45 protein-coding genes and 1 pseudogene (1 of these 46 running past the window's edge) are annotated in these 57,671 nt (G+C 35.8%); 36 read left to right on the top strand and 10 right to left on the bottom strand.

What is annotated here, in order from left to right; translation table 11 throughout:
* Positions 1–36 precede the first annotated feature (36 nt).
* The 12 genes from AC06G9_RS03470 (at position 37) to AC06G9_RS03415 (ending at position 25,638) form a co-directional block, all read left to right on the top strand.
* Positions 37–726, top strand: a complete 690-nt coding sequence (locus AC06G9_RS03470) for an ABC transporter ATP-binding protein (protein ID WP_045755530.1) — start codon at positions 37–39, stop codon at positions 724–726.
* A gap of 194 nt (positions 727–920) precedes the next feature.
* On the top strand, positions 921–3,326 hold the full coding sequence (locus AC06G9_RS03465) for an ABC transporter permease (RefSeq protein WP_480957523.1): 2,406 nt from the start codon (positions 921–923) through the stop codon (positions 3,324–3,326).
* Positions 3,327–3,373: 47 nt separating this feature from the next.
* Positions 3,374–5,782 carry an ABC transporter permease gene (locus AC06G9_RS03460; protein ID WP_480957522.1) on the top strand — a complete coding sequence of 803 codons (2,409 nt, stop codon included), beginning with the start codon at positions 3,374–3,376 and terminating at the stop codon, positions 5,780–5,782.
* Positions 5,783–5,836: 54 nt separating this feature from the next.
* Positions 5,837–6,058, top strand: a complete 222-nt coding sequence (locus AC06G9_RS03455; RefSeq protein ID WP_480957521.1) for an ABC transporter permease — start codon at positions 5,837–5,839, stop codon at positions 6,056–6,058.
* A 61-nt stretch (positions 6,059–6,119) separates the two neighbouring features.
* A complete protein-coding gene (locus AC06G9_RS03450; RefSeq protein WP_480957520.1) occupies positions 6,120–8,243 on the top strand; it encodes an ABC transporter permease in 2,124 nt (707 codons plus the stop codon).
* Between the two features lie 176 nt (positions 8,244–8,419).
* Positions 8,420–10,792 (top strand): ABC transporter permease, encoded by a 2,373-nt coding sequence (locus AC06G9_RS03445; protein WP_480957519.1) that lies wholly within the window; start codon positions 8,420–8,422, stop codon positions 10,790–10,792.
* A gap of 122 nt (positions 10,793–10,914) precedes the next feature.
* A complete protein-coding gene (locus AC06G9_RS03440; RefSeq protein ID WP_480957518.1) occupies positions 10,915–13,296 on the top strand; it encodes an ABC transporter permease in 2,382 nt (793 codons plus the stop codon).
* Positions 13,297–13,345: 49 nt separating this feature from the next.
* Positions 13,346–15,709: an ABC transporter permease gene (locus AC06G9_RS03435; protein ID WP_480957517.1), complete on the top strand. Its 2,364-nt coding sequence runs from the start codon at positions 13,346–13,348 to the stop codon at positions 15,707–15,709.
* A 164-nt stretch (positions 15,710–15,873) separates the two neighbouring features.
* A complete protein-coding gene (locus AC06G9_RS03430) occupies positions 15,874–18,234 on the top strand; it encodes an ABC transporter permease (protein WP_480957516.1) in 2,361 nt (786 codons plus the stop codon).
* Positions 18,235–18,306: 72 nt separating this feature from the next.
* Positions 18,307–20,697, top strand: coding sequence for an ABC transporter permease (locus AC06G9_RS03425; RefSeq protein ID WP_480957515.1), 2,391 nt, complete (start codon positions 18,307–18,309; stop codon positions 20,695–20,697).
* Between the two features lie 39 nt (positions 20,698–20,736).
* Positions 20,737–23,115 carry an ABC transporter permease gene (locus AC06G9_RS03420; RefSeq protein ID WP_094772109.1) on the top strand — a complete coding sequence of 793 codons (2,379 nt, stop codon included), beginning with the start codon at positions 20,737–20,739 and terminating at the stop codon, positions 23,113–23,115.
* A gap of 120 nt (positions 23,116–23,235) precedes the next feature.
* Positions 23,236–25,638, top strand: coding sequence for an ABC transporter permease (locus tag AC06G9_RS03415; RefSeq protein ID WP_480957514.1), 2,403 nt, complete (start codon positions 23,236–23,238; stop codon positions 25,636–25,638).
* Between the two features lie 144 nt (positions 25,639–25,782).
* Here AC06G9_RS03415 and AC06G9_RS03410 read toward each other — a convergent pair whose 3' ends face one another.
* Entirely contained in the window at positions 25,783–26,451 is a 669-nt protein-coding gene (locus tag AC06G9_RS03410) for a hypothetical protein (RefSeq protein WP_248754763.1), read from the bottom strand.
* A gap of 129 nt (positions 26,452–26,580) precedes the next feature.
* Between AC06G9_RS03410 and AC06G9_RS03405 the strand changes: the two genes are divergently transcribed.
* The 5 genes from AC06G9_RS03405 to AC06G9_RS03385 all read left to right on the top strand — a co-directional run bounded on the left by AC06G9_RS03405 (position 26,581) and on the right by AC06G9_RS03385 (position 33,841).
* Positions 26,581–26,802, top strand: coding sequence for a helix-turn-helix domain-containing protein (locus tag AC06G9_RS03405; protein WP_248754764.1), 222 nt, complete (start codon positions 26,581–26,583; stop codon positions 26,800–26,802).
* Positions 26,803–27,050: 248 nt separating this feature from the next.
* Entirely contained in the window at positions 27,051–29,495 is a 2,445-nt protein-coding gene (locus AC06G9_RS03400; protein WP_480957513.1) for an ABC transporter permease, read from the top strand.
* A gap of 230 nt (positions 29,496–29,725) precedes the next feature.
* The gene (locus AC06G9_RS03395; protein WP_480957512.1) at positions 29,726–32,122 is read left to right on the top strand and encodes an FtsX-like permease family protein; all 2,397 of its coding nucleotides are present in this window, start codon (positions 29,726–29,728) and stop codon (positions 32,120–32,122) included.
* A gap of 133 nt (positions 32,123–32,255) precedes the next feature.
* The gene (locus tag AC06G9_RS03390) at positions 32,256–32,915 is read left to right on the top strand and encodes an ABC transporter ATP-binding protein (RefSeq protein ID WP_293925536.1); all 660 of its coding nucleotides are present in this window, start codon (positions 32,256–32,258) and stop codon (positions 32,913–32,915) included.
* A 77-nt stretch (positions 32,916–32,992) separates the two neighbouring features.
* Entirely contained in the window at positions 32,993–33,841 is an 849-nt protein-coding gene (locus AC06G9_RS03385; RefSeq protein ID WP_094772116.1) for a transglutaminase-like domain-containing protein, read from the top strand.
* Between the two features lie 4 nt (positions 33,842–33,845).
* On the opposite strand, the gene AC06G9_RS03380 is transcribed toward AC06G9_RS03385, so the two are convergent.
* On the bottom strand, positions 33,846–34,976 hold the full coding sequence (locus tag AC06G9_RS03380; protein WP_094772117.1) for a hypothetical protein: 1,131 nt from the start codon (positions 34,974–34,976) through the stop codon (positions 33,846–33,848).
* A 155-nt stretch (positions 34,977–35,131) separates the two neighbouring features.
* Between AC06G9_RS03380 and AC06G9_RS03375 the strand changes: the two genes are divergently transcribed.
* From AC06G9_RS03375 to AC06G9_RS03305, 15 genes are all read left to right on the top strand, one after another.
* Positions 35,132–35,782: an epoxyqueuosine reductase QueH gene (locus tag AC06G9_RS03375; RefSeq protein WP_045755113.1), complete on the top strand. Its 651-nt coding sequence runs from the start codon at positions 35,132–35,134 to the stop codon at positions 35,780–35,782.
* A 107-nt stretch (positions 35,783–35,889) separates the two neighbouring features.
* Positions 35,890–36,426, top strand: a complete 537-nt coding sequence (locus tag AC06G9_RS03370; RefSeq protein WP_045755112.1) for a YceD family protein — start codon at positions 35,890–35,892, stop codon at positions 36,424–36,426.
* A 14-nt stretch (positions 36,427–36,440) separates the two neighbouring features.
* Positions 36,441–36,632 carry a 50S ribosomal protein L32 gene (gene rpmF, locus AC06G9_RS03365; protein WP_021192035.1) on the top strand — a complete coding sequence of 64 codons (192 nt, stop codon included), beginning with the start codon at positions 36,441–36,443 and terminating at the stop codon, positions 36,630–36,632.
* Between the two features lie 106 nt (positions 36,633–36,738).
* Complete coding sequence (gene plsX, locus AC06G9_RS03360) at positions 36,739–37,677, top strand: phosphate acyltransferase PlsX (protein ID WP_094772118.1); 939 nt, start codon at positions 36,739–36,741, stop codon at positions 37,675–37,677.
* 5 nt (positions 37,678–37,682) lie between these two features.
* Positions 37,683–38,672: a beta-ketoacyl-ACP synthase III gene (locus AC06G9_RS03355; protein ID WP_045755110.1), complete on the top strand. Its 990-nt coding sequence runs from the start codon at positions 37,683–37,685 to the stop codon at positions 38,670–38,672.
* 80 nt (positions 38,673–38,752) lie between these two features.
* Entirely contained in the window at positions 38,753–39,217 is a 465-nt protein-coding gene (accB, locus tag AC06G9_RS03350) for an acetyl-CoA carboxylase biotin carboxyl carrier protein (protein WP_094772119.1), read from the top strand.
* An 82-nt stretch (positions 39,218–39,299) separates the two neighbouring features.
* The gene (accC, locus tag AC06G9_RS03345) at positions 39,300–40,649 is read left to right on the top strand and encodes an acetyl-CoA carboxylase biotin carboxylase subunit (RefSeq protein WP_045755108.1); all 1,350 of its coding nucleotides are present in this window, start codon (positions 39,300–39,302) and stop codon (positions 40,647–40,649) included.
* A 75-nt stretch (positions 40,650–40,724) separates the two neighbouring features.
* Entirely contained in the window at positions 40,725–41,594 is an 870-nt protein-coding gene (tatC, locus tag AC06G9_RS03340; protein WP_045755107.1) for a twin-arginine translocase subunit TatC, read from the top strand.
* Positions 41,594–42,040: a ribose 5-phosphate isomerase B gene (gene rpiB, locus AC06G9_RS03335; RefSeq protein ID WP_293925538.1), complete on the top strand. Its 447-nt coding sequence runs from the start codon at positions 41,594–41,596 to the stop codon at positions 42,038–42,040. Before tatC ends, rpiB begins: the two co-directional genes overlap by 1 nt.
* Positions 42,041–42,124: 84 nt before the next feature.
* Positions 42,125–43,699, top strand: a complete 1,575-nt coding sequence (locus AC06G9_RS03330) for a M28 family peptidase (protein WP_346570245.1) — start codon at positions 42,125–42,127, stop codon at positions 43,697–43,699.
* Between the two features lie 325 nt (positions 43,700–44,024).
* Entirely contained in the window at positions 44,025–44,324 is a 300-nt protein-coding gene (locus AC06G9_RS03325; protein WP_480957511.1) for a carboxypeptidase-like regulatory domain-containing protein, read from the top strand.
* Positions 44,325–44,490: 166 nt separating this feature from the next.
* Entirely contained in the window at positions 44,491–46,026 is a 1,536-nt protein-coding gene (locus AC06G9_RS03320; protein ID WP_480957510.1) for a hypothetical protein, read from the top strand.
* Between the two features lie 209 nt (positions 46,027–46,235).
* Positions 46,236–46,709: a hypothetical protein gene (locus AC06G9_RS03315; protein ID WP_434443430.1), complete on the top strand. Its 474-nt coding sequence runs from the start codon at positions 46,236–46,238 to the stop codon at positions 46,707–46,709.
* Between the two features lie 46 nt (positions 46,710–46,755).
* Positions 46,756–47,652: a DnaJ C-terminal domain-containing protein gene (locus AC06G9_RS03310; protein WP_045755103.1), complete on the top strand. Its 897-nt coding sequence runs from the start codon at positions 46,756–46,758 to the stop codon at positions 47,650–47,652.
* A 4-nt stretch (positions 47,653–47,656) separates the two neighbouring features.
* Entirely contained in the window at positions 47,657–47,947 is a 291-nt protein-coding gene (locus tag AC06G9_RS03305; protein ID WP_094771788.1) for a chaperone modulator CbpM, read from the top strand.
* Between the two features lie 23 nt (positions 47,948–47,970).
* Here the strand turns inward: AC06G9_RS03305 and AC06G9_RS03300 are convergent, their stop codons facing one another.
* The 6 genes from AC06G9_RS03300 to AC06G9_RS03275 form a co-directional block, all read right to left on the bottom strand.
* Positions 47,971–48,294 carry a hypothetical protein gene (locus AC06G9_RS03300; protein WP_480957509.1) on the bottom strand — a complete coding sequence of 108 codons (324 nt, stop codon included), beginning with the start codon at positions 48,292–48,294 and terminating at the stop codon, positions 47,971–47,973.
* The gene (locus AC06G9_RS03295; RefSeq protein WP_480957508.1) at positions 48,287–48,862 is read right to left on the bottom strand and encodes a hypothetical protein; all 576 of its coding nucleotides are present in this window, start codon (positions 48,860–48,862) and stop codon (positions 48,287–48,289) included. The genes AC06G9_RS03300 and AC06G9_RS03295 overlap by 8 nt, the downstream gene beginning before the upstream one ends.
* Positions 48,863–48,903: 41 nt before the next feature.
* The gene (locus AC06G9_RS03290; protein WP_045755100.1) at positions 48,904–50,571 is read right to left on the bottom strand and encodes a TonB family protein; all 1,668 of its coding nucleotides are present in this window, start codon (positions 50,569–50,571) and stop codon (positions 48,904–48,906) included.
* 27 nt (positions 50,572–50,598) lie between these two features.
* Positions 50,599–50,973 (bottom strand): BlaI/MecI/CopY family transcriptional regulator, encoded by a 375-nt coding sequence (locus AC06G9_RS03285; protein ID WP_153195015.1) that lies wholly within the window; start codon positions 50,971–50,973, stop codon positions 50,599–50,601.
* Between the two features lie 303 nt (positions 50,974–51,276).
* Positions 51,277–51,681 carry an alternative ribosome rescue aminoacyl-tRNA hydrolase ArfB gene (arfB, locus tag AC06G9_RS03280; RefSeq protein WP_052627713.1) on the bottom strand — a complete coding sequence of 135 codons (405 nt, stop codon included), beginning with the start codon at positions 51,679–51,681 and terminating at the stop codon, positions 51,277–51,279.
* Positions 51,671–52,387 carry a DUF1003 domain-containing protein gene (locus AC06G9_RS03275; protein ID WP_248754775.1) on the bottom strand — a complete coding sequence of 239 codons (717 nt, stop codon included), beginning with the start codon at positions 52,385–52,387 and terminating at the stop codon, positions 51,671–51,673. The genes arfB and AC06G9_RS03275 overlap by 11 nt, the downstream gene beginning before the upstream one ends.
* A gap of 157 nt (positions 52,388–52,544) precedes the next feature.
* Between AC06G9_RS03275 and bshA the strand changes: the two genes are divergently transcribed.
* From bshA to AC06G9_RS03255, 4 genes are all read left to right on the top strand, one after another.
* Positions 52,545–53,681 carry an N-acetyl-alpha-D-glucosaminyl L-malate synthase BshA gene (gene bshA, locus AC06G9_RS03270; RefSeq protein WP_045755097.1) on the top strand — a complete coding sequence of 379 codons (1,137 nt, stop codon included), beginning with the start codon at positions 52,545–52,547 and terminating at the stop codon, positions 53,679–53,681.
* Positions 53,682–53,758: 77 nt separating this feature from the next.
* Positions 53,759–54,463, top strand: a complete 705-nt coding sequence (pyrH, locus tag AC06G9_RS03265; protein ID WP_021189335.1) for a UMP kinase — start codon at positions 53,759–53,761, stop codon at positions 54,461–54,463.
* Between the two features lie 30 nt (positions 54,464–54,493).
* Positions 54,494–55,057 (top strand): ribosome recycling factor, encoded by a 564-nt coding sequence (gene frr / locus AC06G9_RS03260; protein WP_045753624.1) that lies wholly within the window; start codon positions 54,494–54,496, stop codon positions 55,055–55,057.
* Positions 55,058–55,189: 132 nt separating this feature from the next.
* Entirely contained in the window at positions 55,190–56,170 is a 981-nt protein-coding gene (locus AC06G9_RS03255; protein WP_480957507.1) for a sugar phosphate isomerase/epimerase family protein, read from the top strand.
* Positions 56,171–56,225: 55 nt separating this feature from the next.
* Here the strand turns inward: AC06G9_RS03255 and purE are convergent.
* Together purE and AC06G9_RS03245 are read right to left on the bottom strand one after the other, a co-directional pair.
* Positions 56,226–56,737: pseudogene (gene purE, locus AC06G9_RS03250) on the bottom strand (5-(carboxyamino)imidazole ribonucleotide mutase).
* A 5-nt stretch (positions 56,738–56,742) separates the two neighbouring features.
* Positions 56,743–57,671, bottom strand: the 3' portion of a protein-coding gene (locus AC06G9_RS03245; protein WP_045753621.1) for a 5-(carboxyamino)imidazole ribonucleotide synthase. Its footprint extends 214 nt past the window's final position; the window shows 929 of its 1,143 coding nt (coding positions 215–1,143); the start codon falls outside the window, past its right edge; its stop codon occupies positions 56,743–56,745.

Raw genomic sequence — 57,671 nt, 5'->3', positions numbered from 1 at the left:
ATTTAAAACATAAACTAAGATATGAGCACAAAAAATATGATCAAAATTAGCAATCTCCAAAAGTACTACCGTACAGAAGAAGTTGAAACAGTGGCACTCAACAATTTGAATATCCACGTTAAGGAAGGTGAATTTGTTGCTGTCATGGGACCTTCTGGATGTGGCAAATCTACGCTGCTCAATATTATCGGGCTTCTGGATGATTTGGATGAAGGAAGCTACCTGTTTAATGACATCGAAGTGGCTAAGTTCAAAGAACGTGGCCGTTCAGATTTACGCAAGCATAATATTGGTTTTGTATTCCAAAGTTTTAACCTTATTGATGAATTGACCGTATTTGAAAACGTAGAACTGCCTTTAGTATATACCAATGTGCCTGCAGCAGAGCGTAAACGCCGTGTTGAAGAGGTACTGGAGAAAGTACAGATCATGCACCGACGCAACCACTTTCCGCAACAACTCTCTGGAGGTCAGCAGCAACGTGTAGCCGTAGCCCGAGCTGTAGTTAATAACCCAAAACTGATACTTGCCGATGAGCCTACAGGTAACTTAGATTCCAACAATGGTAACGAGGTCATGCAGTTATTAACAGAACTAAATGAAGCAGGAACAACCATCGTTATGGTAACCCATAGTGAGCATGATGCCAAATTTTCTGACCGCGTAATCCGTATGCTCGATGGTCAGGTGATCATGGAGACATCTGCACTAAAACAAAATGGATAAAGTTGAAATCGGTTAATCAAAAGGGGAAAATATGTATTACGGATCTATAGATAAAGCCGTTGCTACTGTGTAATCTGCATGAACTGATGGCAGGATAAATTACAATCACTAACCGTATAGGATAATTTGATTTAAAAACCAACAAATAAAACTGCCTAGAGTGCTATGCTCTGGACAAAGTAAACCTAAATGTAATGAACAATTTTAAATTAATTTTCAGACAATTATGGCGTAACCGCCTCTTTACCTTACTTAATATCGTCGGATTATCTATCGGTATCAGTGCATGCTGGGTGATATTCCGTATTGTCAATTATGAATTTAGTTTTGATCAAAAACAACCTGATAAAGAATTAATTTACAAAGTCCATACGAGCTATCTTGAAAACAACAAAACGGATAATTTTGATGGAATTCCAGCTCCATTACCCGCATTTGTAAAGGATAATTTATCTGATATGGCCCTATCTGTTCCTATTTTCAACCAATATTTTGAACGAGTTAGCCGACCAAATCAAGCTAATAATCCATTAATATTTGAAGATCAAAAAAATATTTTTGGTACTACTTCAGATTATTTCAAGTTAACTGATTACAGGTGGCTACAGGGAAATAAAGACCATGTGTTTAAGCAACCTAATGAGGTGGTGTTGACTGAATCAAGAGCAAAATTATACTTTCCTAAGCAGGAATTAGCAAATATTATGGGTAAAACCTTATCCTACGATAGTACCTTATTTACTGTTACTGGAATCGTGGAAGACTTAACTTACCCAAGTAGTTTTATTGGAAAAGAATTTATTCAAATTCCATCGAAAGATTGGAACAGTACCACTTGGACAAATTCAAATTCGGATTGGCAATTGTTTATTAAAATCAAATCGAACCAGGTGATCACACCGCTATTAAAGTCGATTAATGCTAAAGCTCATGAAATGACCCATGAGGAATTTAAAAAGTATGGTTTCAGCATGTCTGCAAATGTAATTCCGCTATCCGAATTACATTTTACATCATTCGCACAAGAAAGTACTGACAAAAAAACAATGTATGGTATTATTGGTATCGGAATCTTTTTATTGGTCCTTGCCTGTATCAACTATATCAATCTAACAACAGCACAAGTCCCTCATAGAGCAAAAGAAATAGGTATCAGAAAAACGTTGGGTGAAAGTCAAAAAAGAATAACCTTCATTTTTTTTCTGGAGACATTTATCATCGCTATCTTGGCTCTCTTATTATCGTGGCCATTAGTCCAATTTATCCAAACCATTTTAAGTTCTTACATTCCTAAAGAAATGTACAATTTTGCTGACAACTTAACGGTACTCTTATTTATAGCTGGAACAACAATTTTGATCACTCTCCTATCAAGTTGGTATCCTGCCCTCCTCATTAATAAAGTTAGAATATCAGAAGTTATTAAAATTACGGGGGGTAGTAAAGTAAATATGGGTGGCTTGTCCTTAAGAAAAGCGCTGATCGTATTTCAATTTGTGATTGCTCAGGTATTTGTTGTCTCCACATTTATTATCGGAATGCAACTTAAACATTCGTTAAATAGTAAACTTGGGTTTAATAAGGACGCAATTATTACCATGCAGCTGCCCTACAAAAGTTATCAAAATGCGGACACGGATCCTTTTACTTATAAACATGCATTGACTGGGCTTTCGGCTATCAAACGTGTTTCATTAGGTCACCTTCCGATGAGTTCTGATCATTGGGGCAATTCAATCGTTGCAAAAAGTGATACCGGAGAAATACGGATTAACCATCAGTTTAAGTTTATCGATGAAGATTATTTTAAATTATATGATATACGGATTCTAGCTGGTCGAGAGATCAAACTAGCGGATAGTACTTCAGGTATAGCTCTAAATCTAGTTGCTGTTGAAAAACTAGGATTCAAGTCTGCCTCGGAGGCTATTGGTTCTTTCGTTAAGCTCGATGACAAGGATAGGCAAATCGTTACGGTGATCGATAATTTTCATAGCAAGAATATGCACAGTAAAATTGGTCCTTTAGAACTGAGACCTTCAAACAAAAAAGGCCAATTAAAAACGATTAGTGTCCAATTGCCAGACCATCAAGAAAAATGGTCATCTGCTTTGCAACAGATTGAAAAGGAATGGAAAAAATACTATCCGAATGCTCCTTTTAAATATGAATTTTATGACCAGCAGATCAAAAATCAATACGAAAATGACACAAAGTTTTCAAAAATAATCAATCTTTCTACTTCGATCACCATCCTACTAAGTTGCTTAGGCCTTATTGGACTAGTGACGATAACGACATCCCAGCGCACAAAGGAAATCGGAATCCGAAAAGTATTGGGTAGCAAAATTTCGGGAATTGTCCAATTACTATCTAAGGAATATCTCAAATTAATTTTCCTCTCTATTCTGATAGCTTCACCGATTGCGTGGTGGGCGATGCACCATTGGTTGAATGATTTTGCCTACAAAATTAATCTGAGCTGGTGGATGTTTGCCATCCCAGCGGTCATTACGTTGATTATTGCATTTATCACCATGAGTTACCATTCCATCAAAGCAGCAAGAGCTAATCCTGTAGAAAGCTTAAGAGATGAATAAAGGCAAAAGTAAGCGATTAAAATTAACATTTTAACTATATAGCAGCCATGATCAAGAGCTACATTAAAATAGCAGTGCGAAACCTAAAGCGGAATATTACTATTTCCTTAATTAATATCTGTGGATTGGCTCTAGGTATCGCCACCTGCTTGCTGATCAGTCTGTATATTACCGATGAGCTCAGTTATGACCGTTTTAATAACCATGCCGACCGTATCGTGCGTGTGGTATTTAAGGGTAAAGTAAAGGGCGGTGATCTCAAAGAAGCACATGTTATGCCTCCTGTAGCATCTACGATGAAGGCTGAATTATCATCAGATATAGAAGAAACTGCTCGTCTGCGAATCGGAGGCGCTCCACTCTTTATGGTGGGAGATCAAGTGTTCCACGACGAACATTTGGCCTACGTCGATGCTGCTTTCTTTCGCATATTTACATTACCGCTTTTAAAGGGCGATCATTTAACGGCTCTAACACAACCAAATACCGCCATCATAAGTGAAACGATGGCTAGAAAATATTTCAATACCATTGATGTGATCGGCAAAGAACTGCCGATCAAAGGAAATGAATCTATTCTAAAAATAACGGGTGTCATGCAAGATATACCCAAAAATTCTCATTTCAATTTTGATATTTTCACTTCTATCGAAGCGCTCGAAGATGCAAAATCCACCTCGTGGATGACTTCTGAATATTATACATATGCCTTATTGAAAAAAGATGCTGCGATCAGACAGGTAGAAACCAAACTTGCTACTCTATTTGATAAGCATGTCGGGCCACAGTTTATGGCGGGTTTCGGAATGAGTTACGAAGAGTATAAAAAGACTGGAAATAAAATCGGACTTTACTTACAACCTTTAACTGACATTCATTTACATTCAGATTTCGTCTATGATTTAAGTCCCTCCGGAAATATCAAATATCTTTATATTTTTGGTGTTATTGGACTCTTTATGTTATTGATCGCTACGATCAATTTTATGAATCTATCTACTGCTAACGGATCCAGAAGATTTAAGGAGGTTGGGGTAAGAAAAGTATTGGGAGCTGGAAAACAAAAACTGTTAATCCAGTTCTTCACGGAAGGTATTTTAATCACGTATATTGCTTTACTTTTAGCTGTCTGTATTGTTGTTGTTGCCCTTCCTTTATTCAATCACTTTTCGGGTAAATCTTTAGGAATAACACAGCTTTCCCCTTTCACCACCATTCCGTTTTTAATTGGTTTTGGCCTACTGATCGGATTATTTTCCAGCAGTTACCCTGCATTATACTTATCATCTTACAACCCCTTATCGATATTAAGGAACAGGCTGAACCTTTCTGAAAAAGGATTGAGCTTAAGAAGTGGCTTGGTTGTCTTTCAATTTATGATTTCTGTTGGATTGATTTTCTGTACAGTGGTCGTGAGCCGTCAGTTGGATTATATGCGCCATATCAAATTGGGATATGATAAAGAAAATGTAATTATCGTACAAAGCTGGCCTTTGGGGGCAAATGAAAAAGCATTTGCTGAGCGGCTCGCTCAAGATAGTCGCATCATGCACATCTCTCATTCCTCCTACTTACCGGCAGGTGATAGCTACAATAACAATTTCTTTATCTATCCGAAAGAAAATCCAAATCAGTGGGTGAAAACACTTCGCTATGACGTCGATGAACAATACATTCCTGCAATGGGCATGAAGATCAAAGAGGGACGTAATTTTTCAAAGGCATATGGCAACGACAGTCTTTCGGTAGTGATTAATGAGACAGCAGCTAAAAATCTGGGTTGGAAAGACAACATTATAGGAAGGACACTGATCAATAAAGATAATAAGGTGCTGCAGGTTATTGGTGTGGTTGAGGATTTTCATTTCAAACCGTTACATGAGACTATAGCGCCTCTGGTGATGGTATTGAGTGATCAAGCGGGAAATTTGATTATCAAAACAAAAGCGACAAACATGGAAAAATTATTGGCAACAGTAAAAAAACATTACCAAGCATTTCCTTCAGATCTTCCTTTCGATTATTCTTTTCTTGATGAGCGATATAATCAGACGTATCAATCGGAACTTAAAACGGGTCAGCTCTTAACCATTTTTGCAGCCCTGACCATTTTTGTGGCTTGTCTTGGATTATTGGGTTTAGCTATATTCACGACAAACCAACGTAAAAAGGAAATTGGTATTAGAAAAGTAATTGGTGCCAGTGTTCCTGACATTGCACGCATGCTATCTTTTGAATTTATCCGACTGGTAGTCATCTCGATCATCATTGCCTCTCCTATTGCCTGGTGGATGATGAATTTGTGGTTACAGGATTTTGCCTATCGCATTGATATCAAATGGTGGATGTTTGCGATTGCCGGAATTCTGGCTATTGTGATTGCGCTATTGACAGTCAGTTCACAGGCTATACGTGCGGCATTAGTCAACCCTGTCCATAGTTTAAAAGATGAGTAAAACCATTCAAAGTATATGTAGTCTGAAATAAACCACGACTCTAAATTATTAAAAATGATCAAGAACTATATAAAAATCGCTTGGAGAAATCTTTGGAAAAACAAAGGTTATTCTTCCATCAACATCATTGGCCTAGCCATAGGGTTAGCATGCTGCTTATTAATTGTATTATATATTCATGATGAGTTATCTTATGATAAATACCATGTAAACAAAGACCGGATTTACCGTGTGATCAATTCCTGGGAAGAAAAAAGAGCAAACCACACGCAATGATGTCTGGGGAGTTGCGCCAATAGGACCTGCTTTAAAAGCAGATTTCCCTGAAGTGAAAAATGTGGTTCAATTTTCTGGAGTGACATCCATTTCTTTAAAGAATAAAGAGAAGGTGTTTCAGGAAGAGCGTGTTTTTTTTATGGACTCAACGGCATTTGACGTTTTTAGCTGGAAAGTATTGGCTGGTAATCCAAAAACAGCCTTGACCGCTCCTTATACTGCTGTTCTAACAGCAAGTATGGCTAAAAAATACTTTGGCAATGAAAACCCGATTGGCAAAACATTGGAAGGGGGACTTACAGCAGGTCGTGCTAACCCAGGGCTATATAAGGTCACTGCGGTTATTGAAGATGTACCTTCCAATTCTCATTTTACTTTTGATGCTTTATTATCTATGAGTACCTTTAAACAAGCACGTTCAGATATTTTTGACTCTTGGGGGTATGTAGATTTTTATACGTATGTGCTGGTCTCTGATCAATTTAATCTAGCCAATTTCAATAAAAAAATTCCTCAATTTCTTAAAAAGCATGGTGCCTCTAGGGAGGATAAGTTTAACTTCTATCTCGAACCCATGCTAGATGCCTATATGCATTCGGCAGCAGGCAGACAGCCAGGTGTAACGGGCAGTGTACAGAATCTGTATATATTTGCTATCATAGGTCTATTTATACTTTTCATCGCCTGTGTCAATTTCATGAATTTGGCTACTTCCCGATCCATGGAAAGAGCAAAAGAGGTTGGTGTCCGCAAAGCAATTGGTGCTAACCATCGCAATTTGATCCTACAATTTATGTGTGAATCTTTAGCTTTAGTTTTTATCGCTGCACTGCTGGCATTGCTATTGGTTATTATACTTCTTCCGTCCATGGAAGCCTTTGCGGGTAAAAATTTTGCATGGAGCAGTCTATTCAATATGACTACACTTAGTATTTTCCTTGCCATTGTAACGATTACCGGTATTATTGCTGCAAGTTATCCTGCTTTTATTTTAGCGCGTTTTAAACCTGTTGAAGTACTAAAGGGTACATTTAAAACTGCTGCTGGAGGACAATTTTTAAGAAAAGGATTAGTGGTTTTCCAATTCGGCTTGTCCATTGTACTTATTGCTGGAACCTGTATTGTCTTTTCGCAATTGCATCATCTACAGCACACCAATCTCGGTTTTCAACAAGAACAGATGCTTGTCATTGATTATAATTTTGACAATGACGTCAATAAAAATTTAGAAGCGATTAAAAACACGTTTAAAAGAGATAAGGACGTCATTGCAGTATCATCATCGCGTAGTGTTCCAGGTGCATTTTTTCCTAATGCAGGTACAGAAATAGAATCTACTGAAGGAAAAATGACGATGTTGAGTCCAGCTCTCTTTGAAGTAGATATCGATTTTATCCCAAATATGGGAATTGAATTGGTTGCAGGAAGAGCTTATTCCCGAGATTTTCCTGCAGACAGTGCACACTCCTTAATTATTAATGAGGCTGCTGCTAAGTTATGGGGTTATAGCAATCCACAAGAGATCATCGGAAAACGTTTTGCGCAATGGGGCAAAGAGGGACAAGTGATTGGAGTTGTAAAAGACTTTAACTACCTCTCTCTGCACAACAAAGTTGAAGCTCTTGCTTTACGCTTAGCACCTTGGAGTAGCAAATTTATAACGATCAAATTGCAACAAGGAAATCTTCCAGAAACTATTGCCCGTATCGAGAAAATCTGGACTGGTGTCGCTCCTCAAATTCCATTCAATTATACATTTTTGGATCAGAGTTTTAGACGTCAATATGAAGCGGATTATCGATTCCAAAGAATTTTCACCACTTTTTCAGGATTTGCTCTTTTTATAGCATGTTTGGGCCTATTGGGATTGGTAACGTATACCGCACAACAACGGACCAAAGAAATTGGCATCCGTAAAGTTTTAGGATCTAGTGTTTTTGGCATTATACAATTATTATCTATCGATTTTATTAAACTGGTTATCATAGCCATATGTATTGCGATACCTGTCGCCTATTGGGCGATGAACAAGTGGTTGAACAATTTTGCATACCATATTGATATGCAATGGTGGATGTTTGCCATAGCGGGTGTGAGTGCCTTGCTCATTGCTTTTGTGACCGTCAGTTACCAAGCTTTAAAAGCGGCAAGAGCTAACCCTGTAAAAAGTTTGAGGGATCAGTAGTAAATAGCATATATGTACGCATGTGAACGCTAAGTGTTCGGATTCGTACACTTACACAATTGTCATTAACAATACAAAAAATTGTAAATGAGCACATTAAAATTATGGCTTAAGGATTGGCATTGTAAATTTTGAAAATAAAAAACCTAAAATGCAAACTGTCGAAAACTATTATTATGATTTTTAAATATATCAAAGCTGGATGGCGTAATCTGAAAAAAAGCAAGTTTTATACTGTTATCAATATCTTAGGACTTTCGATCAGTATTGCAACTGCAATCCTGATTTTGCTATGGGTACAGGACGAAATTAGTTTTGACAGATTTCACAAAGATTATAAACAAATTTACAATGTTCATAATATTTGGAAAGGTGGTGATAAGGAGCAGATATCCAATAACACTCCGGGACCCGTTGGATTTTACGCTCAGGACGTTCCTTCTGTAGCATCCTCAGTGAGAATAGCACCAGAATATTCCGGTATTATTAGCTTAAAGGATCAAAAAGATGTTTATAGCGGCCTTTCTATAGCCTATGCTGACAGTTCATTTTTTAGTTTTTTTTCCTTTCCACTAATTCAATCCAGCAAGCCTAATATATTGACTTCTCTAGATGAAGTGGCGATTAGCGAAACACTTCAGAAAAAACTTTTTAATGGACAGGATGCAATCGGTAAGACGCTTCTCTTAGCGAAAACTCCTTTCTTGGTGACAGGCGTATTTCAGGATATACCACAAAACTCATCTTTAAGATACGATGCTATCTTTCCTATGGCTTATTTGGCTAAATCATTTACAGAAAATGGAGGTAATGGGGTGTGGAAGACGATTGATGAGGATCTTGGAAATTACTACTTTGATACTTATTTAAAGTTACGTCCTGAAACAGATCCGGAGCAAGCAATTACACAAATCAATAACAGATTTATTCAGGCACGTGAAGGCAATACCAACACAACTTTTAAACTTGGATCATTTGCTGATAAACATTTAATTGCTCCTGACGGGAACAAATCGGCTTTACGCATGGTGCAGATATTTGCTGTAGTAGCTTTGCTCTTACTTTTTATTGGCGCCATCAACTATGTGAATCTTTCCACTGCCAGAGCGATGGATCGTGCTAAAGAAGTCAGTATCCGAAAGATTGTGGGCGCAAGCCGTCAACAGCTGTTCTTTCAATTTATGGCAGAAACTTTTCTGACATTTACCTTAGCCACTTTTGTGGCGGCGATCTGGGTAGGATTATCATTTTCGGCATATAACAGTATTTCTGGTAAATCAATGGTATTTGATATCCATAATCCAGCATTGTGGATTTTAATTGGATCTGCCCTGCTGTTGACGGTATTATTGTCGAGCATATATCCTTCCATACAACTGTCATCTTTTAAACCCATAGCGGCATTGAAAGGCAAATCGTCCAAACCAAAAAATAGTATTTTTAGAAAAGGTCTGGTTGTATTTCAATACACCATATCCATCATACTGATTATATGCACCTTGGTCATCCAAAAACAGATGAAATACATCCGTAATTATGATTTAGGATATGATACGTCATATATTTTCACGGTTCAGCTTAATGAAGGTTCTGTAGAAAATAAATCTACAGTAGAAACCAAACTTGCTGCCGATCCTGCTATTGTTTCTTACTCCATCAACGGTTTATATGATCCGATGAGTTATGGCAATGCTACTGGGGATATCGATTGGCCGAGCCGTCCAAAAGATTATTCTCTTATTGTTGGACGTGCTACTATCGACAAAAATTTTATTCCTTTAATGGGTATGAAATTCGTGGAGGGGGGTAATATCAAAGGTACTCCTGCGGACTCTTCAAGTTATATCATCAATGAAACTATGGCGAAACAAATGGGTTTAAAAAAGCCATATCTGGGCGCTCAAATGTCATTACATGAGGTTCCTGGAATGGTGGTAGGTGTGGTCAAGGATTTCAATTTCAATAATCTAAAAAACCCGATAGGTCCAATGGTGTTTTGGACACACCGGTTTGCGGGTACTCTATATGTGAAGACGACAGCCTTAAATGCACAAAAAGCAATTGAGAAAGTTAAAGCGATCTATGATAGTTATCCTTCGGAAAAACCGTTCGAATACACATTTTTAGATAGCAAATTTGATCAGTTATATAAGTCTGATTTACGTACCGGTCTCCTTTTTAACATATTTGCTTCAATCGCTATTTTTGTTTCTTCCCTTGGACTCCTCGCTTTAGCGACAAATTCAGCACAAACTAAAGTCAAAGAAATTGGTATCCGAAAAGTTCTAGGAGCAAGTATTGCACAAATCGTTAAGCTATTGGGTAGAGAATTTGTGGGATTATTAGGTATTGCCATTCTAATAGCTGGGCCACTTGCATGGTATTTTTCAAACGAATGGTTGGCTAATTTTAGTTTCAAAACAGAATTGAGGCTCTGGATCTTTTTAGTTGGAGCAAGTATCGCTTTATTAATCGCAGGAATGACAATTGGCTATCAGGCTATCCGTGCTGCGAAGGTAAATGTGATCGATAGTTTACGTGATGAGTGATCATCGTTTAATTAGTGGTGTTTAAGTGTTAAGTAAAGATCAAAGTCGTCGATTTCAGAAGTCGACGGCTTTGTCTGTTAAGTAAAAAGAATATTGTACAACGATTGACAATCGAAAAAAAGATGATAAAGAATTATATCAAAATCGCATGGCGGAGTATTTTCTCTAACAAATTTTATACGTGCATTAATATTTTAGGATTGTCTGCGGGATTAGTCGTAGGCATATTTCTGATGCTCTGGATACAAGATGAACTATCCTTTGACCGATTTCATAAAAATGAGCGCATGATTTATAAAATTGGTATTGAGGGTGGAACTGGAATAACTAAAAAAATATTTGAGAGTATCATTGCTCCTGTTGGTACTTTTGCGAAAAAAGAGATTCCAGAAGTAAAAGATGCTGTACGTATATTCAAAATCGGTGACGGCCCCATCAAGTATAAAGAAAAGACATTTATCGAAAAAAGCTTTGCTTTTGTAGACCCAAGTTATTTTTCTGTGTTTAGCTTTCCTTTAATAAAAGGCAATCAAAAGTTGCCTTTTCCGGACAACAATTCAATTGTCATCACAGCAAGTACTGCCCGTCGTTATTTTGGTAATGAAAACCCCATAGGTAAAACTTTGACGATAGGTCTAGATGAACTTTGTATGGTATCTGGTGTTATCGCAGACTATCCTGAGAATTCAAGTTTACAAATACAGGTACTTCTTCCCCTTTCGAGGTTTAATGAGCAGGCCTATGTAAAAAACAAAACCACTTATGACAACAAAACATATTTGTCATCTATGGATATGGATTGGTCTAGTTTTTCCTTTGAAACTTATCTGCTGTTAACTCCTCACGCGAACCTCACTGCTTTAACCAAAAAGTTGCAGCAGATACATGAACGCAATAAACCAGAAGATACTCCTGTACCTTATGTCGCACAACCATTGTCTAAAGTTCATTTGTACCGTATGGATGGTACTGATGGGGGTATCGGTGCTGTACATATTTTTATGGGTGTCGCGCTGATGATTATAACAATAGCGAGTATTAATTACATTAACCTTTCAACTGCACGTTCTTTAAATAGGGCCAAAGAGGTTGGGATTCGAAAAATTATTGGAGCTGGAAAAAAAGAACTTTTCTTTCAATTTATCATAGAAACTACGTTATTATTTCTTTTTGCAGTAACCATTGCAATAGCTGTTGTTTTCATGTTCTTGCCCATTTTTAATACCTTCTCTGGTAAACAAATATCTCTGGATCTATCTAATATTCATTTATGGATGTACATTTTTATCTTGCTTGTTGGAACATTAATCTTAGTTAGCATCTATCCAGCCATGCTACTATCAACTTTTGATCCGATCAAAGTCTTAAAAGGTAACCTGGGCATGAAAAAATCAAGTTCAAGAAAAGTATTGGTTGTATTACAGTTTACAGTTTCTATTGTTTTGATAACCATGACAATTGTGATTGGGCGTCAACTAGAGTTTATACGAAACAAAAATCTCGGTTACGAAAAAAAACATATCTTCACGGTTCCTATGGGATCAAAAATGGGCGAACATTTTGATGCTATCCGAAATGAATTGTTAAAAAATGGAGGCATAAATGATGTGATCCGACTTGGTCGTGATATGATCCACGGCGGTGATGCTACTGGAGATAACGATTGGGAAGGAAAACCTGCAAAGTCAAACTTATGGTTTAGTATCACCCATTCAGACCAACATACACTCGATTTCTTTAAGATAAAACTAGTAGAGGGACGAAATTTCACGGGTTCATTAGCAGACTCTACCCATTTTATCATCAATGAAACAGCTGTCAGAGAGATGGGTTTAAAAAATCCTATTGGCACTCGTTTGAGAATCAGAACTGTGCCTGGAACTATTATTGGTGTCGTGAATGATTTTAATTATGCTAGTGTACGTCAGAAGATTGAACCTATCGTCTTTAAGTTTAATCCCAAGAATTCTCGGCAGCTTTATATAAAAACGAAAGAGAATGAAACTGTTGCTGCTATAAATGCTATGGAAAAAATTTGGAAGCAATACTATAATGATATGCCTTTCACTTACAATTTTCTAGATGATAGTTATCAAAAACTATACACAAGTGAACAAAAGCAGGGTACCATATTTAATTTTTTTGCTGCCATAACCATATTAATCTCTTGCTTAGGTCTTTTAGGTTTATGTACGTACACGGCGCAGGTAAAAACAAAAGAAATTGGTATTAGAAAGGTGCTCGGCGCGACTGTTTTCCAGATTATACGGATGCTTAATAAGGAGTTTTTCATCTTAGTAATTATAGCGAATATTATTGCAGTTCCTCTTGCTTTATATTGTGCTACCGACTGGCTCCAAGGGTTTGCTTTTAGAACAACTCTACCAATATCGATATTTTTATTTTCAGGAATTCTGACATTGCTCATCACGGCACTTACTGTGAGCTTTCAATCTATTAAAGCTGCTATTATCAATCCTGCAAATAGTTTAAGAGACGAATAATTATCAAGTATCAAAAAGATTCCTACAATAAGACAATTGATTAAGAATTATGATAAAGCTATTTTTTAAAACTTCTCTACGCCATATAAAACGTAATCCATGGAACGCAACGATCAATATCATCGGTCTTGCTCTCGGTTTTACCGTTGCTTTAATCAGTACCCTCTGGATATTGAAACAGTTTTCTTTTGATAAAAACTTTCAAAACTACGATACCATTTATCAAGTCATGGTCACAGGTACTTTCAATGACGAAATGTCTACCGATCCATCGACCTCAATTCCATTGGCAAAATGGATCGAATCTGATTTTAAAGATGAAATGGAACAAGTCACTTTATCAACAGGATTGGAAAGTACCATTTTCAAAGCAGGGGATAAAAAACTAAGTGCCAGTGGCTGCTATGCTTTAGGTAAATTTTCGGAGATCTTTAGTTTTCAAACTATTGAGGGTGAGGTCTCCACTCCTACTGACGCTAATACATTCATCATATCGCAATCATTAGCTTCTCGCTTATTTGGAAGCCAAAGTGCGATTGGAAAAATCGTTCAGCTCAATGGAAAGGATCAATATCTCGTTAAAGGGGTATATGCAGATCTTCCTCAGAATAGTACTTTTTACCAATTGGACTATATTTTACCGATTGCAGATTATTTAGCAAAAAACGAAGGGATTGCTGTTGGATGGAACAATTGCTACTTTAATACTTATGTGCAGGTTACCAATAGTAAGCTGATTCCTACTATTGAATCAAAATTGACTGCGGTTTTCAAAACAAAACTCACCGATATCAATCCTGAAATACTATTGCATCCTATGGAGAAATGGCATTTGTACGAGTCTTTTAAAAATGGTAAAAATAATGGTGGACAGATTCAATACGTTTGGATGATTGCATTAATCAGCTGTTTGATCCTTTCATTGGCGTGTATCAATTTTATCAACCTGAGCACTGCCAGAAGTCTAAAAAGAGGTAAAGAAGTCGGAGTACTCAAATCATTTGGCGTCAATCGAAAACAATTAATTCAAGGCTTTCTAGTAGAATCCGTTTGGTCTGTTGGTATTTCGTTTGTATTTTCAATGCTATTCACACTCCTCCTATTACCATGGATTAATAAACTTACACATGCACAGCTCGAACTTCCATTAAGTTCGCCTTTATTTTATGCTATTTCGTTTGCGGCAATCTTTGTAATCGGATTATTAGCAGGCATCTACCCTTCTATATTTTTATCCTCCTTCAACCCGACTCTTGCTCTTAAAGGAAAACTACAACTTAGCAAAGGTAGATTTCAACCACGTAAAGTCATGGTGGTAATTCAATTTGCGATCTCCATTTTTATGATGATTGCCACTTATTTGGTTATACAGCAATTGTACCATGTCAAAGAACGCCTGATCGGCTATAATAACCAAAACCTAATCAATGTGATCAGCAGCAGTCCAGAAATCAGGAAAAATTTTGAAGTTCTCAAAAGAGACTTACAAAATAAAGGACTTATTGAAGATGCAACCCTTTCTTCGAGTTTTGTGAATAGACTTGGACTATCTGGTGGTGGGTTTACATGGGAAGGTAATGATCCTATTGAGGGCTCTATATTGGGAATATGCACAGTTGATGAAAGCTTTGGCAATACGGTAGGCTGGAATTTCTTAAAAGGGCGAAACTTTTCTAAAGATTTCAAAACAGATTCGTCTGGGGTTATTATTAATGAAGCCGCTGCAAAATTTATGGGTTTGACATCGTTGAATAGCAACACATTAAGTAAACGCGGAAAGACTTATGAGATATTGGGTGTTATTGAAAACACCATTTCGGAATCTCCGTTTAAGTCGATCACGCCTACAGCGTATTTCTTGGATTTTCTTCCGAAAAACAAAATTACCATTCGCTTGAAAGATTATGAGCATCAAAGTCAAACACTTAAAGCTATTGGAGAAAAATTCATGGCAACGGATCCGAACCTTATATTTGAATATACTTTTACAGATCAAGCGTATGCCAAAGAATTTACGCAGATGGAAATGATTCGAAGTCTAACCAGTCTATTTACGTGTCTTGCAATCTTGATCTCATGCCTTGGGCTCTATGCTCTTGTTTCCTTTCTGACCGAACAGCGTGAAAAAGAAATCGGAATTCGCAAAGTATTGGGTGCTTCAGAAATTGGTCTGTGGAGACTCTTATCTACCGAATATATCTGGCTTACATTAATTGGTTTTCTCATAGCTGCACCATTAGCATACTTATTTATGGAGAAGTGGTTGGAAAATTATGTTTATCGTATCTCTATAAACTGGTCTATTTTTATCGTCACTGGGAGCATCGCTTTATTGATAACGCTAGTAACCGTAAGTTTTCAAGCAATCAAAGCTGCTTTGTCCAATCCTATAGATACACTAAGGAATGAATAAGAATATGCTTCACATGTACGCTTACGAACGCTAAGTGTTCGAAAGCGTACACTTACAGAAGACCAATACATAGATTAAGACGCTGAAAAACAGCAATTTAAAACAATGGCTTAGGTATTGAACTTTAAAAACAAAAATAAGACAACAGCCTAAAGTACAATACCATGATACGGAACAATTTCAAAATCGCTTGGAGAAATCTACTGAAAAGTAAGGGATATGCAACCATTAACATTATCGGATTAGCTATTGGAATGGCGGCTGTTTTGATGATTGCTATTTGGGTACAGAATCAATCACAATTTGACAATTTCTATAGTAACAAAGACAACTTATATCGTGTTTGGAATAAATATGAAGATGTAGGTCAAATCGGCATGAGTAATATCACTTCAGGCCCGGCATCGGTTACTTTAAAAGCTGAATACCCTGAGGTAGAGCATGCGGCACGTGTGTATTGGAATGTGGATAGATTATTATCTTTTGATGAGAATAAAATTAAGTCTAAAGGCACGGAGGTTGATCCTTCTTTTATGGAGATGTTTGATTTTAAACTTTTAAAGGGTAATCGCAGTCAAGTTCTCTCTGGTCCACAAAACATCATCTTAACAGAAAGCCTCTCCAAGAAAATATTTGGCGATACGGATCCTTTAAATAAAACCCTTATACTGGACAATAAGGAACCTTATCAAGTATCTGGAATTATTGCCGATTTGCCAAGCAATACCGATTTTGATTTTAACTATTTGATTCCCCTAACTAAGGCGGATAATTACTCTCCAAACTGGAATACAAGTACATTCATGACCTACATCCAACTTAAAGATGGTACAGATGTGGAGGCCTTTAATAAAAAACTAAAAAATATCATTGCAAAAAAGACAAATAACGAGTTAAAAGGTTCCCTATTTTTATATCCGCTATCTAAAATGCACTTGTATTCAAAATTTGAACAGGGTGTACCAGTTGGTGGTAAAATTGATCAAGTTAAATTGGTGGCTGGTTTGGGATTTTTGATTCTATTGATCGCTTGCATCAATTTCGTTAATCTCAGCACTGCTCGTAGCCAAAAACGAGCCAAAGAAGTAGCGGTACGAAAAGTGGTGGGTGCGCAACGCAGTAGTTTAATTGCCCAATTTTTGACGGAATCGGTATTGCTTTCATTCATTGCGGGAATTCTGTCGATCGGATTAACTTTCTTGGCACTTCCTTTTTTTAATAAAATCCTAGATAAACCGTTAGTTTTCTCCATTACAGATCCAATAATCTGGGTCTCATTAGTTGGATTTATCCTGTTAACTGGAGTGTTTGCAGGCTTATACCCTGCATTTGTACTATCCTCATTTAAGCCTATAAGATCTCTCAAAGTATTTGGAAAATCTAAAAAACTAGCTTTAAATTTTCGGGAAGTATTAGTCGTATTCCAATTTGGAATTGCGCTTATCTTAATTATTGCAACCTTGATTGTCCGTAGCCAAATTGAATACGCTGGAAAACGTGATATCGGCTATTCTCCTTCGCAACTGATCGAAATTCCTATGGAAGGTGATATGACAAAAAATTATAAAGTCATTAAATCTGAATTGATCAATAAAAATATTGCGCATGCTGTAACCCGTACGGGGTGGTCGATAACCCGAAATGCGTCAAACTCAAGTGGTAATTTTTCATGGGAAGGGGCAACTCCTGAACAAGGAAAGAAAATCGTATTCAATATTGGTAAGGCAGAAAGTGATTTTGTTAAAACTCTTGGCTTAAAGGTACTGGAAGGTCGTGACATCGACTTTGAACGGTTGGCTTCCGATAGTCTATCGGTGCTGGTGAACGAGGCTGCTATCAAAGAAATGAAATTGAAAAATCCTATTGGTAGCATCCTGAAATGGGGAAGCAACACATTTACGATAGTAGGGGTCATTAATGATTACATTAATGATTCTCCCTACAGTCCTGTTACCCCTCTTCTCATTTACCCTGCTAAAGAGTGGATGTTAAATATGGTCGTTCGTACTAACCCATCTTTGCCAATAGACCATAACTTGAAACAAATGGAGGAGATACTCAAAAAATTTAATCCAGCTTATCCTTTTGAATATAAATTTGTTGATCAGCAATTTGCGACCAAGTTTAAAGAACAGCAGCAAACTGCTCAGTTGGCACTTATTTTCTCTGGATTGGCCATTTTTATATCTTGTCTAGGCTTACTTGGACTAGCGTCGTATATTGCTGAATTAAGAACAAAAGAGATCGGTATTCGTAAAGTATTGGGTGCTTCTGTAACAGGTATAACAGCTATGCTGTCGCGAGATTTTGTAAAACTGGTACTTATAGCGATTCTGCTTGCTTCACCTATTGCTTGGTGGACCATGAATAAATGGTTAGAAGATTTTTCTTACCGCATCGAAATTCAGTGGTGGATCTTTGCAGTCGCTGGTATTGCGGCATTAACGATTGCGATATTAACGGTCAGTACACAAGCGATTAGAGCTGCGAATACAAATCCTGTAAAAACATTGAGAGATGAGTAATCTAATCGAAAATTTATCAACAAATCTGCATGGGCTAGTTTACAAAATACAAGAATTTAAAAGCATAAAATAATGATCAAGAATCATATCAAAATAGCATGGCGTAATATTCGGAAGAATAAGGGCTTTTCATTACTCAATATGTCTGGGTTAACAATGGGAATAACCTGCTTTCTTCTATTAGCTACTTATATCTATTACGAATCCAGTTATGAACGCTTTTTCTCTCATGCTGATCGGCTTGCTTATTTTAGTTTATCTTACAAATCTCCAAATAGTTCTGAATTGGTCTCATCGGGCACAACGCCCACTGGATTACAACAGGTCCTACAATCAGAGTTTCCTGAGGTAGAGCAAGCGAGCCGCTTATATGCTTACACTCAAGCGGGATTAATTGATATTGATGACCAATCTTTGAAAGAAAATAAGCTTTACTATGCAGACCATAATTTGTTTGAAATATTGGATTACCAATTTATCGAAGGAAGTAAAAAACATGTACTCGAAGGTCCGAATCAAATTGTGCTTACGGAGAGTTTGGCTAAAAAATATTTTCCGAATGAACCTGCCACGAACAAAACTTTGGTCATTGATAAGGTGAATTGGAAAGTGACTGGAGTTATACAGGATCTACCGAGCAATACGCAGTTGCAATTTTCTGCAATCTTATCTAATCAGGGTTTAGCTCGTTACAAAGAATCATCCTGGACTTCTGCTAATGATATCACCATAGCCTTATTGGCCAATAAGATGAGCTTCCCATCAGTTCAACTTAAGCTGGATAATCTGGTCAAGAATAAGTTTAATGATGCTATTAAACAAGGTTATCAATTTGGTTTCCAAATAGAAAAATTAACCGACATTCATCTGCACTCAAAAACATCAGGTACTGGAAATATACTCTATGTCTACATACTAGGAGCCTTAGGTATTGCGCTAATTGTCTTGACCTGCATTAATTTTACAAATTTAATCCTTGCACATGCTATAGAGCGCAAAAAAGAGATCGGCGTAAAGAAAGTGTTGGGAGCCGGCAGTCAAAACATTTTTTTCCAATTTTTATTGGAATGCAGTGTGATGATTTTAATTTCCTTATTGCTGAGTATATTGGCAACTTTTCTTCTTTTGCCGGTTTTTAGTCATTTTATGGGGGTAGATATCAGCATTAATATATGGGACAAACCTGCTGTTTATCTATCCTTATCGACATTCTTTATTGCCTTATCAATACTTGCTGGCGGATGGCCAGCTTACTCAATTTCTAGCTTAAAACCGATTTCAATCTTTAAGAGTAAACTGAGTGAAAAGCGAACTGGAATATCGCTGAGTAAAATACTGATTGCTTTCCAATTTTGTATTTCTATATTTTTTATCATTTGTACTCTATTTGCAAGTAGACAAATGGAATTTATTCAATCTAAAAATACTGGATTGGATCGCTCTGATATATTGGTGATTGATGGACGGGGCTGGATGGACAAAGAACGTCAATTATTGAAGGATAAGTTGAGCCAATTAAATAGTGTGAAAGGAATGACTGCTTCCTACGACAGTCCTGTAAATATTCAAGGGGGTTACAGCATCAGTGATGTGGAAGGGCAACCGACGGATTTTTCTATTAATGTAACGGCTATCCCGATTGAAAAAGACTTTGTATCGTTATTTAATATTAAATCAGTTGCTGGCTCGCCTCTTTCGGATACGGACATATTAAGAGCAAGAGATACCGTATCTCCTGAAAATAGTTTTATTATCAATACGTTAACGGCATCAGCGCTGGGCTGGAGCCCTAAAGAGGCTGTCGGTAAGAGAATAAATTTAAATGGTCGTAAAGGTTCTATTAAACAAGTTGTTCAAAGCTTCAATTTCACCTCACTGCATAATGAGATTAGCCCTGTTGTCCTCTTCCCCGAGTATGATTATTTTGGAAATATATTCATCAAGCTTAATGCACAAGTTCCGATGCAGGATGCTATCAATCAAGTAAAAACGATCGTGAAAGAAATTGATCCGAAAAACACCTATGAATATCACTTTCTTAATGATGACTATAATCAACTTTACCTCCAAGATCAACAGACTACCAAAGCGATGCAACTGTTTTCATTTATTACCATTACCATTGCGTGTATGGGCTTATTTGCTCTTTCGACTTATACGGTTCAACAACGGATCAAAGAGATCGGTATCCGTAAAGTATTGGGTGCGTCTGTATTAAAAATCGTTAAGTTATTAAGTTTTGATTTTCTAAAATTAGTCGTATTTGCTTTACTGATCAGTGTTCCTTTTGGTTGGTTGGCGATGTACAAATGGATGGATAATTTTGCATATCATATTGAACTGGATTGGTGGGTATTTGTATTTGCTGGATGTGTCGCGTTAACAATTGCTTTTTTAACGATAAGCTACCAAACTATACGTGCAGCAATTATCAATCCTGTTGAATGCTTACGAGATGAATAAAATAGTCATTTTGAATAGACACCTCTTGATAAAATAACAATGATCAATAACTATATTAAAATCGCTTGGCGTAATTTGCTAAAAAATAAAGCTTTTTCAAGCATCAATATCATTGGATTGGCCATTGGTATGGCAGGGGCTTTACTGATAGCACTTTGGTTACAAAATATGCTGAGTATGGATCGCTTTCATATGAAGGGTGATAGACTGTACGTGATCAGTAATCGGGATATGAATCAGGGACAGATGTGGGCTTGGGTGAATACACCAAAAATTATGGGGCCTACGTTGAAAAAAGATTTTCCAGATATTGAAAAATTCACGCGTTATGATCAATTTAATAATTTTCTAACGACCTATAACAATAAAAAAATCGTATCTCAAGTCGCATTTGTTGATCCTGGTTTTTTTGATATGTTTAGCTTTCCTATAGTCAAGGGTAATAAAAATAAATTGCTTCAAAATGCAAATTCCGTTGTTTTGACACAAAAGTTTGCTGAGACTTTATTTGGAAACTCTGATCCTGTGGGCAAAACCATCAAAATAGATTCTGTAAACTTAGTGACAGTGGATGCTGTATTACAAGATCTACCCAATAACACCAGTATGCAATTTGACTATTTGCTGTCATGGGAATATGCTAAAAAAATTGGCTATACGGATGAAAACTGGCAGAACAACTCCATCGAAACATATGTTCTGCTACGGGAGACAACACCATTAGAAGCCTTTAACAACAAAATAAGGCTTGTTAGTCAAAATCATATTAATGTGGGCAATAATGAAATCAGGTCGACAAATGAAATCTTTGCATTCCCTTATCAAGATGCCTATTTGTACAACAAAAGTGTTAATGGCGCTTATACTGCTGGTCGCATTCAATTGGTGCATTTATTTACTTGGATTGGCTCGTTTATCTTGTTGGTGGCTTGTATCAATTTCATGAACTTGAGTACTGCTCGTTCTGAGCGAAGGGCTAAAGAGGTAGGCGTTCGAAAGGTGGTAGGTGCTGATCGTAAAAGTCTGATTGCACAGTTTATTGTAGAAAGTGTTTTAATCAGTTTTGCCGCCATGATACTAGCAGTAGGCTGTATCATCTTAATTCTTCCGGCATTTAATAATTTAGTTGAGAAAAATCTTCATATTTCCCTACTTTCTGGCAGCAATTGGTTATTTTTAATTATTTTCACGATTATTACAGGAGTTTTGGCAGGTAGCTACCCTGCATTTTTCCTGTCCTCTTTTAAACCGCTAAAAACGTTAAAGGGAAAATTAAACTCTTATAAAAGGGGCTTAAGCGTACGCTCTATTCTGGTTATCTTGCAATTTTCAATTGCTATTATTCTGACAATAGCAACGATTATTATATTCCAACAGATTCAGCATACTAAAGATCGGGATCGGGGTTATGATGACAATGGGTTATTAGTGAGCAGTATTTCTGGAGAACTTGAAAAGAATTATTTAAATCTTCGTAACGAATTGCTGGCTAGCAATGCTGTTGTTTCTGTTTCTAAAAATATGTCGCCAGTGACTGATCGATATAGCAATGGCATGGGGTTTTCCTGGCCTGGAAGTAGCGAAAGCGATAAAAAAGTATCGTTCAATCGTTTCAGTACGGATGCTGATGCGGTTGAAAATTTAGGATTTACACTTTTATCAGGTAGAGATATTGATATTTATAAATATAAAACTGATAGTAATGCAATGTTATTGACAGAAACTGCTGTTAAAAGCATGCGATTACAAAATCCTATTGGTCAGGTTATCCATGGAGATAGAGAGGACTGGACTGTAGTAGGTGTAATCAAAGATTTCATCGTTGATTCACCATATGGTGAAACTTTACCGATGATTATTTTTGGTCCTAAATCTTGGTTTACAAATATCCACTACCGATTGAACCCAAACAATAGTACTGTTAATAATTTAAAAACGGTAGCGGATATCTTCAAAAAATTCAATCCGGATTACCCTTTTGAGTATAAGTTTATTGATAAAAATTTTGAAGCTAAATTTAAAGAGACGCAATCTATTGGTACTCTGTCTATGCTTTTTGCGGTATTGACCATCTTTATTTCTTGCTTGGGTTTATTTGCTTTGATTGCTTATATGGCAGAAACGCGTATGAAAGAAATTGCTGTCAGGAAAGTCTTGGGTGCATCTATTGGACAATTAACATCTTTGCTTTCTGTTGATTTTATTAAATTAGTGCTTATGGCCATCCTTATTGCATCGCCAATAGCATGGTGGGTTATGGATAATTGGTTACAGGATTATAATTATCGCATAGAAATTCAATGGCAGTATTTTGCTGCTGCTGGATTGATGGCTATTTTGATCAGTTTAGCCACCATTAGCTTCCAAACGATTAAAGCTGCTCTTTCAAATCCTGTTGATAGTTTGCGGGATGAGTAAGTGTGTTATGAGAATAAAACGATCCGCGGTAAGAAAAATATGTTCTACGTAAACCCAATCTGATGGACGCGGTTACTATTTTAATGAGATCAACTAATATCGAAGGCAAAAAACAGGATAATGCTAAAAAACAATATAAAAATCGCTTGGCGTAATATTATAAAGCGTAAATACGAAAGTTTAATCAATCTTGTGGGTTTGATTTGTAGTATTACTTTTGTCATACTTGTAGGGGCTTATGTCTGGGAAGTACATCAAGTTAACAGCCAACTACGCCATAAAGAACAGCAGTACCTACTACAAAGTAATTATAAAAAAGAAGGTTTTGGTATACCATTAACAAGTATTGGTGCTTTGCCAAAGGCTTTAAAAGAAGAATATCCTCAATTGGTGGCAAATTACTATCGAATCGATGGATTGACCTGTATTGTTTCCCATGGTCAGCAGATATTCGAAGAAGGTACAGTTGTTGGAGATCCTACCTTATTGGACATGTTCGGCTTCCAATTGTTTGAAGGAAATTCAACAACTGCATTAACAAAACCATTCAGTGTAGTCATCACCGAAAAAGCCGCTAAAAAATATTTTGGAAAACTAAATGTTTTAGGTCAAACGTTGGAAATCAAAAACTTCAATGGCGATAAGCAGCCTTTCACGATCACAGGTGTAATCATAGAAAATACACAGAATTCCGTAATGCACTTAAATGATGCCATGAAATCCGATATCTTTCTACCTATAGCAAGTGAATCTTATTTTGGAAGGTCTATCGACAACTGGCACAATCCTTATATCGTTTCTTTTATCGAGCTTCAAAAAGGAATTACTCCTGATCAATTACATGCTCCTATTCAGGATCTCATAAAGCGGAATATGGATGCGGAATTTTCTTTAAACTATACCCCAGATCTAAAACCTTTAAAAAGCTACTTTTTAGATGACAACAACGGGGCTATCCGTAAAATGATTTCTACCTTACTTTGGATTGCAGGTTTCGTTTTACTAATGGCTGTCATCAATTTCATCAATATCACGATCAGTCAAAACTTCTCACGCCTTAAAGAGATGGGGGTGCGCAAAGTAATGGGTTCATCTCGTACACAGATTATAGCTCAATTACTTACTGAATATGTGATTACGCTAATTATTGCTGTTATATTGAGCCTTCCTTTGTATGTATTGTTAACTCCCGTGTTTGAAGGTATCTTTATGCGTGAACTACCGACATTGACAGCTCTTCCTGCTGCATTTTTTATTTTATTATTTCTATTTGCTTGTATGGTCGGCTTTTTTGCTGGGATCTATCCTGCAATAAAACTATCAAGCAATGGTATATTGGAGTCTATAAAAAATAAATTCACTCAAAATAACAATAAACAGGTTATTCGTCGGGTATTAATCTTTATACAATTTGCTGTGGCTATTATTATCTTAATGGCTACTATTATTATATCCAAACAGATCGATTTATTTTTACATGGCAACTCTGGGTATAATAAGGAATCGGTATTGACGGTACAGGTACCTCGTGATTGGAGTGAAGTAGGATTAAAGAAAATGGAGACTACTCGAAATGAGTTTGAGAGGCTTCCGCAAATCGAATCGCTAAGCCTTTCTTATGAAATCCCTGGATTCATTGGAGGGAATAACAGTACATTAATAAACAATAAAACAGAAAAAGAAGTCAATACGAAAGTGATCATGTCTGATGACCATTTTGCAAAAACGTATCAAATTCCAATATTAGCTGGAACATTTTTATCTAAAAACACAGCTGATCATCAGACTTCTTATATTGTGATCAATAGAAAGGCGATGCTTGCGTTGGGATTTAAACAACCTGACGAAGCTGTCGGACAAACGATTGGATTGGATGATGAACATCAATATGTCACGATTTCGGGTGTAACTGCAGATTTTATTCCCAACTCTATGCTGGAAGAAACCGCTCCTGTTGTATGGATAGATATAAACAAATCATTGCAGTTTCGTTATTTTAGTATCCGGTTGAAGGCTGGAAATTTGAGTTCTTCTATGTCAGCATTAGAACAAAAATGGAAAGAGTTACTTCCGGATGCTCCGTTTCAATATCAATTTACGGATGAACGTATTCAGAAATTGTACAAGACAGAACTCCAGTTACAGCGTGCCTCACAAGTCGCTTCCATCGCTGCTCTTTTAATTGTATCGTTGGGAATAATTGGTTTGATTACATTGTCCATAAATTTGCGTAATAAAGAAGTAGGTGTACGCAAAGTTCTGGGAGCTTCACTATCACATTTAATTTTACTTTTCTCAAAAGAATTTTACATGATTTTTGTTTTGGCTTTATTAGTGACGATACCTATTAGTTATATACTTATGCATATCTGGTTACAAAATTATAGCAGTCGAATCGAGATTGACTTACTCACGTATTTGCTTCCACTGGGTTTTTTAACTTTATTATTGGGCACATTGATCATAGGTATAATATATCGTGCTACACGATTTAATCCGATTGAAAAATTGAGAGATGAATAAAAAAAACATAAGATGCTAACTAAAGTATACACCGATCAATTATCAGTCGGTGTATAAATATGGTGCTTGTAAGGCTTAAGATTTTGAGATGACTTCGAGCCTAATTTAAAAACAGTGCTCGATTCTCTATCTTTTCGTGAACTGTTATACCTGTAAATAAGCAACGCCAGAAAAATTCTTTTTACTTGAAATCCTTTGTTCCAAATGATATTTTTCCTTATTATCTACATAATTTTGTAAAACAACTTTCAGATTTTTAGGAGCTATAGAGCTATCAATTGCATCCTGACATTTATATAATATTTCATATGCGAGTCTTTCTTGTGTAAAATATCCTTTCTCAAATAGCTTATCCATTAAATTCTTTAATTGTTCTATTTCATTAGCGGTTGAATTGCTAAAGCTATCAATATCATGTCTGGAGTCCATTAACAAAAAAATGGTTTTAAAAGCTTCTTTGTTTTCATCCAGCTGTTTGAGCTCATAAATCACACGATCACTACAAATAGTTTTAAACATCTTATAATTAAACTTTTGATGATCAATATCAACAGAATTAGGATAAACTACGCCAGCATTATAATCTAACACCTGTGTAAACACGAAGAGATCATGGGCATAAATACTCTTTATCTTGAAACTTTCTATTTTTTCAATAAAGTCATCTTCTTTTCCCATTAAAAATGAAACTTCTTCTGTAGATAGATTTTTTGCTGTACGGAGTAGCATCATGCGGTATAAAATGATGATTTCAATTTCACTACACCGAATTTTGTACTCTTGAATTGTTGGGGGAGATTGCTTCTTTTTCATAATTACAATTTATATAGATATTCTATACAAAAGAAAGGAATAACTAGCAATATTCAAAATATTTGTATATATAATAACAACATTTAATATATTTAGCTATACACATGAATAGAAAAATAAATATACTGTATGACAAAACTTGGAGAAATTCTAGCAAAAAAATCTGTCAATAAATCAATGGTAGCGCGCAAGACAGGATTAAGTAAAGCACGAATCAACGAACTCACCATGAATGATACCGCAAAATTAAGATTAGATGAAATGTATCTCATTGCGCTAGCAATTGATAGTGATCCGAATGAAATGATGCTTAAATTATGTGAAGACCTACGTCTAAAAGATTCAATTTAACTTCATCTATTTGATAGACTATACTTTGTTTTGTATTTAGCCGCTATATGAGCTCTTCCATTAATAGCTCATTAAGACATTTGTACGATATTGAACGTAAACTGTTCGTTATCGTACAAAATTTTGGCTCTTAAAAATCATAAGCAACTAACCAACAGTAACATACAGATTTGGCAATGCAATTGTTTTCATGATAACAGACTCCTTCTCATCATGATTTGACAGGATTTATCGAAAATGAAATTGTTATGCTTGCAAATAATCTTAAAATCGCTTGGCGGAATATCACAAAGAATAAATTGTACTCCAGTATCAAAATTGGTGGATTTGCTTTTGGTATTGCTATCTGTTTATTGATTGTTCTCTATATTAAACATGAAACTAGTTACAATAAGTTGTACCCTGCTATGGAGAGGGTTTATCGTCTTGTTGTTCAGGCACCAGAAGGTAATAAAATCAATCGATGGGTATCTCTTTCTGCTCCTGGTGCGGCCACATTAAAAGATGAAATTCCTGCTATAGAAAGTTCGGGACGTATGCTTCCTAATCCTCAATTCGGTGCAGGTAGCAATCAATTGACTATTAATAGTTTGCCTGAAAGTCATTATGATGATGGATTTGTTTATATCGATCAATCCATATTGGACATGTTTCCCTCTCCTATGCAATACGGTCAATTGCAACATGCGTTAGATAAACCGAATACCGTGGTTCTGACAAAAAGTAAGGCAATTAAATATTTTAAAGGAAATCCTATTGGACAACAGATCTATTTAAACAATGACAAATCCAAAAGTTACACCATCACAGGGGTTATCGATGATATCCCTAGCCATTCTACATTATCTGGTTATGGTTTTTTCATGTCACTGGCTGGTGAACCATTTTATCCAGGTGAACAGCAGAAATGGACGAGCAATAATTATACGATCTATATCAAATTGAAGCCTGAAACAAATGCCAGCCTCGCAGAGCAAGAAATTTTCAAAACTTACATCTCCGGACATTATATTCCTGAACTGATCAAAGCTGGAAGAAAAGTTGGTCCTATCGTGAATCAAATTAAAATCAAGCTTCAAAATGCGCTGGATATCCACCTATATTCAGCAGACATCGAAGATGATCGCGTATCAACATTGAATCGTGGTGATATTCGTATGGTATGGACTTTTGCTGCGGTAGCTTTTTTTATTTTGTTGATTGCAGGTATTAATTTTGTCAACTTATCAACTGCTAATGCAACAAATAGAGCAAAGGAAATAGGTATTCGTAAGACTATTGGTTCGAGCAGGAATAGTTTGATCAGTCAATTTATGATCGAAGCATTAAGCTATAGCTTTCTATCTTTACTCTTAGGTGTTCTTTTAGCAAATCTGCTATTACCACTTTTCAATAACATCGCTAATAAATCAATTCAGATGCCATGGTTCAACTGGTATTTCATTCCTTCATTGGTACTTGCTACTGTTATCATCGGTGTTGTAGCCGGTATTTATCCTGCGCTCTACCTTTCTGGTTTTAGACCTATCGCGGCATTAAAAAATAAATTAATCGGTAACGTACGCAAACCCTCGCTGAGAAATGGTTTGGTCATTTTTCAATTTGCGACCTCCATTATTTTAATTATTGGAGCACTCATCAGTAATCAACAAATACAATATATCCTTCAAAAAGATCTGGGGTTTAGCAAAGATCAGGTGATCGTCCTTCGTGGATTGAATGCTGTCGACGATAAATTAAGCCCACTTAAACGTGAACTTTACGCCCTTCCTACTGTCAGCCATGTTTCTATTGGCGACTATTTGCCTGTTCCGATCGATGGAGCGAAGAGAAATGGTAATGCCTTTTGGTTGGATGGGAAGCGAGAACAAGACTTGGCAACACAGGGGCAATTCTGGAGAATAGATGAAGAGTATCTTGACACTTATGGAATTAAATTGATTGAAGGGCGTAATTTTAATCCGGAAATGGCTTCAGATAGTATGGGCATCATTGTCAATAAACAAATGATAGCAGAACTGGGCATAAAAAATCCGATTGGCTCAAAAATCACAAATGGGGAGACCTGGACGATTGTAGGTGTGGTCGATGATTTTATTTTTGAATCTTTAAAAGGTGAGGGCATTGCTCCTATCGGTTTGGTGTTGCGCGATAGCCCTTCTCTGTTGTCCATTAAAGTACAGCCTCAACACATGGACGAAACATTGGCTTCGATCACCAAGGTTTGGAATCAGTTTAGTCCAAACCAAAAGATCAATTACAGTTTTATGGATGAAGGTTTTGAAGCTTTATATCAAGATGTAAAACGGACAAAAAATATGTTCACCTGCTTTGCTGTAGTTGCTATTTTTATCGCTTCACTGGGTTTATTTGGTTTGGTAACCTATATTACTCAACAGCGGACTAAAGAAATAGGTATTAGAAAAGTGCTTGGAGCGAGCCATATGAGCTTGTTAAAATTACTGTCAGAGGATTTCATAAAACTGGTGTTTGTCGCCATTGTCATTGCCATACCAATCGCTTGGTGGGCAATGAACCAATGGCTTGCTGATTTTAATTACAGAATTAATATCAATTGGGTATATTTTATTGTTGCTGGAGGATCTGCCATTTTGATCGCCTTATTGACGATTAGTTTCCAAACAATAAAAGTGATCCGTACTAACCCAGTGGATAGCTTAAGAAATGAATAGTTAAGCGCAACTAATGGATCTTCTGTTGGACGGAGAGATGTTTTCAATTCGTAAAAAGACGTTGTCCATAACTGAACGTTTACTGTTCGATATTGAACAGTAATAACAGGTATAGAAACAATAACATACTGATAATTAGATTGTAATTAAAATGGCAAAGCAATTGTATTCTTTTATTTATAGAATAAAGACACAAATTTCATTTTTAATTATAAAAAAATAAGCGACATATGATCTTAAATGAAATCAAAATTGCATGGCGGAGCCTTTATAAGAACAAGGCTTTTTCCTTGTTAAATATATTTGGATTGATGTTAGGCTTTACTGGTTTTCTCTTATCCTATCAATATATTAATAGAGAAACAAATTATGATAAATGGAATCCGAATTATGATCAAATCTATTTGGTTGGACTAGCGGATAAAGGTGGTTTTTCGGATGAAACAAACGTCATGCTTGCTCCTTTACTAAAAGAAAGTCTACCAGAAATCGTAACCGCTGGTCGAAAAATCAATTATAATTTTGGGACTTATCCGCTATTTGGTGAAAATACGGTATTGGTTAAAAATGCTGCAGTGATAGATTCGGCAGCTGCACATATTTTTCAAGTAGAAAATAAGACGGGCAGCTTATACAGAAGTAAAATACAAAATGAAGCTACCTTAGTAAAGGAGACTGTTGCACAAAAAATATTCAAAAAAGGTGATCTAAATTTTGATACTCCCAAATCCATTCCTGTTTTAAGTTTACAGCTGGATCAACATGAATTTATTTATGGAATAAGTAAAGATAATGGTCTTTCTTTGATTGATCATGATCTACTTGTTATAAAGGAACCTGAGGATGTGTTTGCTGGCGAAAACCCTTTTTCATACCAAACATATATTCAGGTAAAAGATGGAACAAATATTCCTGAATTGGTTAAAAAAATCGATGCCCTCTACCAAGACAAAATCGCTTCAAAAGTACAACCTCCGACTTTGATGAAAGGTGAAATTTACTTAGATCCTTTATCTCATTTGCATTTAAGACCTAAAACGGGTAGCAATACCCCTTATCTGATGCTCTGGATAATCGGAAGTCTATCCATTATTATCCTGATTTTAGCTTCAGCTAATTTTGCCAATATGATCATTGCACAGGCTGATCGAAGAATCAAAGAACTGGCATTAAAAAAGATTTTAGGGAGTTCTCGTTGGGCTATCATTCGTCAATTACTTTTAGAGGTGTTTATACTCACCTTTATCGCGGCTGCCTGTAGCTTTATGATCCTGAATATAACAGGAAATATATTACAAAAATGGTTTAATGACGACTTGAAACAATATATATTAAATCAGGATACGCTATTATATCTGTCCATCGGAATCGTGGGTACAACCTGTTTATCCGGTATTTATCCTGCCTTTGTTCTATCGGGATTCAAATCTGTTCATTTGCTAAAAGGTAAACTTAATCACACTCAGGGCAAAAGTATGCTCCAAAGCAGTTTGTTGGTCTTTCAAATCAGTGTAGCATTACTTTTTATCAGCGGGATGATTGTCATACATAGTCAAATCAACTATATGCAAACCACGGATAAAGGATTCGAACCTGAGCAAGTCATCAATTTTAAGGGCTTGGGGATGTATTATGATAATAAATTGGATGGTACTTACCAAAACTTAAAGGAAAGGCTGGAGCAAGATCCCAGTATCTTATCAGTAGCTTCGGCTACAAATATACCTGGAGAGGCAGAGCTTCCACTAACAGTACAATTTAAACATAATCACAAGCAACTTGATCTGGAACATATCGGAATTGATAAAAATTATTTTAATACGTTGAATATAGCTATACTAAAAGGAGATATACCTATTTCAATCAAACAACTTCTTCAGGACTCATCGTCACACTATGCTGTGATCAATGAATCTGCAGCAGCATCCTTAAATGTAGATCAACCTATCGGGGCTCAGATAGCAGGCTGTGATGTGAATTTTCAAATCGTCGCGGTAGTAAAAGATACAAAAGCCTACGGCTTTGAGAATAATGTTAAACCGACTGTCTACTCTTATAAAAATGAATGTGGAACAGTCAGACCTCAGGGCACATTAATGGTAAAAGCGGTCAAAGGAAAAGTTGATCAGGCTATTGAGATCGTAAAAAAAGAATGGCAACAAAATCCATCGACAAAGTCACTGCCTCTTGAATATGCTTTTATGGATCAACAATATGCTTTGTTGCACAAAAAGCAAGAAGAAATGCAGACTGCTTTTAATAGCTTTACTTTTTTGGCGGTTATCATTGCCGCTCTTGGTCTTTTTAGTATGGCTGCTTATCAAGTAACCGTACGTAAAAAGGAAATGAGTGTACGCAAAGTTTTAGGTGCTTCTGTTAAGACGATTTTCATACAGCTGAATAAGCCCTTTTTTCAACTTTTTGTTATTGGTGGATTAGTCTCTATTCCACTGACTTATTTGATCCTTAATAAATGGTTGGAAAATTTCGCTTACCGAATTGAACTGCAATGGTGGTACTTCACGATTGCCCTGGCAATTATTTTCATTATCATTTGTATTTCCATCGGCTACCAAACTCTAAGAGCAGCAAAAGCAAACCCGATAGATAGTCTAAGAAATGAATAGGGTATACATGATGTCAGGTATTGACCTAAGTACCGACTGAAATCGCGATAAAACAAGAACTCATTAGTAAGTATATAAAAAATGCTTTTGGCATTGTTAACAATTAAAAATAACCAACAAAAAGATAGATAAAATGATACAGCTAAAGCACTTATTTAAATGGTATAATGTTGGAAGTACTCGCTCATTTGTACTTAAAGATGTGAGTCTAACTATTGAAGAGGGAGAATTTATTTCGATCATGGGACCATCAGGTTCTGGAAAATCAACGTTGTTGAACATCATCGGTATGCTGGATGCTCCAGATGAAGGTGAGTACTTCTTTCAGGGTGAAAATGTTTTGGATCTAAAACAAAAGAAAAGAACACAACTTTTTCAATCGCATATGGGATATGTCTTTCAATCTTATCATTTACTCGATGAGATGACCGTATATGAAAATATTGAAACACCATTGATCTATAAAAACAAATCTTCGTCTGAACGTAAATCTATCGTCAGCGATTTATTAGATCGTTTTAACATCGTAGGAAAAAAAGATTTATTTCCTTCACAATTATCTGGTGGACAGCAACAAATTGTAGGTATTGCTAGAGCTTTGGCAGGTTCTCCTTCTCTCCTATTGGCTGATGAACCCACTGGTAATCTAAACTCTAAACAGGGGGAAGAAATCATGGAGTTGTTTCAGCAGCTCAATGCCGAAGGAGTCACCATCATTCAGGTGACACACTCTGAAAAAAATGCCACTTATGGTAAGAGAACCATCCACATGCTGGATGGTCAATTAAAGTAATTTTTTAACCATATACCTAAATATATCCCTGCATATGCATCATTGGCATATCGCAGGGATTTTTATTAAATTTGTATATGGATGAAAAAGAATTACAGGCTTTGGTACACCTATTGGATGATCCGGATCAACTTATTGCTGAGGAAATCGAAAATAAGCTTTTAAGTTTAGGTCCTGATATCATTCCATCTCTTGAAGAATATTGGGAATCTGCATTTGATCCTTATATCCAGGAGCGTTTAGAAAAAATTATCCACGCGATACAATTTGATCAAACAAAGAGTGAACTTTTAGTTTGGAAAATGAGCAACTCATTTAACCTTCTAGAGGGCTTATTGATTATCAACAGCTACCAGTACCCATCTTATAATAATAATCTCATACGCATTACCATAGAGGAGTTAAAACGAGAGATATGGATGGAACTGCGCTATGAAATGACTCCTTACGAAAAGGTATCCTTGATAAATTATATTTTATTTGAAAAATTTGGTCTTTCAGGAAATACAAATGACTATCATAATCCTCAAAATTCGTTTATTGGAAGGGTGCTGGAATCCAAAAAGGGGAATCCTTTGACACTTTCTTGTATTTATAGCATCATTGCTCAAAAATTAGATATCCCGATTTTCGGCATTAATCTGCCTAAACATTTTATTTTATCTTATTTAGCTGAGAACCAAACTGAGGATCATTTATTGTTTTATATCAATGCCTTTAATAAGGGGCAAGTGATGCAAAAAGCCGATGTGATTTCATTTCTGAAACAGCTTAATCTTCCACTATCAAAAGAATTTATGATGCCTTGTGATAATGTAATGATACTAAAAAGAGTATTACGAAATCTGATCACTGCTTACGAACACAATGAAAGTGTCAGCAAGAAACAAGAAGTCGAAATACTCTTTAAACTCTTAGCGGAATAGGAAATTAGAAATCTTCTTCAGGTCCTCTTGCATCCAATGATAAGGCAACGGGTGTCAATGTATATTGTTTGATCTTATTTGGAGCTACATTACCTGTATCATTAATTAAGAAACGGGAAACAATTTTTGTATCTCCATCGGCTACATAAAGGTATTTTGCTCCATCGCGATTGTCTATCGCAACATCCAATGGTTTTACTAAACCAGTTGCGCTACCTGTAATAATACGTGTGGGTTCAATTGCACGATCACCTGTGGCCGATAATAACGAAGAAGCTTTTTCAAACAATAAGATCCGACCAACTTTTGCGTTTCCTTCAGTTCCTGCTGTATAACAGGCTACCGCCAATAAATCTTGGCGTGCCGAATAACTAAATCCTCTCACTTCACCCTGATTTGCGATCGTTAAAACCGCTTTTGGTGGAAATTGAGTTGCTGTTAAAACTGAATCTGCAGGAAGATTTTTTCTCAATATATCTCGAAATATGGCTATTCCTCTCTTCTCCCCTGTGACTGACATTAATAAATCGGCATTATCTTCGGTGTTCTTAAAAGCCATCGTCCAAGGAGTAAGTGTTCCTAAGGCTATTTCCTGAGATCTTTTAGCTTTTCCTCTGAAATTTCCAGGCTTTTGAAATAAGTAAATATGTGAAGGATTGGATCCAGCACCAAGATTAGAAACGTACAGATTTTCAGAACCCTTATTATAATGATAGGCTAAGCCCGTCACATTTCTCAATAAACCATTTGAAATTAAGCCTTTATAAGCAGGAGCTCCGGTCTTTGCATTTACAGACATGACTTGAATACTTGTATCATTTACCGAGCCAGCACCATTAGCACTGCTTTGAAAAATAAACTTTGCAATTGGACTAAAGGATATTGCAGCTCCGCCTTTTATTCCTGAATTATAGGATAAAGCGGGTTCAAAAGTTAAAGTATCGGCACGATCGATGATATCAATATTATTGTAGGGAGGCCGAGATTCGTCCAATTGAAATTCGGAAAAAGAGATATAAAGTCTGGAAACGGAAATCTTTGCCAATGCTGGTTCATCATCTTCTCGAACACAAGAAGTTAAACATGTTACAATCGCAAAAAAAAGAAGCGTAATATATACTGATAGTGATTTCATTTTTAATCTGATATAGGTACAAATCTACAAATATGCTCGAATATAAAGATAAAAAAAGAGAGATTCAGTGTGTGGCAATAAATTCTATTTCTCAAATATTTGTTAGTTCAGTACTTTTTGAGTAAAATTGCCAAACTTTTATCAGTAAAATAGCAATGGAAGAGAAGGAGTTCATCAGAGAAAAGTTAACATTACCTAATGAGGGCAAGAATTTGCTTTTACACTCATGCTGTGCACCCTGTGCTGGTGAAGTAATGGAGGCTTTAATCAGCTCGGATATCAAATTCACGATCTATTTCTACAATCCCAATATTCATCCTCGTAAAGAATATGATTTGCGGAAAGAGGAAAATATTCGTTTTGCAGAAAAACATCATATTCCTTTTATCGATGCCGACTACGATGTGGATCACTGGTTTGATTTGGCAAAAGGAATGGAAAACGAACCTGAGAAGGGTATTCGTTGTACGATGTGTTTTGATATGCGCTTTGAGAAAACAGCAGAATATGCTGCTGCAAATGGATTTGATGTGATTTCAAGTTCACTTGGAATCTCCCGTTGGAAAAACATGGATCAAATCAACGATTGTGGTGTTCGTGCTGCATCCCGTTACGAGGGTATGGATTATTGGACATTCAACTGGAGAAAAAAAGGTGGTGCCATTCGAATGTTAGAAATTTCTAAAAAAGAACGTTTCTATATGCAAGAATACTGTGGCTGTGCCTACTCGTTACGAGATACCAATCGATGGAGAATGGAGACTGGTAGAGAAAAAATAGAACTAGGTAAAAATTATTATGAATAACTGCTTGCTGAAAGGCATATAAATGAATCCAAATTGAAATATATTTTTAAAAAAAGTTTCAATTCTAACTTATTTATATATACCTTTGCAGGCTCAAATGCAAGATTGTGAAACATCTAAAACAATACAGAATACCGTTTTCGGGGCTAAATGCAGGGAAGCACAATTTTGAGTTTGAAATAAATAAAAAGTTCTTTGATTGTTTTGAGCATTCCATTGTTAAAGATGGTCATCTAACAGCAAATGTCGAATTACAGAAGCAAGAGAATCTGCTTATTCTGAATTTCACAATTGTTGGCGATATCCAATTGACATGCGATATTTGTTTAAGCGAGTTTCCATCGCCAATAACAGTAAAAGAACGGATATTAGTCAAATTCACAGCTGAAGACTGGACTGATAATACAGAAGAAGTATTGGTATTATCTAAAAGCGATCATGAGCTAGACCTGACTGAATTGTTATATGAATATATCAATTTAGCTGTCCCTTTGTTTACGAAATGTAGTGATCAAGGAAGAAATATTACTTGTGATCCTGAAATGTTAGCACATATATCTATTGAGCAACCAAAGGAAGATCAAGCAGAAGAAGAAAACATTGACCCACGTTGGGCCGCATTAAGAAATATTAAAAATAACTAAAACAGAAATACGAGATGGCACATCCAAAGCGTAAGACTTCTAAATCAAGAAGAGACAAAAGAAGAACACATTATAAAGCAGACAGACCTAGCTTAAGCATTTGTAAAGAAACTGGTGCAGTTCATTTACCACATCGTGCATACACTGTAGATGGTAATTTGTACTACAACGGTAAATTAATCATTGAAAATACAGCTGTTGTCTAACTTAGATCTTTCAGAACATAAAACATCCCAAAATGAGTATAATTTTCAAATTATACTTTAATTTGGGATGTTTTTTGCGTATTATTGACTTGAAAAATAATCACGAATGAAGATTGGTTTAGATATTTTAGGTGGCGATTATGCCCCTAAAGCAACAATATTAGGTGCTATAGAAGCTCAACAACTCTTATCAGAGGATCAAAAACTTGTTCTTTTTGGTGATGAGGAAGAGACGAAGATACTTATTGAGAAAGCGGGGGGTAATCCTTCAGACTTTGAATATATACATGCACCCGAGAATATCAGTATGGGTGAACACCCTACTAAAGCGATTACACAAAAACCCAATTCTAGTATAGCCAAAGGCTTTGAATTGCTAAAAAATGGGGAAATTGACTCTTTTGCATCTGCCGGCAATACTGGTGCGATGCTTGTCGGATCAATTTTTAGTGTAAAAACAGTACCCGGCGTACTAAGACCTGCTATCACGACAATTGTACCCAAATTAAAATCTGGTTTTGGATTACTGCTTGATGTCGGTGCTAATGCAGATTGTAAACCCGAAATGCTTAATCAATTTGCCATTTTGGGAAGTTTGTATTCGCAGCACATGTTTGGCATCCCTTCGCCAAAAGTGGGTTTATTAAACATCGGTGAAGAAGAAGAAAAAGGAAATATCCTAACCACAACCACCTATCCCCTTTTAAAAAGTAATGATCGCATTAACTTCATCGGAAATGCTGAAGGTCGAGATCTGTTTTCAGATATTGCTGACGTATATGTTTGTGATGGTTTCACAGGGAATGTTGTGTTAAAGCTAGCAGAATCATTTTACGTAGTAACTTTGAAAAAAGGATTCAAGGACGAATTCTTCGATCGATTCAACTACGAGCAATATGGAGGCAGTCCTGTTTTGGGAGTAAATGCTCCTGTTATAATAGGCCATGGAATTTCGACTCCTCAGGCTATTAAAAATATGGTTTTACAATCTAGAGATATGATCCAGTCAGATTTTATTGACAAAATCAGATCTGCTTTTAATTAAATTTTATGTCAAAAATTCATGCTGCAATTACAGCAGTGGGGGGATATGTACCTGATTATATCCTCACAAATAAAGAGCTGGAAACTATGGTTGAAACCAATGACGAGTGGATTGTATCTCGTACAGGTATCAAAGAACGTAGAATCTTAAAAGGAGAAGGTAAAGCGACTTCAGACCTTGCTGTACCTGCGGTACAACAATTATTGGAAAAAAGAGGAATAGCTGCCACAGATATTGATTTAATCATCTTCTGTACGAGTACTCCTGATATGCTTTTTCCAGCTACAGCCAATATCTTAGCAGATAAAATTGGGGCTAAAAATGCTTGGGGATATGACCTACAGGCTGCTTGCTCTGGATTTCTTTTTGGATTGACAACAGGTGTTCAATTTATTGAATCTGGAAAACACAAAAAAGTATTGGTAGTCGGTGCTGATAAAATGTCTTCGGTGGTAAATTACGAAGATCGTAATACTTGTATTTTATTTGGCGATGGTTGCGGTGTGGTATTATTGGAACCTAATACAGAAGGAATGGGTATTCAGGATAGTATCTTGAAAACTGATGGCTCTGGTGGCCAATATTTAAATATCAAAGGTGGTGGTTCATTAAACCCTGCATCGCATGCTACTGTAGACGCTGGTTTGCACTACGCTTATCAAGAGGGAAAAACAGTATTTAAATTTGCTGTTACGAATATGGCGAATGTGGCTGCTGAGGTTATGGAAAAAAATAATCTTAAGGCTTCAGATATTGCTTATTTAGTACCCCATCAAGCAAACAAGCGTATTATCGATGCGACTGCTGAACGTGCTGGTCTACCTGAAGAAAAGGTCATGATTAACATCCAGAAATACGGTAATACAACAAGTGCTACAATTCCTTTATGCTTATGGGAATGGGAAAGTAAATTGAAAAAAGGTGATAACCTGATTTTAGCGGCTTTCGGTGGTGGATTTACTTGGGGATCAATATACTTAAAATGGGCTTACTAACTACAAATATTATTTTGTAGCTTTGAAGGCTGTTTTAAGAATTTTAAAAATTAACACTAAAATATTTAACCTGCATAACTATGGGTATGGACATTAAACAAATTCAAGACTTGATTAAATTCGTTTCAAAATCAGGTGTGAATGAAGTAGCAATCGAAGAAAAAGATTTCAAAATTACGATAAAAACGAATCAGGAGCCTACATATGTAACAGCTTCGGTTCCAGTTGCAGCAGCACCAGTGGCTCCTCAACCTGCAGCCGTTGCTCCAGCAGCTGTTCCTGTCGCAGTTTCTGAGGAATCTAATTTTATCACTATCAAATCTCCAATGATCGGAACTTTTTACCGTTCGGCGGGACCAGGTAAGCCATCATTTGTAAATGCTGGTGATGAAATCAATACTGGTAATGTATTGTGTATTATTGAAGCAATGAAATTATTCAATGAAATTGAATCTGAAGTTTCAGGTAAAATTGTTAAAATATTGGTAGAAGATGCTCAACCAGTTGAGTTCGATCAACCATTATTCTTGGTAGATCCTAGATAAACAGTCGTCAATATTTTTATTGTCGATCCACATGAGCACACAGTAACTGTGCACTCATACCTCAAAACTTACAGAAAATACAATGTTTAAAAAAATATTAATAGCTAATAGAGGAGAAATCGCTTTACGCATTATTCGCACTTGCCGCGAAATGGGTATTAAAAGTGTAGCTGTTTATTCAACAGCTGATAAAGATAGTTTACACGTTCGTTTTGCGGATGAAGCTGTTTGTATCGGTCCTCCTGCCAGTAAAGATTCTTACTTAAACATCCCCAATATTATCTCGGCTGCAGAATTAACAAATGCAGATGCGATACACCCTGGATATGGTTTCTTAGCAGAAAATGCGCGTTTTTCAGCGATATGTGCACAGTATGGTATCAAATTTATTGGTCCAACTTCGGAACAAATTGAGAAAATGGGCGATAAATCACAAGCAAAAGCAACCATGAAGGAAGCTGGTGTACCTACGGTGCCTGGTTCAGATGGTCTTTTAAGCTCATTGCAAGAAGGTATTAAACTTGCTAAAGAAATCGGTTACCCTATTATCATTAAAGCTACGGCTGGTGGTGGCGGTAAGGGTATGCGTATTATATGGAAAGAAGAAGAATTTGAACATGCTTGGGATTCTGCTCGTCAGGAATCGGCTGCTGCTTTCGGTAACGACGGTATGTATTTAGAGAAATATGTAGAAGAGCCAAGACATATTGAAATTCAAGTAGTAGGTGATCAATATGGTACTGTGTGCCATTTATCGGAAAGAGATTGTTCTATTCAACGTCGTCACCAAAAATTATTGGAAGAGGCTCCTTCTCCTTTCATAACACCTGAGCTACGTCAGAAAATGGGCGAAGCTGCAATCAAAGGCGCTAAGGCTGTTAACTATGAAGGTGCAGGTACGGTGGAGTTTTTAGTTGATAAAAATCGTAACTTCTACTTCATGGAAATGAATACACGTATTCAGGTGGAGCACCCGGTAACGGAAGAAGTCATTAATTTTGATCTGATCAAAGAACAGATCAAAGTCGCTGCCGGCATTCCGATTTCTGGTAAAAACTACGAACCTACGATGCATGCGATCGAATGTCGTATCAATGCTGAAGATCCATTTAACAACTTCCGCCCGTCACCAGGAAAGATAACTAATTTTCATTCACCTGGGGGGCATGGGGTACGTATCGATACGCACGTATATGCTGGTTACACGATTCCTCCATATTATGACTCGATGATTGCTAAGGTAATCTGTGTGGCGCAAACACGTGAAGAAGCTATCTCGACAATGGAAAGAGCTTTAAGCGAATTCGTTATCGAAGGTATTAAAACTACAATCCCTCTTCATTTGCGATTAATGCGTGATCCAAACTTCAGAGCAGGTAACTTTACAACTAAGTTTATGGAAAGTTTTGACCTTTCAGAAGATCATATATAATAAAATTATCTTTACATAGATAAAAAATACCATTCTTTTCAATAAGAATGGTATTTTTGTTTACAAACAATTTTTATGAGTACTACAGAACGGAAAAGCCTAGTCGAATCTATAAAAGATAAAGGAAAAAATTTAGAAGCAGAAATGTCATTCTTTGATCATCTCGAAGTACTGAGATGGCATTTGGTGCGTTCGGTGATTGCGATTTGTATTTTTGCAGGTTTATCATTTACTTTCTATGATTTCGTTTTCAACGAGATCATCATGGGACCCAAAAATTTGAATTTCTGGACATACAGAATGATGTGTATCGTTGGGAACAAGTTTAATATTGATGGGTTCTGTGTGGAACATATTCCGTTCAATATTATCAATACCGAATTAGCGGGACAGTTTATGTTGCAAATCAACTCTTGTTTGCTCATGTCTTTATTAATGGGATTTCCTTATATTTTATTTGAAATTTGGCTTTTTATTAAACCTGCACTAACAGATATCGAACGAAGATCGGCTCGCGGATTTGTCTTTTATGCAACCTTATTGTTTGTATTAGGGGTTTTATTTGGATACTACGTCGTGGTGCCTTTATCGGTCAATTTCTTAGCTAATATTTCTTTAAGTATTGAAATCACCAATCAGATTACTATAGACTCTTATCTATCAACAATAGCGACTTTATCATTAGGTTGTGGTATTGTATTCTTACTACCAATATTGATCTTTATTCTTTCAAAATTAGGTATTATGACTCCAGAGTTTATGCGCGCTAGTAGAAGATATGCAACTGTAATTATTTTGGTTGTTGCAGCGATCATCACTCCTACTGCTGATGTCATCACGATGTTGACCGTGGCTACTCCGATGTTCCTTCTATACGAAATTAGTATCTTAGTATCGGCTAAGGTGAAAAAACAAAAATTAGCACAAGAAAAAAACAATATATAATGAGTACGTTAAAAACAATTGCAATAGGAAGTGATCATGCAGGTTTTGAATACAAAACAGCTATCGTAGCTTTATTAAAAGAATTAGGTTACGAAGTAAATGATTTTGGACCATACAACAGCGACTCGGTTGATTATCCAGATTACGCTCATCCTGTCGCAAGTGAAGTTGAGGATAAAAAAGCAGAATTAGGTGTATTGATTTGTGGCAGCGCCAATGGCGTAGCTATTACAGCAAACAAACATCAGGGGATACGTGCTGCAATCGCTTGGTTGGAAGAAATTGCAGCTTTAGCACGTCAACATAACGATGCAAATGTAATATGTATACCCGCTCGATTTATCGACCTAGATCTTGCTAAATCAATCGTAAAAACATTTGTGACAACTGATTTTGAAGGTGGCAGACATGCAACTCGAGTTAATAAAATGGCCTGTGGTTGTTAATTTAACATAATTTAATAAGCGGGGAAGAGGTACATATACTTTTTCTCCGTTTTTTTTGTTCTATTTGTTCTAAATGAAAAAACAATGAAAAAATTATTTAGTTTAATTTGTCTTATTTCTTCTATCTATAGCTGTGCCGTAGCCCAAAACCCAGCGGCCAAGTATGCTAACTTGATTACTGAAGAATCGTCAAAAAAACATCTTACCATTCTAGCATCGGTAGATTTTGAGGGACGTGGCACGGGTCAAAAAGGTGGCAGGCTGGCTACTGAATACATTGCAAATGAATTTAAAAAATTGGGATTAAGTGCACCGGTTGATGGTAAATATTTTCAACCTGTGAGTTTATTGAAAAATAGTTATCAAGTTAAAAATTTCAAAATTGATGGACGCCCTTTTGTTAATGGACAAGATCTACTGGCATTGGGTAATAATGAACTAAAATCCATCAATGATAATGAAATTATTTTCATTGGTTATGGCATCGATGACCCTAAATATTCGGATATTAAAGGACTTGATCTGAAAGATAAGGTCGTACTGCTACTTAATGACAAAGAACCTGTTGATGAAAAGGGGAAATCTGTCATTACTGGAACATCTAAACTATCAGAATGGTCCACCGTCCGCAATAAGAAAATCAGAGAGATTTTGAAACATAAGCCTAAATTAGTATTAGCGTATACAGAGGATCTTGGCACATGGTTAGAAAATGCTGGTGATCGTGCTACTGAAGGTCGCTTCAATTTAGCTCAGGATCAAGCCGCTCCTGAAACCAATCCAATGCCAATCGTAGTCAATATTACAGACCATGTAGCAAATTATATTCTGAATCAAGGAAAAACTAGCCTTGCAAATATCACGGCTAAAATAAATCGCAATCAAAAACCACAATCTTTTGCAATCAAGACAGTTATTAATACGCAATTGGGTATAGTAACAGAACAATTCACAGATCCAAATGTATTGGGTCTGCTTGAAGGATCTGATCTAAAAGATGAAATCATTGTGATTGGTGGACATTATGATCACGATGGTAAGAGTGCCAATGGTACAATCTTCCCAGGAGCCGATGACAATGCGTCTGGTACTACTGCAGTGTTGGAACTGGCGAGAGCTTTTAGCCAAGCGAAAGCTGAAGGTAATGGTCCTCGAAGAAGTATATTATTCATCACTTATGCTGCCGAAGAAAAAGGATTATTAGGATCTAAGTATTATACTGAAAATCCAATTTTTCCACTGAGCAATACGGTTACCTGTATTAATATTGATATGATCGGCCGTATTGATAATAAACATTTAAATGGTAATCATAACTATATACATGCTATTGGAGCAGATAAATTAAGCTCAGAATTGGCTACCATCAATAAAGAAGCGAATGCTAAGTCTAGCCAGTTGGAACTGGATTTTATGTATGATGATCCTCAAGATCCTATGCGATTATATTATCGTTCGGACCATTATAATTTCGCAAAGAAAGGTATACCTTCTATTTTTTACTTCTCTGGCTTACACCCTCATTATCACACGCCGGATGATACTGTGGATAAAATTAATTTCCCTATTATGGTTAAAAGAGAGAAGTTTATTTTTCAAACTGCATGGGATGTTGCAAATCGTGATAAAAAACCTGCGGTAGATAGTCAAAAAGAATAGTCTTAAAATACGATAACATTTGAAAGTGGCTCCGAAGGAGGCCACTTTTTTTATGGCTAATATTATTTATTTGATGTACTATGGCGTTAGCGTGCACGTATCGATCTTGACTACCAGTTGACAGCCCCCTGAACTAATCATTTAATTGTATATTGAAGATATCATCTGTAAATCACCTCTTTAATAGTACCTCTTATGCATAGCTGTTTGGTCAACCACGAGCAAAATACCGACGAGTTGTTAAAAATAAGTTAATTAATAACCTTTACATAAAAAATCAATTATCTTAGAGAGCAATAAACCAACCTTTACCCTAAGATCAATTATGAAGCTATATCTAATCGTATTGCTATGCTTATTTTTTAATTATGCCTTTTCCCAAAATTCTGGAAGTTTGAGTGGTACTGTCGTTGATCAAGACAATAAACCTCTTGAAAAGGCTACCGTTTCTATTCTGATACAACAAGATTCAGCTGTACTCTCTTATTCTTTAAGCAATGGGAAGGGGGAATTCAACTTTGTTAAGCTTCCTGCGAATAAAAAATTGATCTTATACATTTCTCATATCAACAGCAATAACCATCATCAAGATATTGTATTGGCTGTTGAAGAAAAAAACAATTAGATACAATCAAACTTGGAGGTAAGCTTTTAGATGAAGTGGTCATATCAGTAGCTCCCCCTGTTCGGATGAATAAAGATACTCTTGAATACAATACTGATTTTTTAAAACAAGACCAAATGCTAACACCGAAGAACTTTTAAAGCAGCTACCAGGACTACAAATCAATATGGATGGTACTATTTATTATCAAGGTAAAGAGGTGTCGCAAGTAAAAGTAAATGGAAAAGATTTTTTTGCAAGCGACCTACGCATAACAACTCGAAACCTAGATGCTTCTCTTATTAAAACGGTACAAGTATATCGTGATAAAGGTGAATCCAAAAAGATAGTGGAAGATGAAGAAAAATTGCCAATCACGATCAATCTAAAATTCAAAAAAGATTTTCTCAGAGCTAGTTTTGGCAAATTATATGGGAGTGCGGGTACTAGAGATCGCTATGAAGCTGGGGGACTATTCAATACTTTTCGAGATACACTACAAGTGAGTTTTATCGGTTTTGGTAATAATATCAATCGGGAAAGTTTCGACTATAATGAACTTAATCAACATGGTGGACTGGGAAGATCCGAAAATTATGGGTTTAACGATTTTGGCGGACGAAATTATAATGGAAAAGCAAATGATATAGCAGCAGGATTTAACCTCAATAATGACTGGGGGAAAAAAAGTAAGCTAAATATCATGTATATGTTAAAATACAAGAAAGAAGAAGGACAAAATACCGGAAATCAAACTGCTCTTTTTGACAATGTCGAACAATTTAATGAAAATGAATATAATACGTACAACAATTCATTATCACATAATGTCAATTCTCTTTTTAGATATAGGATGGATACTACCGCCTATTTTGAGTTTATCCCTAAGATTTCGATCACCAATAATGATGGACATAGTGATAGTTGGATGAGGACGTATACAAAAGAGAACTCGTTAAACTATAGTATCAATAACAACAAGACCGAGAGGTCTAATTTCAACTATGATCATGGGTTTTATATTGAAAAACTATTACATAAAAACCATATTATCTCATTAAGAAATAACATCAATATTAGAAATGATAAAGAAGAAGAAAACGGAAATCAATGGACTCAAATTTTTCAAAACCCAGTTCCAAGTTCTAGTTTATTTGAAAACAAAAGGAAAAACGAAAAATCAAATAGTACCAATACTTTTCTAGGATATAATAATAAAAGTATTGAAAAATTAAATTTTGACTTTTACATTTCTTTTAACACAATTGAGCAAGGCCCACAAGAAAGTATATACTATGACCGGGATAGTACAGGCATCGTACATGGTGAACAATTTGAGAATAGCTATCGGTTTAAATCGGAAGAATATATATCTGGAATTAAATTCTTTTGGAAACCCGTCAAAAAATTATTCGTAAATTTTGGCACTGCCTATGCAATTAAAGATAATCACTTTAATTTATTGAAGATTAATGAACGAAAATCGACATCCAATGGATATTGGCTTCCTAATATTAATATCCGATTTCATGATTTTGATGTCTCTTGGTCAAAAGATCTGGAGTCACCAGCGACATATAGAACTCAGGTTGTGACAGATACTTTGAATCCGCTGATAACCCGATTACCATCTTTTTTTACGAAAATATTCTTCGGCAAAATGCTAGATTCTCCTTTAATAAATACAAACAAAAATACCAGGTCGGTATTCATATCAATATAAATTATAAAGATAAAAGTGAAGGCTACAAAAGTTGGAGAGATGTATCTAATGGTCACTATACGGTCCAATCATTTCAAGCTAGATCTACAAGTAACCAAAGCTTTTATCTCTATGGAAGATACAATTTTAAATCAGGAAAAGATTGGACTTTTTATATTTCTCAAAATACTAGTTTATACACTTATCAGCAATATGCGTCTATCAATAATGTGGATAATAAATTAACAAACCTAGGTATAAATCTGACGCAAGAATTTTCTATTACTTGGAAAAATCTAATTGGTTTTACACCGAAATACACGTATAGCTGGAATAAATCCATGAACTCTGTTAAAAACAATCCTGACTTTCTAGAGAATGCTTATGAAACTCACAAAATCGGAGCGGGACTAAATATAAATCCTTTAAAAGGATTTTCTTTGGAAACTTCTTATTCTTTGGAAAATAGAGCAAGTGGTTTAAATGAAAGAGAAAATTATCATATCTTAAATTCATCTTTTTATTATACCCTGAAAAATAATTCTCAAATTAAGTTAACAGGTTTTGATATATTAAATCAAAATAGACAAAACTATTGGGGCAACAGCGGAAATACAACTTATTTCCAAAATACTATTACTTTGAGACAATACTTTTTATTGGGATATATTTATAAATTTAAAGTAACGAAATTGAAAAATTAAACAAACATGGTTTTGATTTGTTGAAACTATAGCAAATATATTAAATATGGCATTTGTAGATTACTATAAAGTACTAGGTATTGAAAAAACCGCATCTACTGATGATGTGAAAAAGGCGTATCGCAAATTAGCGCGAAAATATCATCCTGATCTTAATCCTAACGATGAGGCTGCGAAACAAAAATTTCAGGAAATCAATGAGGCAAACGAAGTGCTTTCAGATAGTGAAAAGCGTAAAAAGTACGATCAATATGGAGAAAACTGGCAACGTGGTGAGGAATATGAGAAAGCACAGCAGCAGTATCGTCAATCGGGAGGCAATACCTATGGTGGATCTCAAAGCTACTCAGGTAATTTTGACGATGGACAATTTTCTGATTTTTTTGAACAAATGTTTGGTAGCAGAGCCGGTGGTGGAAGAAGAAATAATTTCCGTGGTCAGGATCTGAATGCCGACTTAGAGTTGACACAACAACAAGCATACACCACGCATGCACAGACCTTTACCATTAATGGAAAAAATATCCGCATCACCATCCAAGCTGGTATGGAAGATGGTCAAAAAATAAAACTAAAGGGTCTTGGCAGTGAGGGACTCAATGGAGGGCCCAAAGGCGACCTTTACATCACTTTTCACATTGTTCCCGACCCGAAGTTCAAGAGACAGGGAAATGATCTGTACACGTCTTTAGATATTGATTTATACACCGCTATTTTGGGAGGTGAGGGTATTCTTGAGACATATGGTGGTAAAGTAAAACTTAAAATTCATCCGGAAACACAAAACAATGCCAAAGTAAGATTAAAAGGAAAAGGTTTCCCTATCTATAAAAAAGAAGGTGAATACGGTGATTTATATGTCACTATAAATATTGTTATCCCCACTAATCTAACGGATAAAGAAAAGGAACTATTCCAACAATTAGCTGATCTAAAAAAATAATCTCATGGAACGGACTCTTATAAAATTATCGGATTACTGCCTTTCAGGGAAAGCTGAAATCACGTTTATTGACACGCTAAATGAATATGGTCTTCTGCACATTATCATTGAACAAGAGGAAAAATATATCGAAGAAGATCAACTTAAAGATTTGGAAAGATTTTCGGATTGGTATTATGATTTGGATGTCAATCCCGCTGGTATAGAGGTTGCCCATCATCTTATTCAAAAAGTAGAGGCACTTCAACATGAATTGTACCGATTAAAAAATCAGCTTAAATCTTGGGACTCATAATTCCAAGATTTAAGCTGTATTGGTCAATGCTTATCATGGTCTAAATGATCATCGTTAACAACTACTTCCTTTCGCCAAATAACACGATGCTGCAGATCTGTTAATTCTAACTGATATATTCCTTTACAAACAACAAAAGATCCATATGATTGGCCTGGCTGTAGAAGTCTATAGATGATTAGTTTCGTTGCGCCATCGCCATTTTGCAAAAAACCTTTCATCAATGTGTAATTTTCTCGTTGAATGAAATCAGTTGGGATTTTATAATCAAAATGACCTCTACTACTATCATCAGGACAAAGAATCTCCGTGCGGCTAGGTGTAAAAATATAATGCTGACTATACATGGCGGCATTTGAAATGGCAAGATCTTCTTATTTGATCAAAATGATCATTATATCTGTCCGGAATAATATAGATCAAGCTTACATACTCTTCTTTTCCTAATTCCTGCTTAAAGGGAATTATAGCATGATAGATCTTACGTCTTTTAAATGTAGTTATTTGATAATAATATTTCCCTTCTTCAGTTCTTTTAATTGAAAATCCATCTTTGGAGATTAAATTTTTTGTATTTTTAAAACGTTCGCTACTTTTATTATTGATTAAACTAATCAATCTGAATGTGCTATCACCAGTACTCTGCCCACTAAATAAAACAGTATAGCCAGAAGTGGAATAACCGAGTTTCTGGATGAGCTGCTTATCACTTTTTGACAGATGACCGGTCTGCAATCCAATTTTTGTCTTTTTATCATAATTTAAGAAATGATTCCCCACATATACCGACATATTGCGGTCAACATTAACAAAATATTCATCCCCCTCGACTATAAACCCTTTGGGCGTAAACTGATAGGATGATCGGCATGAAATCAAGACGATCACTGTAAATAATATAACAAGAATTTTCATGATATGTCAAAAATAAAGCTCCCTGGAAGGAGCCTTTAAGTTTATTGAATGATTGTGTTTAATCGGATGGGCAATGTGTAAGCAACGCGCACAGTATGTCCGTTTTGAATGCCAGGCCTCCATTTTTCAGGATAATTTTTAATGACATCAACTGCCGCCTGACCGGTTCCATACTTTAAATCCTTTTTAATTTCTACATTGGAAAGGCTTCCATCCTTTTCAACAATAAAACTAACTTCTACTACACCGTTTATTCCGTTTTTCAATGCTTCGGAAGGATAGCTATAATGAGCACCAATATATTTCATGAATTCTCCCATGCCCTGAGGGGGATTAGGTTTTACTTCGACAGCACTAAATATGGTATTTGGTCCTGGATTACTATCTTCTTGAACTGTTGATGAGCTCTGCAAAATGTATTTTTGATTGCTATCATGAGATACCTGATCTTTAGTGACTATAGGAGGAGGAAATTTGACATGATCGATTTTAATTGGAAGTGTAAATGCAACACGTACGGGCTTTCCTTTGTGAATTCCTGCTTTCCATTTTTTCCCATTTTTAACAACGGCTTCAGCTGCTAGAGCAGATCCAAATCCTAAATCATTTTTTGCTTTCACATGGGTTACGCGACCATCTTTTTCAACAGTAAATCCTACTGAAATTGTACCTGTTATATGGTTGTCAGTCATTTCTTTTGTATACTTGAAATTCTGACCAATGTATTTCATATAAGCCTGCATACCTCCAACTGGCTGAGGTAAGACTTCAGGTCTAGCATAAATTTTATCCTCTTGTTCTAATTCTGGCATTTCAATCAGTGAACTTACGGCATGTGACACTACTGGTAATTTTACATCTATGACTTTAATCAGTTCGGTCTTAGCATCGACTGTATTATTTAAAACAAGTCCTGCAAAACCAATGATACCAGCAATTGGAATCATCAAAGTATATTTCCATTGATTGGATTTTTTTGATCTATTTTGAAATAACATCATAATTCTCTTTTTTAAAATGGACTCACTGGCAAACTCATGTGATAAGATATGAGTGGGCACGCGAAGTGCATTTGCGATTAATAATTCTGCATAAGATGTTTTATCTGTTGCAGCACAAAGTTGATCAGCAATACATTCATGCTGAAATTTCAATTCTTTGATATAAAAAAAGAGTACAGGATTGAACCAGTTAAAAATTCGGACGATCTCTATTAATAAAATATCATAAGAATGACCTTGCTGAACATGAACCAATTCATGACGATAAATGATGGTATTGTGCTTAGCTTCCTGACCGATATAAATAAAACTTAGAAAAGAAAATGATGTGTTTCCCTCTGATTGATTAAATCGCTGATAAAGTCTGATTAATCGAATCAAAAAATACAGAACTGCAATGGATATCGAAAGCCAATATATGAGCTCAAAATTCCAGTTTAATTGCGAAAAATGATGCTGATGAACGATTTTGATTTCAGGAATACTCAATTCGGCCAATTCGAGAGAGATAGCAGGCATTAACTTCGCTTTATAAGCTAGATTGGATAAATCTATAAACCGTATCGCTGGTAGAGTAAAAGACAAAACTACTGCACTCAATAAATAAACTCTATTTCCCTGAAAAAAAGTTAGTTTGCGCAAAAACACATGGTAAATGATATAGAATGCAATTAAACTTAAATTGGCTAAAATGAGATAAGCGATCATAATATGGGATTTAATTGTTGAAAAACACTACATTTTCTTTTGTTTTGCAATCATCTCTAATAACTCATTGACTTCACCAAGGTCCAACTTATTTTCTTCTAAAAAATAAGATAGCATACTCGTAGCTGAGTTATCAAAATAATTATGCAATAGTTTTCCTGTTATTAGTTTTTTATATTCTTCTTTTGAAATCTTTGGGATATAACGATGGCTTTTCCCATAAGATTCGTGCTCCAGAAAACCCTTGGTTTCCAAAATGCGCACTATTGTAGAAACTGTATTATATGCTGGTTTTGGTTCTGGTAAACGATCGATCACTTCTTTAACAAAGGCTCCATTCATTTCCCATAGCTCATGCATAATTTGCTCTTCAGCTTTTGTAAGTTCTTTAATTTCGTTCATAACTCTTTTTAATAAAAAGGCACGTCTGCCGATAATCGATTATATAACAAGTATAAAACTAAAAATTTAGTTATCCAACTAAAAGATTAGTTATTGTATTTAAAATACTAATAATGAGTAATATAAAATAAATTAGGGTCTATAATTGTATTAAAGATTTCCATATATTTTATAAAGAAGTTTCTCTAAATCCCGTGTTTTGATTTAAAGCGTTAAAATAATAAGGGGGTTAACGATCATGAATAATTTTAAATGCTGTGGAGTAGCTATTTAAAATTAATGATTGGAAGCACAGATACTTTTTTAATCTCCACTCCATCGACGATTATTTTTCTTTTCGGCCTGTTTAGCCTTTCGATCTAATCGATCTAAAACTTTACGATATGGTATTTTTGTCTTCTTACGAGATTTCATAGGCGTCAAAGCGGTATTGACGATATGCAAAAAACGTTCTATAGCTATTTCTTTATTTTTTAATTGGGAACGATCAGTATCACATTCCAACTGAAATATCGCTTCTTTATTAATTCTATTACTTAGAACATCCGTAATCAATGTTTTCTGATCTTCATTTAGGCACATACTTTCCAAAACGGGCCATTGTAATAGCACTTTGGAAGACACTTTATTAACATGTTGTCCACCTGCGCCACCTGAACGCGTAAATTTGAATGTTAATTCTTTTATTAATAATTCCTTATTTATCATGAGTATTTCTCTCTAATTTATCTATTTTTTCAATTAGATCCTTAATGATATCGAGCTGAAACTGTTGCATTTCGATTAACTCTTGCTCTTTATGAATCAATAAATGATCAACTTTTTCATGTAAAGTACGAATCTCCAATTCTGCCTTTAGATTGATCATATAGTCATTTTGAGCACGTTTTCGATCCTTATCTTCTTGTCTATTTTGACTCATCATAATGACGGGTGCTTGTAGTGCTGCTATACATGATAATAACAAATTGAGCAAAATAAATGGATATGGATCGAATCCCTTATCATTTAACCAATAAATGTTAAAAAAGATCCAACACATCAAAAATGCCAGAAAAGATAAGATAAAGGTCCAACTTCCTCCAAAATTAGCGACTTTGTCTGCTATGCGCTCACCAAAAGATTCTTTGATTTCTTCTTGGTCGATTGAAGCACTGAGTACTTGATTGTTACTTAAACTTTCAACCACTAACTTATCAAGCTGTTTCAACTCTCCCAATTCATTTTTTAAAATTGTGGAAATATATTTTTCTTTATATCCGTCCAATTCATTAGATGAAATCAACGATTCTTTGGAAAATTGTGGAAAGTCTTCTTTAACAAGATCAAAAATGGAGCTTCTTAATGTTGATCCCAGGACTTTACTACTGATCGGAAAAGTTTTTCCTGATATGCTACTTACAAAAGTCTTCATAATATGTTTTCTTAATACGGTACAAGATAATTTTTTTCAATCAATAAAGTGTCAACAACATCTCATGACTCTGAGTTATGCTTAAAAAAATTATTGCATTCGTGTGATAGGCTGTTTTACAAAATAATCTTTAATTTGCAGTAAATAAAAAAGCATTATGAAAATTGGGATTGTATGTTATCCAACATTCGGCGGTAGTGGCGTCGTAGCGACAGAACTTGGAAAGGCTTTGGCTACGCATGGACATCAGGTTCATTTCATCACTTACCGGCAACCTGCGCGCTTAGACTTTTTTTCGGAAAATCTATTTTATCATGAAGTCGCTGTTTCACAATACCCACTTTTTGATTTTTTACCTTACGAATCGGCATTGGCGAGTAAACTGGTGGATGTTGTCCGTTTTGAAAAATTGGACGTTATTCATGTTCATTATGCCATCCCACATGCTTCAGCGGCCTTTATGGCTAAACAAATTTTGTTAACATATGGCATTAATATTCCTGTTGTAACAACACTACACGGTACAGATATCACTTTAGTTGGTAAGGATAAAAGTTTTAGCCCTGTTGTGACGTTTTCCATCAATCAGTCCGATGGTGTAACGACGGTATCACAAAGTTTAAAAGATCAAACGCTTACATTTTTCGATATTAAAAGAGATATTCAAGTTATTCCAAACTTTATTGACTTGGAAAGATTCAGTATCAAAGATCGCTCTCATTTCAAAAGAGCAATTGCTCCCGGCAATGAGCGTATTTTGATCCATACTTCAAACTTCAGAAAAGTAAAAAATACAGGTGATGTTATTCGTATTTTCCAAAAAGTAAATGAACATATTCCGAGTAAGCTATTGATGGTCGGTGACGGTCCTGAACGAACCAACGCGGAAGAATTGTGTCGTGATCTGGGTGTATGTCAAGATGTTCGATTTTTAGGAAAGCAGGATGCTGTAGAAGAAATTTTATCGGTATCGGATCTCTTTCTAATGCCATCAAGTTCCGAAAGTTTTGGTCTTGCAGCTTTGGAGGCAATGGCTTGTAAAGTTCCCGTTATTTCTACCAATACAGGGGGATTACCGGAACTGAATGTAAATGGTGAGACGGGTTTTTTAAGTGACATCGGTGATGTGGATGAGATGGCAAAAAATGCGATCTATATATTAGAGGATAATGATCGTCTAGAAAAATTTAAAGATGCTGCATTAGCACGCGCGAAAACATTTCAGCTCAGTAATATCATGCCCCAGTATGAAGAATATTATAGAGAAGTGATAGAAAAAGTTAAAAATTCCTAATAAATATAACTTTCGTCCTTATCGGATGAAAAAAAAATTTTATCTTTGGCCTTTGGAGAATTTCCAAAAAAACAATTATGAAATACAAACGTATCCTATTAAAACTTAGCGGCGAATCCTTAATGGGAGATCAAAGCTATGGCATTGACATCAAGAGAGTTGCACAATATGCAAAAGATATCAAAGAGTTACATACTCAAGGTTTAGAAATTGCTATTGTTATTGGTGGAGGTAATATCTATAGAGGTTTAAGTGCAGAGCAGTCTGGTATGGACCGTGTACAAGCGGATTATATGGGCATGTTAGCAACTGTCATCAATAGTATGGCGCTGCAAGATGGTCTTGAAAAAGTAGGTTTAAAAACTCGTTTGTTGACAGCAATCAAGATGGAACAGATCTGCGAGCCTTTTATTCGTAGAAGAGCTGTTCGTCACTTGGAAAAGGGACGTATTGTGATATTCGGAGCGGGAACTGGTAACCCTTATTTTACAACAGATACTGCAGCTTCGCTTCGTGCTATTGAAATTAACGCTGATGCCGTTTTAAAAGGTACTCGTGTGGATGGTATTTATACGGCAGATCCTGAGAAAGACCCTTCTGCTACTCGTTTTGATGAAATTTCGTTTACAGAAGTTTATCAAAGGGGTCTAAATGTCATGGACATGACAGCTTTTACATTGTGTCAAGAGAACAACTTACCGATTATTGTGTTCGATATGAACAAACCTGGTAACTTGTCAAAATTAGCAAATGGAGAACCAGTAGGTACTATCGTACGCTAATCATAAAAAAGAAAAAAACGATATTAAGATATGAATGAATTGATTTCACTTGAATTGGACGATTGTAAGGAGAGTATGTCCAAAGCTGTTTCTTTTACAGAATCAGAATTAACAAAAATTCGTGCCGGAAAGGCTTCGCCCGCTATGTTAGATGGTATTTCCGTAGATTATTATGGATCTCCAACTCCATTGTCTCAAGTTAGTAATATTAATACAACTGATGCACGTACAATTGTTATCCAACCATGGGAAAAACAATTGATCAATGCGATTGAAAAGGCTATTACTGATGCTAATCTTGGTGTAAATCCACAAAACGATGGTATTGTCATCCGTTTGGTAATTCCTGCTTTGACAGAAGAAAGAAGACGCGACCTTGTTAGAAAGGCAAAAGAAGAAACTGAAAAAGGCCGTGTTGTCGTTCGTAATATCCGTAAAGAAACTAATGAGTCTTTGAAAAAGTTGAAAAATGACGGAGCTTCTGAAGACGAAATTAAAGTTGGTGAAGCTGAGGTTCAAAAATTGACTGATTTATTTATTGCAAAAGTCGATAAATTAGCTGAATTAAAAGAAAAAGATATCATGACGGTATAATTTTCTTCAATAAAAAAGAAAACAAAAAATGGGGATGTAGGTAATACATTCCCATTTTTTGTTTATAATAATAGTTTTCTTTAAAATTAGTTGTAACTTAATCCTTACTAAACTACAAACAAATCAAACAGTATGAATAATTCACGCCGTCAATTTATCAAAAAAGCTGGTCTTGGACTTTCTGCCGCATATTTCCTACCACAGTTGCTCTCTTGTGAAAATAAAAAAATGGGTATTGATTCTCCCTTTACCAACCTAGGGGTGCAGCTTTATTCTATTCGTGATCTGATGGCAACAAATCCAACAGATTCCTTACAGCAGGTTGCAAAGATTGGCTATAAACACGTAGAGACATATGGAATAGATCCCGCTACAAAATCTTTTTGGGGTCTAGATTACAAAGCCTTAAAAAAAGTATTGGATGATAATGGATTAAAGTCGCACAGTGGTCATTACGACATGTCAAAATACTTTAGTCGTAATCATCAGGATAAAGAGGATCTGAATATCTACTTTGATGCCGCAAAAGAACTTGGTCAAGAGTATGTCATAGCCCCAGTATCTCCCATGTTTGACATTTCGGCTTTGAAGAAAGATGATTATCTATACATAGCAGAACAATTGAATAAGGCTGGTGAAGAGGCTAAAAAGCATGGATTGAAAGTTGCTTTCCATAATCATTTTTGGGAATTTAGGGATTTAGGTAATGGTACTAGAGGTGAGGAAGTTCTATTAGCATTTACTGAACCTAATCTGGTTGATTTTGAGCTTGATTTATATTGGGCTGAAAAAGCGGGAATGAATCCAGTCAGTTTGTTTGAGAAATTCCCTAATCGATTCAAATTATGGCATATCAAAGACATGGATAAAGGGTTTACTAAAACAATTGTCGGTCCTGAATTTGATAAATTAGATTTCGGTGCGATCTCGAAAGAAGTGAAATATACAGAGGTGGGTACTGGTCATATTGATTTCATCGCTATCGCTCAAGCGAAAGCAAAAGCAGGTTTAAAATATGCTTTTGTAGAACAAGATGACATTTATATACCTAACAAGTTTGAGAGTTTAAAAAAGAGCTACGACTACGTACAGGAGCATTTAGGGAAAATATGATAACAAAATAAAAGGGGCTTGGCCCCTTTTATTTTGTTATTATATTTAACGACTATTAAAAGGTCATTTTTTCGACTTCTTCAGCTGTTTCAATTACTTTTTCTGCCAAATCAGCTTTAAAAGCAATGATATTTTTTTCAATTGCTTTATCTTGAGTTCCAAGAATCTGAGCGGCTAAGAATACCTGCATTTTTAGCCGCATTTAAAGCTACTGTAGCTACTGGAATACCATTGGGCATCTGTAAGATTGATAATACTGAATCCCAACCGTCGATCGAATTAGAAGACTTTACAGGAACTCCAATAACGGGCAAATGCGTAATTGATGCTACCATACCTGGCAAATGTGCGGCACCGCCTGCCCCTGCAATAATAACTTTCAATCCTCTTTTTGCGGCATCTTGTGCATAATCAAACATTCTCTGTGGGGTACGATGCGCAGAAAACAATAGTCACCTCAAAAGGTACTCCTAATGTTTTTAATACATCTACCGCATCTTGCATAACAGGTAAGTCTGATTTACTTCCCATAATAATCCCTACTAAGGCTTGGTTCACTATTGACATATATCTTAAGCTTTTACTTTCAAAATTTCTTGTACTTTTCTTGCATTGCTGATCGCTAACTCTCGATCGTCATTGATGATACAAACGTGACCCATCTTACGGAAAGGTTTTGTAAATTTTTTTCCATACAAATGTACGTATACGCCCTCCATAGCTAAAATTTCTTCAACGCCTTCGTATTTTGCTAATCCTTCATAGCCTTCTTCACCTAACAGATTAATCATTACTGCATTTGTACGACAGCGAGTATCACCTAAAGGTAAATTGAAAATTGCTCTTAAATGTTGTGCAAATTGTGATACATAATTTCCTTCGATGGTTTGGTGTCCACTATTGTGTGTACGAGGTGCTAGTTCATTGACTAATATCTCTCCATCTTTTGTTAAGAACATCTCAACGGCAAGTAATCCGACTATCTGTAGATCATTGGCAATCTTTTTTGCTAGTTCTTCTGCCCGTTGCTGAATATCAAAACCATAAGTAGATGGGGCAATCAAAAATTCAACTAGATTCGCATCTGGATTGAATTCCATCTCTACCATAGGAAAGGTCGATACATCACCGTTATCATTTCTTGCGACAATGACAGCAATCTCTTTCTCAAAATCTACCCATTCTTCTATTAAAGATGGTTCATCAAAAGCAGTTTCTAAATCCGCTAATGAATTAATTTTCTTCACACCTTTACCGTCATAACCATCTTTACGAAGCTTCTGAATATAAGGTATACTTAAATTAGCATTATTCAGGTGCTCCTTAGTAGAAATCAGCTGAAATAACGAAGTAGGTATGTCATTTTGTTTAAAGAATTGTTTTTGCAAACCTTTGTCTTGTATCAATCTGATAATACGCGATTGAGGATAAACTAGAACACCCTCTTCTTCTAATTTTTCCAACGCATCCACATTGACCTTTTCAATCTCAATAGTAATCA

The sequence above is a fragment of the Sphingobacterium sp. MAE genome (assembly GCF_056711605.1).
The sequence above is the reverse complement of the archived record's forward strand: the minus strand, read 5'-3'. Positions and strand labels throughout refer to the sequence as shown.

Coding starts and splice junctions, on each gene's coding strand:
- AC06G9_RS03470 (WP_045755530.1), top strand. CDS start 37: ATGATCAAAATTAGCAATCTCCAAAAGTACTACCGTACAGAAGAAGTT.
- AC06G9_RS03465 (WP_480957523.1), top strand. CDS start 921: ATGAACAATTTTAAATTAATTTTCAGACAATTATGGCGTAACCGCCTC.
- AC06G9_RS03460 (WP_480957522.1), top strand. CDS start 3,374: ATGATCAAGAGCTACATTAAAATAGCAGTGCGAAACCTAAAGCGGAAT.
- AC06G9_RS03455 (WP_480957521.1), top strand. CDS start 5,837: ATGATCAAGAACTATATAAAAATCGCTTGGAGAAATCTTTGGAAAAAC.
- AC06G9_RS03445 (WP_480957519.1), top strand. CDS start 8,420: ATGATTTTTAAATATATCAAAGCTGGATGGCGTAATCTGAAAAAAAGC.
- AC06G9_RS03440 (WP_480957518.1), top strand. CDS start 10,915: ATGATAAAGAATTATATCAAAATCGCATGGCGGAGTATTTTCTCTAAC.
- AC06G9_RS03435 (WP_480957517.1), top strand. CDS start 13,346: ATGATAAAGCTATTTTTTAAAACTTCTCTACGCCATATAAAACGTAAT.
- AC06G9_RS03430 (WP_480957516.1), top strand. CDS start 15,874: ATGATACGGAACAATTTCAAAATCGCTTGGAGAAATCTACTGAAAAGT.
- AC06G9_RS03425 (WP_480957515.1), top strand. CDS start 18,307: ATGATCAAGAATCATATCAAAATAGCATGGCGTAATATTCGGAAGAAT.
- AC06G9_RS03420 (WP_094772109.1), top strand. CDS start 20,737: ATGATCAATAACTATATTAAAATCGCTTGGCGTAATTTGCTAAAAAAT.
- AC06G9_RS03415 (WP_480957514.1), top strand. CDS start 23,236: ATGCTAAAAAACAATATAAAAATCGCTTGGCGTAATATTATAAAGCGT.
- AC06G9_RS03410 (WP_248754763.1), bottom strand. CDS start 26,451: ATGAAAAAGAAGCAATCTCCCCCAACAATTCAAGAGTACAAAATTCGG.
- AC06G9_RS03405 (WP_248754764.1), top strand. CDS start 26,581: ATGACAAAACTTGGAGAAATTCTAGCAAAAAAATCTGTCAATAAATCA.
- AC06G9_RS03400 (WP_480957513.1), top strand. CDS start 27,051: ATGCTTGCAAATAATCTTAAAATCGCTTGGCGGAATATCACAAAGAAT.
- AC06G9_RS03395 (WP_480957512.1), top strand. CDS start 29,726: ATGATCTTAAATGAAATCAAAATTGCATGGCGGAGCCTTTATAAGAAC.
- AC06G9_RS03390 (WP_293925536.1), top strand. CDS start 32,256: ATGATACAGCTAAAGCACTTATTTAAATGGTATAATGTTGGAAGTACT.
- AC06G9_RS03385 (WP_094772116.1), top strand. CDS start 32,993: ATGGATGAAAAAGAATTACAGGCTTTGGTACACCTATTGGATGATCCG.
- AC06G9_RS03380 (WP_094772117.1), bottom strand. CDS start 34,976: ATGAAATCACTATCAGTATATATTACGCTTCTTTTTTTTGCGATTGTA.
- AC06G9_RS03375 (WP_045755113.1), top strand. CDS start 35,132: ATGGAAGAGAAGGAGTTCATCAGAGAAAAGTTAACATTACCTAATGAG.
- rpmF (WP_021192035.1), top strand. CDS start 36,441: ATGGCACATCCAAAGCGTAAGACTTCTAAATCAAGAAGAGACAAAAGA.
- plsX (WP_094772118.1), top strand. CDS start 36,739: ATGAAGATTGGTTTAGATATTTTAGGTGGCGATTATGCCCCTAAAGCA.
- AC06G9_RS03355 (WP_045755110.1), top strand. CDS start 37,683: ATGTCAAAAATTCATGCTGCAATTACAGCAGTGGGGGGATATGTACCT.
- accB (WP_094772119.1), top strand. CDS start 38,753: ATGGGTATGGACATTAAACAAATTCAAGACTTGATTAAATTCGTTTCA.
- accC (WP_045755108.1), top strand. CDS start 39,300: ATGTTTAAAAAAATATTAATAGCTAATAGAGGAGAAATCGCTTTACGC.
- tatC (WP_045755107.1), top strand. CDS start 40,725: ATGAGTACTACAGAACGGAAAAGCCTAGTCGAATCTATAAAAGATAAA.
- rpiB (WP_293925538.1), top strand. CDS start 41,594: ATGAGTACGTTAAAAACAATTGCAATAGGAAGTGATCATGCAGGTTTT.
- AC06G9_RS03330 (WP_346570245.1), top strand. CDS start 42,125: ATGAAAAAATTATTTAGTTTAATTTGTCTTATTTCTTCTATCTATAGC.
- AC06G9_RS03325 (WP_480957511.1), top strand. CDS start 44,025: ATGAAGCTATATCTAATCGTATTGCTATGCTTATTTTTTAATTATGCC.
- AC06G9_RS03320 (WP_480957510.1), top strand. CDS start 44,491: ATGGATGGTACTATTTATTATCAAGGTAAAGAGGTGTCGCAAGTAAAA.
- AC06G9_RS03310 (WP_045755103.1), top strand. CDS start 46,756: ATGGCATTTGTAGATTACTATAAAGTACTAGGTATTGAAAAAACCGCA.
- AC06G9_RS03305 (WP_094771788.1), top strand. CDS start 47,657: ATGGAACGGACTCTTATAAAATTATCGGATTACTGCCTTTCAGGGAAA.
- AC06G9_RS03300 (WP_480957509.1), bottom strand. CDS start 48,294: ATGTATAGTCAGCATTATATTTTTACACCTAGCCGCACGGAGATTCTT.
- AC06G9_RS03295 (WP_480957508.1), bottom strand. CDS start 48,862: ATGAAAATTCTTGTTATATTATTTACAGTGATCGTCTTGATTTCATGC.
- AC06G9_RS03290 (WP_045755100.1), bottom strand. CDS start 50,571: ATGATCGCTTATCTCATTTTAGCCAATTTAAGTTTAATTGCATTCTAT.
- AC06G9_RS03285 (WP_153195015.1), bottom strand. CDS start 50,973: ATGAACGAAATTAAAGAACTTACAAAAGCTGAAGAGCAAATTATGCAT.
- arfB (WP_052627713.1), bottom strand. CDS start 51,681: ATGATAAATAAGGAATTATTAATAAAAGAATTAACATTCAAATTTACG.
- AC06G9_RS03275 (WP_248754775.1), bottom strand. CDS start 52,387: ATGAAGACTTTTGTAAGTAGCATATCAGGAAAAACTTTTCCGATCAGT.
- bshA (WP_045755097.1), top strand. CDS start 52,545: ATGAAAATTGGGATTGTATGTTATCCAACATTCGGCGGTAGTGGCGTC.
- pyrH (WP_021189335.1), top strand. CDS start 53,759: ATGAAATACAAACGTATCCTATTAAAACTTAGCGGCGAATCCTTAATG.
- frr (WP_045753624.1), top strand. CDS start 54,494: ATGAATGAATTGATTTCACTTGAATTGGACGATTGTAAGGAGAGTATG.
- AC06G9_RS03255 (WP_480957507.1), top strand. CDS start 55,190: ATGAATAATTCACGCCGTCAATTTATCAAAAAAGCTGGTCTTGGACTT.